This is a genomic window from Acinetobacter sp. R933-2 (assembly GCF_030325485.1).
GTDB lineage: Bacteria > Pseudomonadota > Gammaproteobacteria > Pseudomonadales > Moraxellaceae > Acinetobacter > Acinetobacter sichuanensis.
Genome location: NZ_JACAIJ010000016.1, coordinates 1 through 57,671, shown reverse-complemented (window position 1 = coordinate 57,671; position 57,671 = coordinate 1). Strand labels below are relative to the sequence as shown.

Here is a 57,671-nt window from a genome sequence, read left to right as displayed (position 1 = left end):
GATGACCTTGCACGTATCATGACCATTGAGCAAGGAAAACCACTTGCTGAAGCACTGGGCGAAGTCAAATATGCAGCGTCATTTATTCAATGGTTTGCCGAAGAAGGCAAGCGTGTTTATGGCGATGTCATTCCAACAACCAACGCAGGTCAACGTTTCTTAGTGACTAAAGAACCTGTCGGTGTTGTTGCTGCAATTACACCGTGGAATTTCCCACTGGCAATGATTACACGTAAAGCTGCACCTGCACTTGCTGCGGGTTGTACGATTGTGATTAAACCTGCCAATGAAACACCTTATTGTGCTTTAGCGATTGCAAAATTAGCTGAAAAAGCAGGTATTCCAGCAGGTGTGATCAATGTTGTAACAGGTAAATCTGAAGCGATTGGTTCGATTTTCACTACACATGAAAAAGTGAAAAAATTGACATTTACAGGCTCTACACCTGTGGGTCGTTTGCTCATGCAACAATGTGCGCCAACCATTAAAAAGCTTGCGCTAGAACTAGGTGGTAATGCACCACTGATCGTATTTGAAGATGCTGACTTAGATAAAGCGGTTCAAGGCGCAATGTTGGCAAAATACCGTAATGCAGGGCAAACCTGTGTATGCGCTAACCGTATTTATGTACATAAAAATGTCTATGCGGCATTTACTGAAAAATTTGTCGCAGCAGTACAGGCTTTAAAAATTGGCAATGGTTTAGATGAAGGTGTCCAAATTGGTCCATTAATCAATGAAAAAGCGGTACTAAAAGCAGAAAAATTGATTGATGAAGCATGCAGCAAAGGTGCTCAAATTGCTTGTGGCGGTCAGCGTCATGCGTTAGGTCATAGCTTCTTTGAACCGACGATTTTGACCAATGTTGATCAAAGCATGGAAATCGTGTCTGAAGAAATCTTTGGACCTGTTGCACCATTGATCAGCTTTGAAACTGATGAAGAAGTGATTGAACAAGCCAACGCAACCATTTACGGCTTAGCTGCTTATATCTATACCGAAAATCTTTCTCGTATTTTCAAAGTTTCAGAACAACTTGAATATGGCATGGTGGGAATGAACTCAACGGCTATCTCAAATGAAGTTGTACCTTTTGGTGGGGTGAAACAGTCAGGTATTGGTCGTGAAGGTTCTAAATATGGTTTAGAAGAGTTTATGACAATCAAATACTTATGTTTAGGTGTTTGATTTTGACTTGATTTGAAATCGAGATTTCATTCAACAAATTTTTAAAGTTTCAGCGTATAGCAATTTGTTTTAAGCACAAATATATACGCTGAAATCGGTGTATTTTTCAAAATTAAAGACTGTACGTGCAGTGTTTTATGCTAAAAATCAGGATTTAAAGATGACTGACAGTTATCAAATGTTTCCCTCTGTTGTTACAGCAGTCGAGCAACTTACCCCTTTAATTAAACGTTTTACTTTTAAACGTGAAAATGGTGAAAATTTTCCAGCATTTACAGGTGGCAGCCATATTATTGTCAAAATGAATGACAAGCTTTCTAATGCCTATTCATTGATGAGTAATGCAACAGATTTATCCACTTATCAAGTCTGTGTCCGTAAAGATATTGAAGGGAAAGGTGGTTCAGTTTTCATGCATGATCATTGCTTGCAAGACTTTAAACTTGAAATTTCATCACCTAAAAATTTGTTTGAACTATCACAAACAGGCGAAAAACATATTTTAATTGCGGGTGGTATTGGGATTACCCCATTTTTACCACAAATGGATGAGTTGGCTGCACGTGGTGCAAATTACGAGTTGCATTATGCATTTCGTTCGCCTGAACATGCTGCTTTGTTGGATGAACTCAAACAAAGTACACATGCTGAACATATTTATAGTTATGTTGACAGTGAAGGCTCACATTTAGATTTAAATACGCTTATTGGTTCTCAGCCAAAAGGCACACATGTCTATGTATGTGGACCAAAACCAATGATTGATGCGGTGATTAATACCTGTAATCAGCACCGTTATCGTGATGAATATATACACTGGGAACAATTTGCTTCAAGTGCGCCTGAAAATGCTGAATCATTTACTGTAATTTTGGCAAAGTCAAATCAGCGTATCGAAGTCATGGCAGATCAAACCATTTTACAAGCGATCGAAGCTTTAAATGTTGATGTTGAATGTTTATGTCGTGAAGGTGTATGTGGAACATGTGAAACTGCGATTTTACAAGGTGAAGCGGAGCATTTTGACCAATATTTAGATGATGATGAAAAAGCATCACAGCAAAGTATGATGATTTGTGTTTCTCGTGCCAAAGGCAAAGAAATCACTTTAGATCTATAAGTCAGTCTTCATTTTATTGATTTTGAAAATTAAAAACCGAGTTAGATATAGCTCGGTTTTTTGCATTTCAGCCATCATATTTAGCTTGAATATTGAGATCATACAAAAATGTATTTTCATCAAAAAGACCACTTTGCATGACTGCTCAGTGGTCTTATTTTCAATACAGATCAGAAGCAGTTTAGAGCAATTCTTTACGTAATTGTTCAGGTGTTTTGATTGAAAGTAATGCTGGTGCAACATCAAATGCAGTTTTTGCACCATATTGTTGGCTTTGATTTAAGCGATGACAAGCACGTGCATAAGCAACCAGTACACTCGCTGTAAATTCTGGATTACTTTCAAGTTTTAATGAAAACTCCATCACTTGAGACTGTTCAGCACTGGTGTTACCACTACGAATGACAAAACCACCATGAGGCATACGCTGATGATCTTGTTGTAGAGTTTCTTCGCTAATAAAGTTTACAGTCGTATTATAATCTGCAAAATAATCAGGCATGGTAACAATGGTGTTTTCAACTGTTGCTGCATCAGCACCGTCTTCTAAAACCACATAACAGTCACGATGATGCTTATCTTTTGTAGCTAATTCAGGACGTGCGCCACTACGTACCTGCTCAATGGCATCAGTTGAAGGAATGGTATATTGCACACCTGCTTTAACACTTTCAACACGACGAATTGCATCTGAATGACCTTGGCTTAAACCTTTACCCCAAAATGTGTAAGTTTCACCATCAGGTAATAATGCTTCACCTAATAAACGATTAATTGAGAACATACCAGGATCCCAACCAATAGAAATTAAACAGGTTTTTTGATGAGCAGTTGCAGGTGCATCAACAGCAGCAAAATACTCAGGAATACGAGCATGTGTGTCAAAACTATCTACTGTATTAAACTGACTTGCGAAAATTGGTCCTTGTTGAGGTAAGTCATCTTTAGAACCACCACAAAGAATAAGTACATCAATTTTGTCGCTAAAATCACTTAATAATTCATCAATGCTATAGACCTGAGTTTCTGCAAAGCATGGTGAAACGCTACTTGGCGAACGACGAGTAAAAATACCAACCAACTGCATATCAGGGTTTTTATGAATAGCAGTTTCAACACCACGACCAAGGTTGCCATAACCTGCGATGCCTACACGAATAGAATTTTGCATAAATACACTATCACTTAGTAACAAAGAGTTTGAAATATAAGCGTGTTTCGAGGTTCTAATCACCACAAAGTATGCAGTATGAAGATCCTTTTCATCTTACTTATATTTTGTTTTCAAAGGATTATAGACTGATAAACATGATTCTATCAGCATAAAATAACAAATAGAAAAGCACGATGGCATATAGATTGCTTAATACAGGCTTTTAAAAAATGAATTTTGGCTCATCATTGACCTAGAGATACATCATAAAGATGAATAATCATTTTTTAAAAGCTTTATTTTTAAATAGATGAGTAAAAACTCATCTATGATTCAAAACACAAAAATGCTAAATTTAGTAGGCAGAATAGAGCATAATTTTTCTCAAAAAACTCAATAAATTTATACTTTTTAAATTTAAATCACTTAAAAATGAGCCATTTTAAGAAATGACGAAAAGGTATTTTAAAATAGTTAATGAATTTATGTGTTAATTTGATTAGAATTTAATGATAATAAACTAGAGAAGGTATTGTTGTGGAAAATAAAACAGCACGACTCACAATTTTGATTGATCCTGTCAAAAAGAAAGCGTTTGAAGAATTGTGTAATCAGCAAGACTTGACACCCTCTCAGGTGGTTCGTCAATTGATTCGTGAATATTTACAGACACATGGTGTTGAGTATGCAACTCAAATTAAAACTAATGCTGTTGAACGTCAGGAAAAAAATGACTAAAAATATTCAAACAAATACAGATGAAATTTGTGTGAATTGTTTTGACCATTTGAAATGACGATGAATAAATTAAAATCCTTCCATCACTTGGGGTAATGGAAGGGTGCTTGCTTAAGGGTTAATGCTTAAGAATTAAGAAAAATCGAGTTCTTTTTCAAAAGCACGGAGTTCATGACGTGCCATTGCAAGATTAGATTTTTGACGATCTAAAACCAAGTATAAAAATAAATCTTCATTACGATCTAATGGACGTAATAAATGGTATTGCTTACCTAGTGTAATTAAAACATCTTCAACTTTATCATTGAGTTGTAAAGCTTTTGCAACTTTACGTTTTGCTCGGATGACTTCTGTATTACCTGCTGCTGCAAGCTCTAAGTCCAAACCTGAACCGATGGTTCCAAGTGCTAGACCACTTGAGCTATCAACTAAAGCTGCTGCAATTACCCCATCAATTTCATTTAGTGCATCTAAACTCAATTTAGCCATGTCTATATCCTATTTTTTTAAAAAAATTTTGAAATATAAAAAGTATTTTTTAACCTTAGCTTTTTTCAATACAGTTATATCTCACAGAATGTTAATTAAAAAATAATTAAATTTCAATAAAGATTAACTAAAACATATTTAATTATAATTATATGTTAATGTTTTGCTTTTATTATTCACTAAAATTTAAAAGTCAGCAGATTTTTGTTAAAAATGTCAGATATCTGATTTTTTTGATTTGCAAGATGGGATTAAGTTTTTATAGTGAGTGTAGAACGATTAATTGGAACAAATATGCAACCCATCATTCAGTCATTGCTTGATACGGATTTGTACAAATTTACAATGTTGCAAGTGGTACTTCATAAGTTCCCACAAACACACAGCGTATATCATTTCCGTTGCCGAAACTTAGAAGATACCGTTTATCCATTGAAGGATATTTTAGATGATTTGAATGAGCAACTCGATTATCTCTGCCAATTAAGCTTTAAAGAAGATGAATTAACTTATCTACGCCGCTTACGTTTTATTAAAAGTGATTTCGTTGATTATTTAGAATTATTCCAATTAAAGCGCCGTTTTATTAAAGCTGGGATTGATGAAGAAGGACGTTTGGATATCTGGGTTGAAGGACCTATGGTTCAAGCCATGATGTTTGAAATATTCGTTTTGGCAATTGTCAATGAACTGTATTTCCGTCGGATTCGCTCCGATGAGGTGCTGGCGGAAGGAGAGCGTCGCCTACAGGCAAAAGTTGAATTATTGAAAAAATACACAGAAGAACAACAAGCCAATGACCCACCTTTCTTAGTTTCAGACTTTGGCACACGCCGCCGTTATAGTTTAGATTGGCAACGTCATGTGATTCAAACCTTTCATAAAGCAGCACCAAGTATTTTCCGTGGCACCAGTAATGTTCTGATTGCCAAAGAGCTTAATATTTTCCCAATTGGAACAATGGCACATGAGTTTTTACAAGCCTTCCAAGCTTTAGATGTGCGATTACGTGATTTTCAAAAATCTGCACTAGAAACATGGGTACAAGAGTATCGAGGTGACTTAGGTATTGCCCTCACAGATGTTGTGGGGATGGATGCTTTTTTACGTGATTTTGATTTGTATTTTGCCAAACTATTTGATGGTTTACGTCATGACAGTGGCGACCCTTATGAATGGGGAGATAAAGCCTATCGACATTATTGTCAGCTCAAAATTGATACCAAAACTAAAATGCTCACATTTAGTGATGGCTTAGATTTAGAGCGTGCTTGGAGCTTATATCAATACTTTAAAGACCGCTTCCAAGTCAGTTTTGGTATAGGAACAAATTTAACCAATGATATGGGGCAAACGCCGTTAAATATTGTACTTAAACTTGTAGAGTGTAATGGTCAATCTGTCGCAAAAATTTCCGATAGTCCAGGAAAGACCATGACCGATAACGATACTTTTTTAGCGTATCTACGTCAGGTTTTTGAAATTGCTGAGCCAAGCAATTAGAAGAAAAACGATAGCTGATTTTTTGCTAAAGAAATGCAGGAAATCAGCTAAATCGTAAAAAAGACTATGCTAAGATGGTCAAAATAATCCTGCTAAAATTCAAAAAATCTTATGACGACTTCTCCCTTTCATTTTGAATTATTAATTGAAGCTGAGCAACTTGTTCCCTATTTAGGACATGAACAATTACGGATTGTTGATTTAAGCCGTAGTTCTGTTTATGAACAATTGCATATTCCACATGCTTTACATCTCAAACCGCAGTATTTAGTTCGCCAAGAGGAAAATGCTTCGGGTTTATTGCCAGATGAAGCAGGATTAAACACTTTAATTGAGTATTTAAATATTTCTCCTGAACATCACGTGGTTGTTTATGATGATGAAGGGGGTGCATGGGCAGGGCGTTTGATTTGGAATTTACATTGCCTTGGCTTTGAAAATGTCAGTTTATTGAATGGTGGCATTCATGCTTGGCTAGGTGCAGGCTTTCCAACTTCGGCTGAGGTAGAAGAACTTAAACCTGTCACAGATTTATTTAAAATAAATTTACAAAATGTTGAAAAATATAGAATTAAATATGAGGGATTACTCGAAAAAGTACAAAAAAATGCAGTGCAAATTTGGGATTGTCGTACAACTGAGGAATATACAGGTCAACGCTTAGCAGCACGACGCGGTGGTCATCTACCAAATGCATTACATTTTGAGTGGAGTACTGCAATTAATCGTCAAAATCATTTAAAATTGCATTCCTTAGAACGCACCCAACAACGCTTAGAACAATTGGGCTTTCATTTAGATCAACCTGTGGTGGTGTATTGTCAGTCTCATCACCGCTCAGGTTTGGCTTATATTTTAGGGCGATTGCTCGGTTGGGATATTCAAGCTTATGATGGTGCGTGGAGCGAATGGGGCAATCGCCTCGACAGTCCAATTATTAGTGGAGAATCACCGTCGTGAGTCTAGCCTCAAATTTGAAAAAACAACTTTTTATTCGTGCGCAAAACCTTGTACCTCAACAACAACTGAGCCGTGTGGTTGGAAAAGTTGCAGCAAGTGAAAATTTAATTATAAAAAATATTGCGATTCAAGCTTTTAAAGCACAGTACGGCATTGATTTATCAATTGCACAACAAACAGATGCTTTGAAATACAAATCATTTAATGAGTTTTTTACACGTGCTTTAAAAGAGGGTGTCCGTGAAATCGATACAGATGCAAACAGTATTGTTTCACCTGCGGATGGCGCGATTTCCCAATTAGGTAAAGTCAAAGAAGGCGATGTATTTCAAGCGAAAGGGCAAAGTTTTTCTGTAGAAAAACTCATTGGTGACCCACAATTGGCAGCGCCATTTAAAAATGGTGAATTTGCGACAGTATATTTATCACCACGTGATTATCATCGTGTGCATATGCCATTTGCAGGTACATTGACAGAAACGTTATATATTCCAGGTGAGTTATTTTCAGTAAATCAAACCACTGCGGAAAATGTACCAGGTTTATTTGCACGTAATGAGCGTATGGTTTGCTTATTTGATACAGAACTTGGACGTATGGCTGTGGTCTTGGTGGGTGCGATGATTGTTGCAGGGATAGAAACAGTTGCAACAGGTAAAGTAAAACCTTCTGGTCGTGTTGAACTTGATCATCATGAATTGAAACTTGAAAAAGGTGATGAGTTAGGACGCTTCTATTTAGGCTCAACAGCAATCGTTTTATTTGAACAAAATAAAATGAATTGGGATACTCAATTTCAAGCAAACTCTACAGTGGTAATGGGCGAAGCTTTGGGGCATAGCCTATAATTTTAGATCACAAAAATCACTTTCCTCAATAAAGAAGGTGATTTTTGCTTAAACTTGCTAAATGTTTTATTCAGGTTTATATAAACGTTCTTTTGGAAATACCACTTTAAAGGTTGAACCTTGATTTTCTTTTGATTCAACTTCTAAATAAGCATTGTGTTGCATCAATACATGTTTGACAATCGCTAAACCTAGACCTGTTCCACCTGTTTGACGGCTACGTGCGCTATCTACCCGATAGAAACGTTCAGTTAAACGAGGTAAGTGTTTAGGGTCAATGCCAATTCCTGTATCTTGTACAGTAAAATAACCATGTGAACCATCATCATGCCAGCCCATCGTTACTGTGCCACCTTTAGGGGTGTACTTAACAGCATTGGTGATTAAGTTACTAAATGCACTGGCAAGTTCGGTATCTGAACCAATTAAGTCACAATGGCTATCAATATCTAAGTTTAATGTATGCCCATAATCAACATTATAGGCTTGAGCATCATCAAATAATTGATTCATTAAACTAGGCATTTCAATGATTTGGTTTTTAGCAATTTGCTTATTACCTTCAAGTCGAGATAAAAGTAATAAATCATTCACCAAAGCATTCATACGGCGAGTTTGTGATTGCATCTGGTCAAATGCACGTTTCCAACGTGGATTTAGATCTTCTTGATCAGTAAATGTTTCTATATAGCCACTTAGAACAGTAAGCGGCGTTCGTAATTCATGTGAAATATTATCGACAAAATCTTTACGCATTTGTTCTAAGTTGTGGACACGCGTGACATCATAAGCAACCAGTAAACGACTTTCGCTACCAAAACGGGTGAGTTTAATTTGTACATAATGTTCATCATAAACTGAAGATTTGATTTTGATGCCATCAGGCGATTGGTCAATATTATTAAAATATTCAATAAAGCTCGGTTGACGAATAATGGTTAAAATATTACGTCCACGATCGAGCATTTGGATGCCTAACAGTTTTTCTGCTGCAGGATTCCACCATTCTATTTGATGCAGTTCATCGGTTAAAACCACCGCTTCAGCAAGCGCAATCAGTGAAGATTGTGCTCGGTCAATCAATCCAACCATTTCAGCTTGAACAACACGTTCTTGGCGCTGCGCACGATAAACATTAAATAATAATGCGCCCCATATACCACTTAAATTAGGAGGAACATCATAGGGACGGTTAGAAATCCACTCATTCACCAAATACAAAGAGCGAAGTTGGAAAATAAAAAAAGTCGCAAAAGCTAAAGAAATGCAGACCCAAAAATACCCGATCCCAAAACCAATAAAACATCCGATGACTAATAAAAATGCTAAAAGTCGTAAATCTTGTTTGGCAAAAGTCCATAAACTGCTGTAACGAAATTGTTTATGTTCACGTGCAAGATCTGGGACGGGGTAGGGTTCATACATAAAAACAAATTGACCTAAAAAGCTAACCTAAAGCGACATCAGCGCGTGTAGAGAAACGGTAACCTGTACCACGTACTGTTTGTACATAACGGTCTGCGCCATAAGGTTCTAATACTTTACGTAAACGACGAATATGCACATCAATTGTACGGTCTTCGATATAGACATTACCACCCCAAACTTGGTCAAGTAACTGGGCACGTGTATAAGCACGTTCAGGATGTGTCATAAAGAAGGCTAATAAACGATATTCAGTGGGTCCCATTTCTAAAATACTGTTGCCAAAACTCACACGTTGACTTACAGGATCTAAAATTAAACCATTTGCATCAATTGATTTTTCACCACTTAAGGCATTTGCACGACGTAAAACAGCTTTAATACGAGAGACCAATTCACGTGTTGAAAATGGTTTCGTCATATAATCATCTGCACCAGCATCAAGTCCTTGCACTTTGTGATCTTCTTCACCTCGTGCAGTCAACATAATGACTGGGATTTCTGCCAGACTTTCATCACGTTTCAAGCGACGACATAAATCTACGCCACTCACGCCGCCCGGCATCATCCAATCTAATAAAATCAAAGCGGGTCTTTGATCGACAATCATTTGATGTGCTTGTTTGGCATCCTCTGCTTGTAAGCATTGAAAGCCTGCCATATCTAATGAGGTATGGATCATTTCTCGAATCGGAAGTTCGTCATCGACGATTAAAATATAGTCATCTTTCACAACGCAATATCCTATGTATGAACGGTGTACCGTTTTATTATTTATGACAGGCTTATTACAAAGATTAATTATGACAATATCATTGCAAAAAATAGATATCGGCTATTATTTGCAATTTTTTGTGACAAAACTTGTGAATTGATGTGAAATTTCACTTAAAAGAACGATGACATTTTATTTTTACAGTTTAATTAAAAATATCAGGTCTTTTTCTTTCAGAGGCATTTTAGAAGTATTTTGGGCAATTTAGGCGCTTTGTTTTTCTGAAAATGAGTTGAGCAATGAGAAAAAAACAGCTTCACATGCAAATACAACTTGTTCTACAGAAAGTTTAAAGCCACCCATGACCCAACGCACAGCAACTTGGGTTACATAACCATTTAATCCTGTCGAAACCAAGGAAATTTCCTGCTCACTATAGTCGATACGCGGCATCATCAACATAACAAAGGCATGGATCATGCGGTCAAAACGTCCCATAGTTTCATGAATTGTGGCGTGATTATGTAATTCTTGAACCAACATTGCATCAACATAAATAATACGTGCAACACGTGGGTCTGCTTTGAGCATAGAAAATAAAGCCATTAAACCCGAATGAATCATTGGTTTCGGATCTGGTGACGATTGCATGACACCTTGCATCACAGTGTGTTGTAGCTGATCAACTAATTGTAAAAAAATAGTTTGAAACAGCTCTTCACTCTTTTTAAAAGATTCATAAAAATAACGTTCTGTCAGTTTAGCTTCAATACAAACATCTTTGACGGTTACTGAAAAGAAGCCATGAGTACCATAAGTTTCGATCCCTGCTTCAATTAATTTTTCACGACGTGCTAATTTACGCTCAGAAAGAGACATTCCTTTGAACTGTCTTTCTTTCACGAGTTTTTTCGGTGTCTTTTGTTCCTGCACCTGTTGTGTTGTTTCATCTAAAAAATCTGTTGTCATATCAGTGTGTGCCAACTTAATTATGCAAATTGCAAGGTTTGATTCATAAAATCGTTGATGGTTATGTCATGATCCTGAGCAAGTTAATCAACATTGAAAAGCTTAACATATTATATTGACAATAGTCATTGTCAAAATTATAGTGGAGCTGTGAGTGTATGTATATAGAACGTACATACGGCAAAAATTCAAACAAGGAAACTCGATGAAAAATTTTAAAAATAAAGTCGCTGCAATCACAGGTGCAGGCTCAGGTATGGGACAACAACTGGCTATTTTATTAGCAAAAGCAGGTTGCCACCTTTCAATTAGTGATGTGAATGAAAAAGGTTTAGCCGAAACTGTAGAATTAGTTAAACAATATGACGTACGTGTTACATCAAAGAAAGTAAACGTTGCAAAACAACAAGAAGTTAAAGCTTGGGCGGAAGAAACTGTTCAAAATCATGGTTCTGTCAACATGATCTTTAATAATGCTGGTGTAGCATTAGGTGCGACAGTAGAAGGTGAAACTTACGAAGAACTTGAATGGATCGTAGGGATTAACTTCTGGGGTGTGGTTTATGGCACGAAAGAATTTTTACCATACATCAAGAAAACAGGTGATGGTCATATCATCAATACTTCAAGTATCTTTGGTTTAACTGCTCAGCCAACTCAGTCTGGTTATAACGCAACGAAGTTTGCAGTGCGTGGTTTTACTGAGTCTTTACGTCAAGAACTTGATATTGAAAAATGTGGCGTGAGTGCGCTGTGTGTACATCCGGGCGGTATTCGTACCAACATTGCAAATGATGCACGTATGAATGACAGCTTAAAATCATTGGGGATGAATCCTGATAAATCTGCAAAAGCATTTAATAAACTATTACGTAAACCTGCGGTAGAAGCGGCACAAGAAATTTTAGATGCAGTATTAGCAGACAAACGCCGTTTATTGATTGGTGGCGATGCGGTGATTGTAGATTTGGCACAACGTTTATTACCAACGGGTTATCAAAAGCTTGCAACGATGGCAACAAAACTGACCAAGCGTTTTGAACCAAAATAATTGATTTTTTATATATAAAACCGTCAGTTATGACGGTTTTTTTATGACTTTTATTTGATCGTAAAATGACTTAGTCGATGTAAAGATAAGAAAAACTTGGTAAAGCATTTATTTTATATACAATATCATGCATATAAAAAATGATATTTTGAACAAATGATAAATATAGCTTTGATTGCTATGTGATAAAAAATTTGGATGATGATGATGAAAAAGAGCATGTTGGCTTTAAGTCTTGCCGTATTATTTCCTTTAAGTTTAAGTAGTTTTGCTCAAACCCGACCAAATTTAGATGCAAGTGCAACCATACTAAAAGAGAACCAAACATCTGAAAATGAAACAATAGAAGATAACGAAGAACAAACAGATGAAGACCGCTATAAGGAAATTAGACCTGAAATTTTACGGTTATATCCTGACTATGTAAAAGTTGATGATGAAGATGCATTATTTTTTAGATATTTAGAACATTATTATGAACGACAACAGCAAATTCCACGTTTTAATAAGGCGCAAGAACAAATGCAGCGCTATATTAAAGAAAATGCTCAACTTGAATTACGTGCTTTAACCGCAAAAAAATCTAAAATTGATGCCTTGTTGTATCAAAATTTATCTGAAATTTATAGTAATGTTGCTCATATTCAACAACAGATTCAGTTTTATATAGCATTTAATCAAGCCATTTTAAAACTGATCGATTTTAATGCGCCGTTACCTGTTTTAAGTGACAACCAGTATAGACGATATCGCAGTGAAGTCGAAAATATGCAGGGAATCTATCAACAACAAGAAAAACAATTGCTGAAATTGGTGAGGCAAATTGACCAATATCAAAAAATATTAGATGAGTTTCATACAATTGATTCAAAAAGAAATTATAAAAAACATTTGGAAAATATTGCACAGCTTAATCGTTTTGCATTAGAAACAGGGCATTTTTTAAATGCACAAATTAAAGCTTATGATGCATTTTATTTATCAACGCGTTTTTATGATTCATATCAAACCAAAGAAAATTTACAATGGGCTGAAAAGTTTAAAACCTATTTAAATTCAGTTGAGAATCAAAAGAAAACCCAAGCATTATTGGCAGCTTTACCTAAAGCGCAGCCTCAAGCTTCAGAGAGTCATGTACAAACTCAATTAAAGCTTTTAGAAAATGCTGCTGTTCAGTGTCGAAATGTTTGGGATGGTCAAACACCTGATGAATATACTCTTGTACAAGTAGAGTTGTCTGCGCAACAATTTATTGCTAAGTGTCAAAAAACTAAATCAGACTTACAGCAATTTGTACAAAATAACGTGAATTTAGAAGAAATTCCTCATCAAATCGGGAAGCTAGAAAATTTAGATTTTTTAGGCGATTTTAGAATTTATGATCAAGATATTTATTATACGCATTCTGAGAAAAATGCAGTTTATCGTTTCGATAGTAAAACATTAAAAGAGCATTTGATTTATCAACATCCTTTAGAGCAAAAAAAAGATGGTTGTGATCATAATATGTGTCGAGGCGTTGGAGCGACGGATGTCGTTTTGAGTAAAAATGGTCAGATTGCTTATGTTACTTCTTTGGACTATAACCAAGTCTTCGCAATTAATTTATCAAATAATCAAGTCATTGAAAAATATCAAGTTGAACGTTATCCACGTAAATTATTATTAGATGAAAGTGGTGAATATTTATTTGTTTATAATGGTGTTGCAAACAGTATTTCTAAAATTAATCTGCAAACAGGTCAAATTGAACATAAAGCTTTACCTGATGCTTATCAAGGGCATTTTTGTCGTGAAATTGATTTAAGTTTTAGCCCGATCTCAGGAAATATTAAAATTTTAGGTGATTGGTCTGATGAGCCTTATATTTATATGAATACACAGGATATGAGTTTTTATCATAGTCCTTTTGAAGTGCCTTATCCTGTGGTTTCTCATGTCAGTGAATATCGTTATATTGTAAAAGCTAAAGACCGCTATAGTGAATATTTTTCGGTTTATGACACTCGTTTAAACCATTTAGTTCAAAAAGTTGGGCTTAAAGCCAGTCAGGATGAACAGAATGATGATAGTGATTATGCACAAAAATATCGTGAGCTAAATGACATGGGGAATTTAGATCACTTTGGTCATTTTTTTGTTGAAAAGGTCGCAAGTGAGTATAGCTATTTAGACCATCAGGCTGTAGATGATCAAGAAAATGATCAAGAAAGTCATGAAAGATATCAATATTTACTGCATTTTATAGATGCAAAAACAGCATCTGAACATCAGGTAAAATCATTTAAATTGGCTTTTCAGCCTTTTAAAATTGTTGAATTAGATAAGCAAAAAATTTTGGTAATTGGCGCTGTAGATCGTAGTTACGGCGCGCAGCCAAGCAAAATTATCGCGATTTATGATTTAAGTGATACAGAGGCACAGAAAATTATGAAACGTAATGCTGCTAAATTACAAGCACAAACTGTTTTGGACATACAGGATTTAACCCAAGACGATTGATCCAATTTTTTTAATTATTTTATGTAGCTTGAATCTGTTGTTCATTCTATTTTCAATCAGAAAGTGAGCAATGTATTTGAGCTATTTTTTAAAGTTACATCAGTTGTTTGACGACTAAATCATTTAATTTTTCTTCTTTATCTAAAATACAGCATAAAAATGTCGCCTATTTGACAGATTGGAATAAGTCATTCAGGCAAGATGTAGACATAGGCAGAAATGCTGCAATGCAATAGCAAACAATAAAGATATTGAGGAAATAAAGATGAGCCATGACTATAAACATATTCAAGTTAAACCCATTACAGGACGCATTGGTGCTGAAATTGCAAATGTGGAACTATCTTCAGAACTTGAAGCACATGTGATTGATGAAATTAACCAAGCATTATTGCAATATAAAGTGATTTTTTTCAAAGCTCAGCACCATTTAGATGATGCAGGACAAGAGGCTTTTGCGGCACGTTTAGGTACGCCATTGAACCATCCAACAGTTCCTATTAAAAATGGATCAAAGCATATTTTAGAGTTGGACTCGGCACATGGGGCGCGTGCAGACAGTTGGCATACTGATATCACATTTTTAGATGCATATCCTAAAGCGTCTATTTTGCGTAGTGTAGTTGCACCTGTTGCAGGTGGTGACACAGCTTGGGCAAATACCACATCAGCTTATGCGACATTACCAGAAGCGTTAAAAGTATTAGCAGATTCTTTACGTGTGATTCACAGTAATGATTTTGATTATGCAAATAGTGATTTAACCGTCAATAAAGAAGCTTTAGCAAAATATAAAAACTTTTTTAAATCAACAGAATATGAGACAGAACATCCCTTAGTTCGTGTACATCCTGAAACAGGTGAAAAGACATTACTTTTAGGGCATTTCTTTAAACGTTTTGTTGGGTTCAGTAGTAGAGAATCTCGTAAGTTATTTGATTTATTTCAAAGTCATATTGTTAAACAGGAGAATATTGTCCGTTGGCGCTGGGAAGCAGGTGATGTTGCAATTTGGGATAATCGTGCCACCCAACATCGAGCGATTAATGATTATGGAGATCAGCATCGCGTAGTACGTCGCGTGACCTTAGAAGGTGATATTCCTGTGGGAGTTGATGGTCGTCCAAGTCAGACTTTCCATAAAGATGAAAAATTCGATATCAAAGATTATCGTTTGAGTGAAGCGGGCATATATGAAAAAGTTTCATAAAGAAAGCATAAAATTAAAATAACTTTGCATAAATAAATCAATGAAATTTAGAATAAATTATTAGCCCATATTTTATTATCCATCTAGTATTAAATTAAAATATTAGATGGATTTTATATGAAATACTATGATTTAAACTTTAATTTAAACTGTGAAGTGTTGAAGAATATATTTAATCATGTTGCGGATGATCGAATTAAATATATATTAAGTAATTCTATGGTGAAGGTTTTTCAAAAGAATGAATTAATATTAAATGAAAAGAATTGTGCGGATGATTTATATATATTGCTAGATGGAATTATTCATATTGGTTATTTAAGTGCATCTGGACGTTTTCATACTTTTAGTTATTTTTCAGAAAAACATGTGATTAATTTATTGCCTTGTATAAAAGGTTATATCATTGATTATAACTATTATGCTTTTAATCAAGTACGTGTCTTGGTTATTCCTAAAAAAATTATTTTCGAAGAATTAAATAATAACAATAAGTTAAATGAAGATTTTCTTAACATTGTTGCCTTAAGAATGCATCGGCTTATTGCTGAAGTAAAGTTTTTGCATGTCGCTAATTTACATCAAAAAATATGTAAGGTTTTACTGAGCTTATCTCAACAGTACGGGATCCGCCATCCTTTAGGAACTGAAATTTATTTAAAAATATCACAGCATGATTTGGCTGATTTATTATCTAGCTCAAGACAAACAATTAACAAAGAGATCAAAAAACTTTCTGATTTAAATATTATAAATTGGCAATATGAGAATATTATTATCAAAGATAAATCATATTTGGATGGTGTTATTTTGAATATTTAGTTTTGGAATTTTCTTATTTAATAAAACTGATATTTAAATCTGTTTATATTATTTTTTAATGTTTAAAAAATATTACATATTGGTTTTAAATAATCAGAGGGATTTATAATGACCATTCAGTCTATTAATGTTCGTAATCAACTTAAAGGTACCATTCAAGAAATTATTAAAGGTGATGTTGTTTCTGAGGTCGATGTTGTCACAGCCTCAGGCATTTTTACCTCAGTCATTACGACACGCTCTGTTGAACAGCTCGATTTACAAGTGGGTAGCCAAGTTATTGTGCTCATCAAATCGACTGATGTATCACTTGCAAAACTGTAGGTGTATACGTTTTATGAAACAACAATTTAAATGTGTTATTGCAACATTAAGTGTATTAAGTGCCAGTATTTCCTTAAGTCATGCAGACAGTGATGTACAGCAACTACAACAGCAAGTGCTTGAATTAGAAAAGTCTTTAAAAAATTTGAAAGGTGAAATTAATCGTTTAAAAGCGCAGCAAACACCTGTTTCGACAGAGGGAGAGCCAAATCAACGTGTACAACAAGATGAAATCGTACAGAGTACAAATGAGGATTTAGAGGACAACGCTGAACAGAAATATGTCACACAAGCTGAATTTCAAGGGATACAGAGTGATTTAGAAAACTATAAATATCAAGTACAACGTGAGCGTGATACAAAAACAGCCTTATCTACTCGTCAATTATTAATTAACGGTGTGGTACAAGCCAAAGCATCTTATTTAGATGAAGCACAACGTATTTCCCCGAATGCTAAAAATACGAGCTTAGCGGTAAATGATCGTCATTCTTCATTTGACTTGGGCGCTGTACAAATTGGTTTCAATGGCAATCTGTTTAAGGACTATAACCAAGGAAGAAATCTAGACTTTAATTTACGTTTTGGTACTTCGCCACAATCAGGAACAAATAATAGTTATTTAAATCTTCTTGATGCTCAGTTGATTTATAACATTTTACCCACTTTAAGTTTAGATACAGGTCGGTTGACTGTAACGCTAGGACAACAATTACTTCCTTTTGGGCAAGAAGTGCAAGCGACAGAAGACCTTAAGCCAACCATTAATAATGCATTATTTAGCTTACCTGGTTATGGCTATGGTCTAGCCATGCGAGAAGTGGGTTTAGTACTTCGCGGCGATGCTTTTCCAACAGTGGATTATGGTTATAACTATCGCTCGCCTATGCTCAGTTATGCATTTGGTATTGTGAATGGAAATGGCGCAAATAAATCAGATGATAATGACGACAAAAACTTTGTTGGACGTTTACGTTATACCTTACCTGTCGAATATAACTCGTGGTTACGTGAGTTAAGTTTTGGCGTGTCTTGGTACCAAGGAAAAAGTAATTTATTTGATTTGAGTGGTGCTGAAGCTTCATTTGCAGGCAAAGGCGATGTGCTACGCAAAGGCTTTGATATTTATTATAACCATCATCCTTTTGGTGCAACGTATGAATATGTACAAGGTGAAGATGACACCTTTGTTCATGATACGGGTGGCATTTATAACCGTAAAAGTGAGTCGCATACGGGGACTTTATTTTGGAATTTTGGCGAGCAATTTGTCAAAGGCTTCCGAAATCAAGGTCGTTATGATGACTGGTGGCCAAAGTCTTACCAAAGTTTTTATCGTTTTGACAAAATCAATCGTGATAAACATGCGGACAATCAAAGCATTGATATTCATAGTTTAGGTTTAAATGCTTTTTTTGCAGAAACCACCAAGTTCCAACTGAATTTAAATCACATCAATAACGAAATTACCCATCAAAAATATAACGAACTGGTTGCTCAGTTCCAATACGGTTTTTAATTCAAATTTTTAAATAAAGAGGAATACCCAATGGCTTTATGGTCAAAATTAGTATTTACAGGTCTAATCACAACAACATTTTGGACAGTAACACCTGTATTTGCAGCAGAAGCAAAACCAACAGTGATTCGTTTAGCGACACCTTATGTCGGTACAGGGAATCGACCTGTGGGATACAGTAATTATTATTCAACAACACAAACATTAGGCTTGATTGAAAAAGAATTTCAAAAAGATGGCATTAAAGTGCAATGGAATAATTTCAAAGGAGCGGGTCCTGCAATTAATGAGTCTTTTGCCAATGGTCTAGTGGATATCACTTGGTTAGGTGACTTACCATCTTTAATTGGTAAAGCAAGTCGTTTAGATACACGTTTAATTGCAGTGGGCGGAACGAATGATAATGCTTATTTAGCTGTACCAACAGGTTCTACTGCCAAGTCTTTTGCTGATTTAAAAGGTAAGAAAATTGGTTTTTTCAAAGGCACAAGCATTCATTTGTCTTTAATTAGTACATTGAAAAGACAAGGTTTATCTGAAAAAGATTTCCGTTTTGTGAATACCGATGGAGCAGTAGGATATTCAGCTTTAGCCAGTGGCGATTTAGATGCGATTTGGAGTAATCAAACATTATTTCCTGTTGTAGACCGAGGAATTGCCAAAATTATTTATAGTACGAAGCAAGAACCTGCGGTAAATCGTCTTTCAGGTTATGTACTTGTAAATTCAAAATTTGAGCAAAAATATCCTGAAACCGTACAACGGATTGTCAATGTATTGGTGAAACAAGCCGCTTGGGAAAGTGATCCTGCGCATAAAACTGAACTTTTTAAACTTTGGTCAAAGTCAGGCTTACCTTATGCAAACTTTGATAAAGCCTATGCTGGTGTGGACTTAAAACGACATAGTGCTCCTATTTTTGATGGCTATAACATTTCACTGATCAAACAAAAATTAAAGGCAGGTCAAGACCTTAAATTGATTCGTGGCAATATTGATGTAGAGCGTTGGATTGAACCAAAATATGTTAATAATGCATTGAAAACATTGAACTTACAGACATTTTGGACACCTCAAGGTGCAAGTGATAAATAAGCACTTGCACTTTTTGTGATAGGAGATTTAAAAATGTCTCAGGATATTGTTTTTAAACAGACGACAACACATAACACAAAGATTGAAGTGACAAAGAAAGCCTCTTTATGGGCATTTCTCAAAAATAACCGTCAATTTACTTGGCTGATTGGCTCAATTTTTCCATTATTTTTATTATTGCTTTGGCATGTTGCGGTAGAAAAAAGTTGGGTGAATCCTCTGCTATTACCTGCACCAGACTTGGTTTGGACTGCGTTGAAAGACTTATATGAGAGTGGGGAATTATGGGCAAATTTGAGTATTAGCCTGACACGAATCGCTTATGGGTTTAGTGCAGGTATGCTGCTTGCGCTTATTTTAGGTTTGAGCATGGGGCTTTCTCGTACAGTTGAAGCCTACGTGTGGCCGACCTTTAAAGTCATTAATTTAGTGCCTGTCGTGGGATGGATTCCTCTTTTAATTTTGTTGGTGGGTATTGATGAAGCATTAAAAATTATTTTGATTGCAAAGGCAGCTTTAGTTCCAATGACGATTAATATTTTTAAAGGTGTGCGTAATATTCCTGAGTCTTTAACAGAAGTTGTTGATGTTTATCAGCTTAGTACATGGTCACGGTTTAAAAATTTAGTTTTACCCGGCGCTTTTATGAGTTTTATAGGTGGTTTAAGACTTTCTCTTGCAAGTGCATGGGGAGCATTGGTTGCAGTTGAGTTGTTGGCATCAAGTGAAGGAATTGGTTATTTGATGGTATATGGCAGACAAATTTTCCAACTTGATGTGGTGATGGCAACGGTGATTGTGATCGGGTTCGTTGGGTTCTTTTTTGATGTGCTGATTCGTTTGCTGCAAAAGAAACTCAGTCCATGGAATAGTTAAATAGAGGCAGATTAAAATATGAAAAAATTAGACCTTAGAGCTTGGGTCATTCCCATTTTACTCTTGCTAGTGTGGTCTATTGTGACTCAACAGCAATGGGTTGATCGTGCATTACTGCCTTTACCTCAACAAGTTTGGCAGGTTTTTGTAGAGAGTTGGCAGTCTAAAGAGCTTTTTGAAAATATCGGCTATAGCTTGGCACGTAATACTGCTGGCTTTATTGCAGGTGGCATGATTGGCGCATTATTTGGATTATTTTTAGGTTTAAATACTTGGGCAGATCGATTTTTTTCACCGACTTTAAATGCGATTAAACATGTTGCGGTTTTTGCTTGGATTCCATTAATGATCATGTGGTTTGGTAATGCGGAAACTTCAAAAATTATTTTCATCGCATTGGTTGTTTTTTACCCTGTATTTTTTAATACCTATGATGGTGTGAAAAATGTCTCAGAAAAAAATAAAGAGGTCGCCAAAATTTTTCAACTCAGTGCATGGAGTACTTTTTTTAAAGTGATTTTACCTTCTGCTGCACCCAGTATTTTTGCAGGATTAAACATTGCATTGGTTTTTTCTTGGGTGGCTACGATTGGCGCGGAGTATTTCTTTATCGCTGCACCTGGTGTGGTGAATCCTATTTTAGATGGTCAAAATCTCTTTCAAATGGAAGTGGTTTTATATGGGATGGCGATTATTGCTTTGGTGGGCTTAGTCTTTGCCAAAATTGCACAATACTTTGAAAATTATAACCTTCGTTGGCGTCAAGGTACGCATAAATAAGATTTTAAATAGGTATAAAGATGAATCAAAAAGTGAATGCAAATGGACAAGTCACCATCAAAAACTTAAATAAATATTTCAATACTCAAGCTGAGCCATTACATGTATTAGAGCAAATTAACTTAGACATTGCTTCTGGTGAGTTTATTAGTATTGTTGGAAATAGTGGTTGTGGAAAATCAACTTTACTAAGGCTTTTGGTCGGTTTAGATGATGATTTTGAGGGGGAAATTAAAATTGACCAAACGCCAATTCAGGGCACAAGTTTAGATCGAGGGATTGTATTTCAAGATCATCGTTTATTTCCATGGCTCAATGTCGAGCAAAATATTGCGTTAGCTTTGGAAAAAAGTATATTAAGCAAAGCTGAAAAACATGAATTAATTGCCTATCATTTAGACTTAGTACAACTCAGTGCATTTAAAAAAGCTTATCCAAGCCAACTTTCTGGAGGAATGAGCCAACGTGTCGCCATTGCGCGAAGCTTGGTGAATCGTCCACGTATTTTACTTTTAGATGAACCCTTTGGTGCTTTAGATGCTTTAACGAGAGCGAACTTACAACAGGAATTACAACGTATTTTATCTTCAGAAAAAGTGACAACGATTTTAGTGACCCATGATGTAGAAGAAGCAGTGTTATTGGGTGATCGTATTGTGGTGATGCAGCCAAACCCCGGAAGGATTAAACGCATTGTTGATATCAATTTAGAGCGACCACGAAAACGTGAGGATTATCGTTTAACCACAATTAAAAATGATATTTTACAAGATTTTAAAGACCAAAAAATAGTGATAGAACCACATGAATTAGCACGTTATGGCTTAACATGGTAAAGCAAAAGTACAAAAAAATGCCCAAATCTGGGCATTTTTATGGCAAAATTTTAGCGCATAACGACTAGGTTTAAATTAAGACTTTAATGGTTTTTTTCTTCCAAACAAATTGATAATACAAGGCTTGCAGAAGACATAACGAAACAAATGCCAATGCGTAGGCATACCAAATTCCTTTTAAGCCCCACCAATCACTAAATAAATAGGCAGCAGGAACTTCAATCAATAAAATTGCGAGTACATTGATTAACATAGGTGCGGTAACAGTGCCGCTTGCTCGCATGATTGATGCAAAAATAGAGCCTGCACCAAAAAATAAAATAGACCATAACACAATAAATAAAAGGTTTTGCCCAAGCTCAATAACAGAAGGGTCTGTAATAAATAGCGCCATTAAATATTTAGAAAATAAGTAAGCCAATAAAACTAAACTTCCAGTAATCACCAGATTCATAATTAAAGAAGTTCGTGTGACTTTTGCCAATAATTCAGATTTACCTGCACCAATCGCTTGTGCAGCAAAAATAGAGGCTGCAATTGAAATGGACAAGGCAGGAAATTGAATATAGTTAAGCACTTGATTTACTGCACCATAAGCTGCTGTCGCATGCGAACCATAATGATTCACCAAGCCAATAATCACCAAACCAGCCGCAGAAGTGGTGACCATTTGAATACCTGTAGGTATGCCCAAACGTAAAATAATACGGCTCAATTCAGGTTCATGTTTAATGTGGCGCAGTAATGCCATATCGAGTTTTAAGGCATGATTTTTTTTATTTAAATAATAGTATAAAAAAGCTAAAACCGACACATAACCTATACTTGTTGCAATAGCAGGGGCAATAATCCCTAATTTTGGAAAACCAAAATAACCTGCAATTAAAATAGGTGTGACCATCACACCGATCAGAATAGTCATGCCTGACGCAATTAAAGGTGTCGTACTATCACCTACACCACGTAAAATAGATGTATAAATAATATAGATAAATAAAAGAGGACTTCCTGCAAGCATCCATTGCACATAAGGTAAAGACAGATGCATGACATTAGGATCTACGCCTAATAGCAATAAAAGTTGTTTAGCAAAAACTACACCTAAAATAGCAATCAGGCAGCCACCAATTAAGGTCATAAATAAAGTAGAGCCGACCACCATTTTGACTTTTTCAATGTTTTTTGCTCCCCAAGCTTGCCCAACCAAAACAGTTGCACCTGAAGATAAACCAATCACAAAAGCCAATAGAAAAAATAGAATAGGAAAAAAGACAGCAATGGCAGCAATAGCATTGACGCCCATCATTTGCCCAACAAAAATGGTGTTTATTGTGCCCGAAAGATTTTGCAGAATATTTGTTGCAATTAAAGGCGCCAAAAAAATAAGGAAGCCTTTCCAAAATCGAGGATGGTGTAGTAGATTCTCTTTTGCTGACATTCTTAGTTTATGACCCATTCCATTGAAATTGTTTTATAATTCAAAATATCATAATTCTAGAAAAAAGCCTTAGCTTTTAAGTAACTAAGGCAATTGATTGAAGAGAAAAGTAAATTTTAGACTTGAGCTAAGATTTCACAAGCCTGCTGCAAGGTTTCCTGTTTTTTAGCAAAACAAAAACGGATCAGACGTAAATCTTGAGGCGCATTTTTATAAAAAACTGAGACTGGAATGGCGACAATTTTATGTGTTTCAGCAAGAAATTTACACATTTCGATATCATTGAGTTCAGGACGAATGTTGCTGTAGTCTACATTTTGGAAATACGTCCCCTGAGAGGGTGCAAATTTAAAACGTGACTGACTGAGTCCTAAGTTAAACATATCGCGTTTTTGTTGATAAAATGCAGATAAATTTTCAATATGTTCAGGATGTTGCTGCATAAAATTAGCAAGCGCAATTTGAATAGGTGTTACACCACAAAAATTAGCAAATTGATAAACTTGACGGAAAACAGTCATTAATTGTGGTGCAGCAATACAGTAGCCTGTTTTCCAACCTGTAACATGGAAAGTTTTACCAAAAGAACCAATCACAAAACTGCGATCACGTAGTTCAGGGAATGAGAGTGCAGAATAATGTTTCTGATCGTCAAAAACTAAATGCTCATAAACCTCATCAGACAACACCACAATATTTTTATCTTGAATTAAATCAATTAGATTTAACCAATCTTGCTTTGACCAAATCGCCCCAGTAGGGTTATGTGGTGTATTCACAATAATCATGCGTGTTTTATCATTGATTGCGGCTTGGACTTGATTCCAGTCTACAGAAAAATCAGTGCTGTTTAAGGCAATATGAATTGCTCGACCACCCACCAACTGTATGCTTGGTGCATAACTATCATAGCTTGGGTCAAAAATAATGACTTCATCATCTGCATGAATAAGTGCCTGAATTGCTGAGAAAATACCAATGGTTGCACCGGGTGTAATGGTAATTTCGGTAAGGGGATTTAGATCTAATTGATCACGCTTTAAAAATTGTTGTGCGACTTGCTCGCGCAATGGCAAAAAACCATCACCTGCGGCGTATTGATTAAAGCCATCTAAGGTTGCTTGACTCAGTGCATTTAATAATTCGGGTGGTGCAGCAAAATCAGGAAAACCCTGTGATAGATTCAGTGCATTTAAACGCTGAGCCATTGCACTCATGATGCTAAAAATAGTGATGCCTTGCGCTGGGAGTTTAGAATGGATTTCGATCATGGCGATATTAGTTTTATTGAATGAATAAAGATGAGTTTAGCAGGGGCTTTAAAATACAAAAGCAAAATTTACACAACGGGATCTTACATCTAAAGTTGAAATTTGGGATTAGCCACTGCGTCTTGCGCTTCGTCAAAGTATACTTTGACTTGCTCAGGCTCGACCTACTCTTACGAAACGATGTTTCTCATTCGGCAAAAGTAGGCAAAACCATCTTGCGGACTCAAAATATATTTTGAGGATCCTCACCGCAAAATTCGTCGACTACCGCAAATTGATAAATACATCGCAGAAACATTTCTACCCAAAGTAGTCCTGCCTCAAACACGTTGCGGATGACGTTTCCGCGTATCCACATTTTTCTAGCTCCAAAGTTTAATTTTAGAGTTACTACGTAACATCAGTTAGAAAAATAAGATAAATGAAAAAAAAGCCTGACATCCTGTCAGGCTTTTTTTGTATTTGTTACTCAGGTATAACTCCTGTTGTACCTACATGTCCTTTGTTGTCTTTTCTTATTTTTTTCTGGAGCATCCTGCTCTCTATAAATCTATAATATAAATTTTGAATAAAGTTGTATATTGGTTAAATCCCTCATAGGTTGTACGCTTAAACGTACAAATTACAATAAATATATGTTTTTGAATGATGCTTTAAATTCACTAAACCATAAAATCAATTGCTGCGCGAATCACACCTAAAGTTAGACCAATAAAAGCACCAACAACAACACCATTGACGCGAATCATGTGCAAATCACCACCCACTTCATTCTCAATTTTATCAATCATTTCACGAGAGTCCCATTCATGAATACGTTCACTGATAAAACGAATGACTTTTTCGCTATATTGATCACTTAAATGAATTGCCATTTCACTCATACGTTGGTTAAGTAATTGGCGTACAGATTGATTGGCAATGAGATTTTCACCGACTTGTTGAATTGCTACACGTAAATTTGTGGCTATACCTGAGTCCGCTTTCATTAAGTCTGATTTAATTGCATCACATAAAATAACCACTGCACCTGTAATGAAATTCAACACAGACTCACTATCAAGAAGGGCATTTTTAGTTTCATTCAGGCGAATACTTACAGCACTTTGGTTGTCCGCAAGTTGGAGCATCAAATCATGTGTAAGTTCTTCAAGTTTTTTACGAAATGAATGCTCAGGGTCAGCCAAAATCGCTTCAACTTTTTCAAGTAATGAATCAATCGTACGCTGTTGAACATCAATCCCGATCCAACTTGCACCTTTAGCCAGTTTCCAAACGCCTAATTCTTTAAATAGACGTCGAGTTAAATCTTGTGTTTGTTCAGGATGATGGATCATCCATTCATGTGCCATATCTAAGCCACGTTGTAGCACATCTTGGTGGAAGTCATTTTCTAAAACAGCACGCAGCATTTCACTGGCTAAATGATTAATACGTGTATTTTTAATCCATTGAACGCTATTATTTTGAATGAAATTTCCAATTTGTTGTTGCCCCACAAAGTCGAAAATTTTAGGTACTGTTTGTTGGATGACATCTGTCACTTGGCTGTTATTTTTGGGATCGGCAAGCCATTGCCCAACAGCTAAAGTGAGGTCAGTTTTCTGTAAACTTTTTTCAACAATTTGCGGTGAAAGAAAATTTTCCTGAACAAATTTACCCATAGACTCAGCAATACGTGCTTTGTTGCGTGGAATAATTTCAGTGTGATCTTTTAAAAACTTAGGAATAGGAATTTTGCCAAAAGGGTTGCGAAATAATACCGTAATCGCATACCAATCGGCTAAACCACCGACCACACCTGCTTCTGCACCGAGCATCAAGATATGAATAAACCATGCATATTCGGGCATGAGTTTGGCTGAAATAATCAATAAAAACCAAGTAACAATTGCCACAATGAGTGCAATTGTGGCAAAGCGTTTACTTCGATTTAAACTGGGTACATTTGCAACTTCAGTCTTACTCATTCAGCACCTTAAACGTTATTGTTTTGTTGATGTTACATCAGTTATCTGAGGTTGGAGTACTTGTCCTGTCGGACTAAGCCCATATTTTTGACCCAATGATTGCAAAATTAAACGAGCATCAAAAGCATCAGTAGGTGCAGATTTTTGGTCTTTAAAGCATTCAATTGTATATGCAACTTGCGTAGGATCTAGAGTAACCACTTGCGGCATATCATAAAATGGGTCGAAAAATGCGCCATGACGTCGATATCCATAAGGATAATAATTTGGTGTTGGATATACGACGGCTTTACGTGGAGGTTGTTGAGTACGATTGCTTGGATCATCAAGGACTTTAAAAAATTGGAAGCCATTTTGTACTGTCGTTTGTGCAGATTTTAACAATGTAATTTCTTCGGCTGTGCCATAACTCATATTACGTGTTTGAAAACTGATACGAAAAGTATGGGCATTTAATGGCAAAGTTGAAAATTGCCCAAGCTGATCAAAAGTAAGTGGTTTACTTGGCGTCGTCGCACAACCTGTCATTGTGAGTGTTGCAACAATGCTTAAACACATCCATAGATTTTTCATGTTTTGCTCCTTCTCAGCGTGGAAAAGAAATCTATAAAATGGGAGAAATTTATCTTTTATAATCTTATTCTACGTTGATGGATTGAGCATGAATTTCAAGAAGATTTTTGTTAATTCAAAAGCAGTATATAATTACACAGTGGAATAAAAATTAGATCAATGATGCAAAATATTAATTTCGAATTGGGGCGTTTGGCTGGAATTTTAGATACCTTTGCATTGCTTAATACAAAGACCAATCATGATTATAGCTTTGAAATCGTTAATCTTCAGGTTTGTGAGCAAAGTCAAATTGCATTTCAACACTATTTTTTAGAGATTTACCCAGCAGCTTCAATTACATTTGAGGAATTGTCTCTTACTGATTTAAAAGTGCGTGATGTACTCAGAGCATGGCTTTTTAGTTATCAAAAATCTGACAATATTGATGACGAGCCGATTGGTTCAGGTTCGGGCTTGTGCTATTTGGATGATAAATATCAGGATTTTTATCTTACTTCTATTGATGTACAACTTGATTATGTACAAAAAATACTTGAAAAGATAAAGCTTTTACTCAAAGTACAAAAAATTTATCAAGTCGATGTGCAGACACATTCATGGTATGAGTGCGTTTGGAACGATTTTATTTTTGAAGGTCAAGATGGAAGTATTTTCCTCCATCTTGGTGTATCTGACTAAAAAGAAGGGTATCTGTCTGAGATTAAAAACGGCTATTAGGTTGTTTTAAAAACTCAATTTCTTCGGGTGTAGATGCACGCCCTAAAACTTCATTGCGATGTGGATAACGTCCAAAACGATCAATAATGACTTTATGTTTTTTTTCAAAATCTAAATTGATCGGGTTGCCTAAAGCCTCAAATAATTTTAATGCTTCTTCATGAATCACTTTTGACTCACTATGCATAAATGGCATATACAAAAATGAACGTTGCTCAGGTTGTAACTGCAGATCTAAACCCAGTTGAATTGTTTCTTGGGCAAGAGCTAGTGCTAAAGCATCTTGAGCAAAGGCTGCTGCTTGATCACGGTATAAATTTCGAGAAAATTGATCGAGTACAATGATTTCTGCCAAACGTCCTTCTGCATTTTCACGCCATGTCCAAAGCTCTGCTTGTTTGGCTTGATTTAAAATATCAGCAAAACGCTGATGCAATTTTTGATCAAAATCAGTACTTTTTTGAAACCAAAAAGGCTGAGTGTCGGCATTAAACCAAAAATTAAGGATATCTTGATATTTCATAGGTTTTGATCTTTTGTAAACTAATTCTTTTATAAAATCACAAATTTAACATGTCTAAAAGGCTTAATTTGTGATAAAAAAATGCCGAAATAAAATGAATATTCTATTTAAAAGTTTGGCAGCTATGCCAGTATATCGATAATTCACGTTATACTGCGTCATCAGAAATATTTTATTTTAAAAATTCTTTAAGATAAGTGAGTAACTAATGAGTCAACCCGAAGCAGTTTTTCCTACAGTTTTACCAGTTTGGGTTGATTCTGCATTATTCAAAGGCATGTTGCGCGGTATTGAGCGTGAAAGCTTGCGCATGCAAAGCAATGGTTTTTTATCCCAAGCCGATCATCCTAAGACACTAGGTTCAGCGCTGACCCATCCACATATCACAACAGATTACTCTGAAGCGTTGATGGAGTTTATTACACCACCAAAAGAGAGTATTCCAGAAGCGCTCAGTTATTTAACAGATATTCATGCGGTTGTGCATCGTCATTTAGAAAATGATGAAAAACTCTGGCCTTTATCTATGCCATGTATGTTGGATGACCAAGAAGAAAATATTCGACTAGCACAATACGGCAGTTCAAATATTGGTAAATTTAAAACGCTATATCGTCATGGTTTAGGCATTCGTTATGGTCGTCGTATGCAGACCATTTCAGGTGTTCATTATAATGTTTCATTTCCTGATCATTTATTTGAACAATTACAACAACATGAAACCGACGATGAATTAAAAAATCTGAGTTTACAAGACTATCGTAGTCATCGTTATTTAGGCTTAGTGCGTAATTTTATTCGTTTAACCCCTTTGGTGATGTATTTGGTGGGAGCAAGTCCATCTGTCTGTAAATGTTTTATGACAGGACGAGACCATCATTTGTTGCCTTTGGTGAAAGGTACTTTATTTTCTCCATATGCGACTGCTTTACGTATGGGACGCTTTGGTTATCAAAATTCTGCCCAAAAACAATTGGGAATCCATTATAACAACCTTAAATGTTATGTTGCAGAATTACAAAAAGCAGTCAATACACCTTATGCACAGTTTAGCCATTTAGGTCTAAATGATGAACAAGGTGAACCTATTCAGATCAATGACCATGTACTGCAAATTGAAAATGAATATTATAGTTTGGTACGCCCAAAGCAAGTGCCACAAGCAGGGGAAACACCCTCTGAAGCTTTAGCTAAACGCGGCATTGGTTATGTAGAATTGCGCGCTGTTGATGTTAACCCTTATGTTGCAATTGGGATTGATGAAACAACGGCAGGCTTTTTAGAAGTTTTAGCCTTGTATTGTTTACTCAAAGATAGTCCTGAACTTTTAGAAAAAGAACAGGATATGATTGAAAAAAATCAAAATGAAGTGGTCAATCGTGGACGTGCAGAAAATGTGATGATCCAAGAGCTTGATGCTGAATATCCACTTCGAGAATGGGCAGAACATCATATTCAAGCCATGCAAGCTTTGGCTGAAATGCTCAATCAAAGTTATGAAACGACACTTTATGTAGATGCTTTAACTGTAATGCAACAACGTATCAGCGATGTTGATCAAACACTATCTGCGCAAGTGATTGAAGATACTTTACAAAGCGGTGGAACGTGGAGCTTTGGTAGTGAAATGGCACATCGCCATGTAAAATATTACGAACAACATGTATTAAGTCCAGAAACTTTAGCGTATTTTGAGCAACTGACAGCATCATCATTGCAACAACAACAGCAACTTGAGCAAGAAACAGATTTAAGTTTTGAAGACTATCTTGCCAAATTTAGATGATATAAATTAGAGAAAAAATTAGAGGAACAGCCATGCAGTGGCAGAGTTACCGTGTTGTAAGTGGTTTTTTATTTTTGGCAAGTGTTATTGGGATGGCATTTGCTTTGTATTTAGAGCATGTACAAGGTTTAGACCCGTGTCCACTTTGCGTTTTTCAACGTGTTGGTTTGATTGGTTTAGGTCTTATTTCTTTAATCGCCTTACTGCATAATCCTAAAACAAATGTATTTAAACGTTTTTATGCATTTTTAGGTACTTTAGCGATTGCTTGGTCTGTAGGGGTTGCTGCCCGTCATGTTTGGTTGCAAAATTTACCTAAAGACCAAGTACCAAGTTGTGGACCGGGCTTAGATTATTGGGTAGATACATTGCCATTAAAGGCAGTTTTTGAAAATGTACTCAAGGGATCTGGTGAATGCGCTATGGTTGACTGGACATTTCTAGGACAATCACTACCTGTTTGGTCATGCTTATTTTTTAGTGTTTTGACCTTGATCAGTTTATGGCAGCTTTTCCGAAAATATCCTGCTTAAACTAAAAATGCCAACATGAGTTGGCATTTTTTATATCAGGACAATTTATATTAAGATAGTTTTATATCGAGATCATTTAGGTTTCAACAATACCACGCATACTTTCAAGCTTGATCAAGTACTTACGAATCTGCTCTTCTGCGATTTCGTCATGATGAGGATAAAACCATTTTGCAACTTGTTCGGCAACATCAGGATGGTATTGAATATCAAAATGATTTAACCCATAAAATACTGCTTTATGTGATTCAGGTAATTTAAGTTGAAACTTAGGATTTGGATGTTCACCTAAAGCACTTTTTACACTGACCAGATAATCACCAATTACTTTTAAAGTTCGATTTTTACGATTTTCAAACTCAAGTGTACCCGCAACTAAATAGGTATTAATGTACGATGGCAACGGTGCAGGTTTACGATTATCATCCATTAAACCAATACGTGCATGATTATGTTCCCAATCATCATCACGCACACTGCCAAAACGTAAATCTAAAATACCATTACTGCGAATATTGACAATATGACTGACCAGTTTGACCAAAGGGAAATGACCAATTTTGTCTTGTAATGCAAAACCAAAGCGTTCTAGTACAGCACCATGATGCGGTGAGCCTAAGCAAACGAGATTTTCAACCAGATGAATCCAGTTATGCATATTTTGCTTACCATAGAACAGGGCGCTACGAGCAACTAAGCCACCCATACTATGCCCAATTAAATCAATACTGGTAATGCGTGGATTACGTTTGATTAAATCTTCTAACAAATTTGAAAAAGAGCGACCATTTGCAGAAATACGACGACCTGTATTGTAGTGTAAATAGAGCATCGTATTATTATCGCGTTGTGCAAGGAGTTTTTCTCCAATACCGCCATTACCACGATTGCTCCAATCCAGATGGTTCATACATAAGCCATGAGCAAAAATAACCACTCTTCCTGCTAAATCACCTTTCTGAATTGCACCATAATGGTCATATACAACAGTCGATAACGCTAAAGGATTATGAGTCGCTAAAAGATAATCGCCTAAAACACCATTTAAAGCGCTGACTAAAAAATTAAGTGTTGGGGTCAATGGTTTATCATGGAGCTTTGGAAAATGCTCAATCACTTTACGTAAACTGGGTGCTAAAAAATAATGCCCATAATTTTGTAGTGAGTTAAAACCAAATTGGTAAATTTTTTCTACATAAGGACGCGCTTGGAAGCGTTTAGCTCTTTGCTTACTTAGACCAAACACACTGAGTAAAACTTCACGTTGTAAGGATTGGATGAGGTCTTGTACCACGCTAGTAAACGGTGTACTGACCAATTGCGCTAAGCCTTCGAGAACATCAGCTTGACTCGGAGGGGAGCGATCCCATTTACAATATGTTTCATGTAGTGGTGTTAAACTTGCCATAGATTGCTATCCTCTAAATGATTACACACATGGGTTGATGTGTAAAATCAAGGCTTATATCCTTATGTCATTATATTATTCATCTTGAAACTTATTTAGCATACTGTTTCAGGTTTTAGTACAGTGTTTTTTTTGTCCGACAATAAACTGTGTTATACAATTTATAACATTTTGTGATTTATGTCGCATTTTAACTTATATCAGCTCTTTGAAATTTGCAAATGGTTTTAGATGAATATTATTTATTTACATGGTTTTCAAAGCAGCCCATTTTCGATAAAAGGGCAACAGCTTTATCAGTATAGTCAATACATTAGCCAACATCAGTTGCATTTGCCAGATTTAAATGCGCCACCCGATGAAGTGCTTAGCACTGTTGCAGCGATGATTGAAAAATTAGAAGATGTTGCATTAGTTGGTAGTAGCTTAGGCGGTTTTTATGCAACACAATTGGCTGAAAAGTTTAATATTCCAGCAGTTTTAATTAATCCTGCAGTAGAACCTTGGCTATTATTTAGAACATTATTTGGAATAGAACAGCTACCTTATCAAGTCAATGAAAAGTGGACTTTAGATAATACACAGCTCAATTTTTTAGAGCAGATTGCTGTGCAAAAACTACAGCATTCAGAAAATTTTTTAGTGTTATTACAGCAAGGTGATGAGGTATTAGATTATCGTCAAGCAGAACAATTTTATCGTCCATCTTCTTTTGTTGTGACAGAAATGCAAGGGAATCATGCAATGGAAAATTTTGCTGAAAAGATTCCGATGTTGCTCGCGTTTTTATCAGGATTTGAGGCTAAAAATAAACTCAAAGGCTAAGTCAATTAACCTTTGAGTAAAATTTATTTTTAATTTGTGGGCTTATTCAAGTACAGGATTTTTACGTGGACTCCATTTGGTTAAAATGTCATTCACCGCAATTTTGTTGTAGCTATAGTATGTGCTTTGTAAGCCTTTGATTGGTAAGCTGTAGTTTCCTCTAACAACTTGATTATTGTATTCAAACCATGCAATTTGACTATCATTAACACTAAAATAAGTTTTAAGTGCTTCTTTTGCTGCTGTGTCTGACGCAGTAAATAAAATATGCTTTGGTGCACCTTGTTTTGCTGCAATCAACTCATATTTGATCGTATAGTTGAGTGTTTTATTTTGCTCTTTATCAAAAACTGCAACATCAGCAACTTGTTTGTCATTTAAGCGAATGGCACCAGTACGTCCAGTATTTTGATACCAAGCTTTGCTTTCGATGGCTTTTTCAAGGGTTGGCGCTGTCGTTGAACAATATGAACTGACTGTGTTACAGGTATAAATAGGGTGTGGTGTATTTGTTGAACTAAATACTGTATGGGTACGCGTAATAGCGTAATTTGGTTGAGTAATATCTTGTACCCAAGCATAGGCTTTGGCACCTTGAGAAAAATATTGGGTTTTAATAGATTCAGGTAACGGAATACCATTACCAAAGCCTTGGTTGATACCCTGTGCAAGGCTGAGTCCTGCAAGAGATTTTTCAGTTAATGTATAGTATTTAATGCCTGTATCTGACTGAATATAGAGCGTTTTAATGCCTTCAGTACCAACAGGACCTTGTGAAACGGTCATATCATCTTGAGTTTCTACCCATTTATTTTGAGCAATATTAAATACCAAGGACGGAATAGAGTCTTCTCGCCAAGTATTAGAAGATGATCCTTGTGTTGCGTATGTTTTAGTTTTGAAAGTTTTATCATCTTTTGAGTATAAATAACTATAACTTGATAATTCGAGCGGATTTTCATCTACCCAGTAGCTTAAGTCATATAAATTGTTATTTTTTACCTCAGTGAGAGGGTCTTGTACATATTTGAAATTATCTTTCAAGGTTTTGTACTGTGACGGAACATATTCGGCAGGTTTTGGTGGTTCTGGTTTTGGCTCTACAACATTATTATCATCAGAGTCACTTCCACCACCACAGGCAGTTAGGAGTAATGTTGACACAAGGCTGGAGAGTAGGAGTATATTTTTCATATCATTTCTCATTATCTTATTCATATTAAAAAATTTATCTCAATTTTTATAAGGCAAAGCATGATTTTGTTTGCAAAAAACTATTATCAGATTGAAATAAATCAAGAGAATCTTAACAAATTTTCAATCAAAACTTGAATGAAAAATGAGTGAATCTGTAACAATTACGTCACTGACTGTCGTATTACCCCATTTAAGATGATGATCAAAGCTGTTTTTTTACTGAAAATGAGATACTGTACCAACTCATAATCTATCTGCTTAATTTTTAAAAAAGGGAAACTTGCAACGTGACGCAATACACAGCCCAATCTCTTGAGGTTTTATCTGGTTTAGACCCTGTTCGCCGTCGTCCAGGTATGTATACCGATACCACGCGACCAAACCATTTGGCACAAGAAGTTATTGATAATGCTGTCGATGAGGCACTTGCGGGACATGCCAATAAAATTACAGTCACGGTATATAAAGATGGTTCGTTATCTGTTGAAGATAATGGGCGAGGCATGCCTGTCGACATTCACCCTGAATATGGGCAAAGCGGCATTGAGATCATTTTAACTAAGTTACATGCAGGTGGTAAGTTTAGTACAGATAACTACCAATTTTCAGGTGGTTTACATGGTGTCGGTATTTCAGTTGTTAATGCTTTATCGGATCGAGTTGAAGTTGAAGTTCAGCGCCAAGGCAATCTGTACAAGATGGCATTTGAGCATGGTGAAGCAGCAGCGCCACTTGAAGTATTAGAAGGAAAAGCATCCAAAAGAGCGTCGGGAACGACTGTACGTTTTTGGCCAGAAGCAAAATATTTTGATTCACCAAAATTTGCACTCAAAGCTTTAAAACATAATTTAAAAGCGAAAGCAGTTTTGGCTGCGGGTTTGCAGATTAATTATGTTGATGAAATTAATGATGAAAAAATAGTTTGGCAGTTTGAAAATGGTCTAGTTGACTATTTGATGGATGAATTGCAAGATCGAGAAATTATTCCTCATCCTGCTTTTGTTGCAACTGGAGATGCTGAGCGTGCGAGTGCTGAATTTGCCATTTGTTGGAATGCAGAAGGTGGCGAACAGATTCAAGAAAGTTATGTGAATTTGATTCCAACGGCGCAAGGTGGTACGCATGTCAATGGTTTGCGTTCAGGTGTTACAGATGCGCTGCGTGAGTTCTGTGAGTTACGTAACTTATTGCCACGTAATATGAAATTGTCAGCCGAAGATGTTTGGGATGGCGTGAATTATATCCTGTCATTAAAATTCCAAGAGCCACAATTTTCAGGTCAAACCAAAGAACGTCTTTCAAGTCGTGAAGCTTCAAATATTGTTTTGAATATTGCCAAAGATGCTTTTGCTTTATGGTTAAACCAAAACTCTGAAACTGCAATGTTATTGGCTGAGTTAGCGATTGCAAAAGCGGGTCGCCGTTTAAAAGCAGCAAAAAAAGTAGAGCGTAAAAAGATTGTTTCAGGACCAGCCTTACCAGGGAAATTAGCAGATTGTGTGGGGCATACACTTGCTGAATCTGAGTTGTTTATTGTAGAAGGTGACTCAGCAGGTGGTTCTGCCAAACAAGCACGTGATAAAAATTTCCAAGCGATTATGCCGATTCGCGGAAAAATTTTAAATACATGGGAAGTATCTTCAGATGAGGTTTTAGCTTCTCAGGAAGTTCATGATATTGCGATCGCGATTGGCGTAGATCCTGGTAGTGATGATCTTTCAGAATTACGTTATGGGAAAATCTGTATTCTTGCTGATGCTGACTCGGATGGTTTACATATTGCGACCTTGTTGTGTGCTTTATTTGTCAAACACTTTCCTAGCTTAGTTGAAGAGGGGCATTTGTTTGTTGCTATGCCGCCATTATTCCGTATAGATGATGCTAAAGATGTACATTATGCTTTGGATGATGATGAACTGGCAGCTATTTTAAAGAAAGTAAAAAGTAAAAACCCACAAATTACTCGCTTTAAAGGCTTAGGTGAGATGAATGCCAGCCAATTGCGTGAAACGACGATGGATCCAAATACACGCCGTTTGGTGCAATTAGATTTAGACGATAGCCATTTTACTGCAAGTCTGTTAGATAAACTTTTGGCTAAAAAACGTTCTGCTGACCGTAAACATTGGTTAGAGCAGAAAGGTAATTTAGCTGACTTAACTGTGTAAAATAAAAAAGCCCGAAAGGGCTTTTTTTATATATTCGTGTTTTCAGCCCAAAGGAAATATCCACCATATTGGCTTGATCTAAACTCACCACCGATATTTTTCCCTTGTTCTGTCAAATAGTGTTTACCATTTCCATTAAGTGTAAGAAAACCAAGTTCAACAAATTTATCTAAGAGTTCATTGGTTTTAATTTTATGTTTTGCCGCAAGTTTTGAAGAGGTTAATTTTCCTGTTCCTTCATTTGCTGTATTTAAATTTGATGATTCTTCAACTTTTTCTGTTTTTACTTCATCTAGCGAAATCCTTACTTCATCACTAATACGAATAATACGTTGAGCTTCTTCATAGGCATCTTTATAGACATCAACATCATCATCTTTTTGAATTAAAATCCCCATTTCATTATTATTCACTTGGCTAAATTCATATAAATTTAGACTCGAAATAATACAATGATCTTCATTTAAATAGCATTTTGCATGCAGGTTTTTACAAAAACTAACGCGAATATAATCAAGTTTTTGCATCCATTTTATTTCATCAGGATGTAAGTCACTTTTTCCATAAACAATACGAATATCAATTTTTAAGCGATTTTTATCTTCTAAAAGCTCTTTAATTCGATCATTTAAACGTAAATATGGACTGATTAAAATTAATCGTTCTTTGGCATTTTTAATCAGTTCTTCTAAAAAGAAGTTAGTTGCGCTCGTATTTAGAAATTTTGCCATGTGATCCCCCTCTATTTTAAGTTGTTATGCTTTAATTAAAGCATATCTTGATGATAAAGAGGGAGATATCTAACTCATTTTTATTGTGATTTCTCAACTTTATAGAATGTTCCACCAGCATAAACATTGTGTCCAAAGCCACAGGTCGACTCACCACTTTCTTGTTTAGCTTCAATATAATGACCTAAATTTTGATCTGTTTTAAAATCAAGCTGAATCGTACAATCCTCATATTTATAAATTGCTCGTTTTTTATTTAAAGCAAATGAGGTATCAAATTCTCCCATATTTGGTCCATAAATAAGGCTTCTTAAACCCATATATAAACCTGCGTAGCTCACCTCATACGCATTTTTATGACGTTTAACCGTGATATGATCCCATTCGCCATAACCTGAATAACTGACATATTCACCTGATAAGTCTGTAGAAATCTTTGGTTTAACCAGATTTTTTAAATTAAATTGGTTGGTTTTTTCTTCTTTGTTGATCATTAACCAAGCTCTTGCCCACATCGGTTTTCCCATTTTTGCATAGCTCAGCGCTACATTATTTTGGGCAGTGATCACTTGCTGTTCTGTGAACTTAACCGTTGTTTCGTCTTCATTTGATAAACAAAAAGAGCTCCAAGCTGCTTGAGTTTGAAAATGTTCTAATGCTTTCTTATAATTTTTTTGGTCATACAACTTTTTGCCTAAAGTTGCATGTTGCGAAACTGCCTGACAGCCGCGTTGTAATTCCTGTTCAAAAGAAGATTCTGCGTGTGCAGTTTGCACAGTGCTATAAGTAAAGATAGAAAGGGCAAGTAAGAAAACTTTTTGCATTATTGTATTCGACACAAATTGGTTGACGTTTTATTTTATCGCAAAATATGTGTGATGATGATGCTATTGTCAAAATGTACAAAAACAATGAAGCCCGAAGACTTCATTGTGGGAAAGTTACAGCCTAAAAAAGTTTAAAATTTATAGCCTAAATTTAAGGTATATAGCATTGGATTCACATCACCATTACCTACAGTTGTACCATTGATTCGGATATCTGAATTCACATCAATATAGCGAAATTCTGCGCCTAAACTTATGTTTTTATTTAAATTATATTCCATTCCTGCGGTAGCAGCATAACCAAAAGAATTTGAAATAGATAATTTATCATTGCTGATTAATTTTTCATTAAAGTAGTACGTATAATTTACGCCGACCCCTAAATAAGGATTCAGTTGACCATCGGGATTAAAGTTATATTGCACACTTAATGTTGGTGGAAGATAGCGGGTATAACCAATTTTTTCACCATTGCCATAAATACGATGTTTGGGTGCAGTACCTACAAGCAAATCAACGGCAACATTTGGGGTCACAAAATAAAGGTTAGATGCAGTGAGCGCATAACTACGTGAAATACTGGTTGCTGTGCCATCATATAAATTTCCAGGATGGCTTTTAGGTTCAATTAACGTTACCCCTAAACGTGTTTTAAATTGACTTAAATCCAAATCTGCATAAGCACTAGAAAATGTGCCAAGTCCCATACATAACACAATTAATTTTTTCATTGTCATTTCCATAAAAATTTTAAAAAACAACGATGTATTCCTTATCGTTGAATATAGAGTGATAATCAAAAAACATGCCATAATTTTTTTATTTTAAAATCAATGCTTTATTATTTTGAGTTTTCTATTTTTTCATCATTTGCTTGAATTGTATAAATAATATTAATGATTTGATGAATTTTAAAGCATTATAGATTGGCTGTTACAGCATATATTGCATTAACACCAAATCACGCCATAATCCAAATTTTTGTCCAACTTGAGGCATATAACCCGTTTGTTCAAAGCCTAATTTTTGATGCAATTGAATAGATGCAATATTTTCATGATCAATTGCTGCGACCATCACATGAATTTGATGCTGTTTTGCATGTTCAATCAGTTTAAGCAGCAGTTGTTTGCCTAAACCTTGATGGGCAAATGGAGGAGAAATATATACCGAATGTTCAACCGTTGCACGATAACCATTGATTTGTCTAAAGCTAGAATAGTCAGCATAGCCTACAATACTTTGACTGTTGATTTCCTCAGCAACAAAAATAGGAAAATTTTGTTTTTGTAACTGATCAAACCAATCTTGATAGTCTGCCAAATTTTTGATTTGACTATTCCATGTGGCTAATCCAGATTTAATTTCATGATTATAAATATGCATAATCTCAATGAGATCTGAACTTTGTGCGGGACGAATCAAAAATTGCATGGTATGTAAAAGAAAGAAATTATTTTCAATTTTTAAACTTTAAAAATCAAAAAAGCAAGACCGAAATCTTGCTTTTATAACGACGCTACATCTGCTTAGAAATGATATTTTACTAAAGCACTGACATCATTTTGGTCAACACCTTTGATACCATATTTATTATTCCAAACAGAATGTTCAAAACCGACATAAAGCTTGGTTTTTGGAGAAATGTGTTTGCCTGCATTCCATTTCCACTGAGTTGTCCAGTTCAGTTCACTTGCATGGTCATCTTCAGCAGTAGACCAGTCAAGGAAACCATCCACTAAAAACTCTTCTGAACCAAATTTAAATGGTACACCATAAGTGATGGTCATTTGATAATCATCATCTTGGATGTCATTTTCAACTTTATAGAAGTTTACACTTGCAAACTGTGTATATGGAATTGCCAGATCAAAACCGACACCATACATAAAGTTGTTAAATTCTTGGTTAAGGTCGTAGCCTGCGTTATGTTCCCAAGTCGTTGCGATCAATACATCTTTGATTGGACCGAAAGCAAGTTTTTGACCAGATACTTCACCTAGGCTGATACGAGGCGATAACTCAAAATAAGTATTTTGTTCATCATTACCATCGAGTTGGTGATCTACAAAGAAAAATACATCAGCGTATTTTAATTTTGCTGCATATTCAGCAGTCACAGTTGTACGGTCTTCGGTACCAACTTCATAGTTTTCACCATAAAGACCCGTTAAGCTAAAATCTTGCCATACAATTGGATTAGCCTGAGCGAAAGTTGCAGTTGATGCAAGTGCGCAGATCGCAGCAAAGTGTGTAAATTTCATGAAAAGTTTCCCCCAAGAAAGCGTAACAAGGATACAGATTCTTATGCAAAAATAAAGCCGAAATAGTCGAAAATGTAAATTTTTATGTAATCTGAAAGTATGAAATGAATGCTTTAAAATAGAAGACTTTTCACTAAATTTAATGCGGATCAAGCTTTTAATAAGACAAAACTTTTATGGTGGATTATTTAATAAATCTAAAATTTACCGTGATAAAGGCAAAGAGATTGATCTAACTCAAGTGATAAGTGCTCATAAGTTCTGAGATCAGGTCAATTAAAAATAGACTCATAACGTATTTTGAATTTAGGATGTATCTAAAGATATAGCGCTATTTTTCTGAAGTTAATAATTTGAATTTAGGCTTTTAGCAAATTTATAGACATATAACGAACAACATAACGCTTTTAGTACTTTTGAAATGTGTGAAAAATGTAAATATTTAATTAAAAAAAGATAAGTAAATCATTAAATTAGAAAATAAAGTAACAAGTTGTCATTTTTCATATTCTTTTCATAAATATTTTCAAAATGTACTTGCATATTTTCCAATATAGACCGATATTGAAGATATAAGGACACGGAAATTTCTCCAAAGTGTTCATCATTCATTGTGGAGGTTGCGACCAAAATTCAAATGAAGATGTGCTTAATGCTGAAAGATCAGCAAGAATCCAACGTGCCAACATAAGAAAGTTTTGCACAGAGACATAAATGAGTTTTTAAAAGTTATTGAAATATAAAATTGTTATAAGAGGTTGATATTTATGAACATTGAAATCCGTACAGATAAAAATATTCAAAATAGTGATCGTTTAATCACATATGTGCGCGAAGAGTTAAACCAAGAATTTCAACGTCATAGTGAACGCATTACGCAGTTTTCGGTTCATATTAGTGATGAAAATGGGGATAAAGGCGGCGATGATGACATCCGTTGCATGATTGAAGCGAAAGCAGCAGGATTAAAACCCGTTGTTGTAACGCACAAAGCTAAAAATATCGACTTAGCATTACATGGTGCAATTGACCGAATTAAACGTAGTATTGAGCATGTACTGGAGAAAAAAGAAAATCCACGTGGTGGAAAGCTTGAATTTACAGATGCTGATTTAGAAGCTGATGAAGCTTAATGAAAAGCCCCGAAAGGGGCTTTTTTTATGGATTGTTTAAAAGTTTTGGTCAGAAAACAACAAAAAAGGGCAGAAAAGCTTACAAAAACAGTAAGATGATAATTACTTGAACTATCTTTTATATTTTTCGGCATAATATGCCTAAATTGAACTCACATGAGAAAAGTATATGCTGACAGCGCCACAACAGAGCTTTTTACAGGCTATCGAAGCATTAGACCTTGAACAAGTAAAACGCCAATTAGCAGAAGGTCTAAACCCTAACTTTATTGAACCAGAAAAAGGTCCAGCAGTGTCTGTTTGGTCGGATGGCTTATTTGTATGGTGGGAAAATGTATGTGAAGCGTATGAGGCAGGTCAGCCTTTAACTGAGCAGGAAAAACAAGAAAAATTAAATATTCATTTAGAGATTTTAGAACAACTCATCCATGCAAATGCTAACTTCCATCTTTGGGATGCAGAAGAATGTTATGGTCCATTATGGGATGCAGCAAGTGCAGCATGTGTACCAGCAGTGAAACGATTACTTGAGCATAAAGTAGATCCAAATACCAAAGATGAAGAGGGTAAAACGATTTTAACCTCAATAAGTGATTTATTTTTTGATCAAGATTTTGATGAAATTGATTGGTCACAGGCTTTACCTGAAGAGAAAGAAACTTTAGAGTTATTACGTAGCCATGGCGCAAAAATGTCTAAAGAATTAGCTTAACAGAGTAATAGTATGACAATCTCTAATAAAATCATCGTTATGCTTGCAGCAACTGCCAGTATGAGCAGCTTTGCCGCAGAGTTTTCCTTTGATCGTCCTGGTGCAGGTTTTGGTACAGGGATTACACCTGTCGGACAAGTCGCATGGGAACAGGGTTTACCTAGTGCAACTTATACAGAAACAACTGTAGATGGTAGCAAAGCAAAAACGGTAACCTTGAATGGTGATATGTTATTGCGTACAGGCTTAGCATCAGGCTTAGAATTACAATTAGGTTGGGCGGGTCCAGCATGGACGCAAACTAAGTACAATGGTAATAAAGTTGATGATGATGGTTTAGGTGATGTCAGTATTGGCTTAAAGAAAGCGATAGATTTAGATGATGAAAAATTATCTATGGCTGTTTTAGCACAAGCTGTGATTGCAACAGGTAATGACAACTTTAGCAATGAAGATGATATTTATAGTATTGGGACATCACTAGACTATAAATATAATGACTTGGTAAATACAGGCATTACCATGCAATATGCAGTTCAAGATGGTGATTGGTCTGTGACTGCAATTCCAACGGTTGCTTATAAAATTGCTGGAAATTTATCAGGCTTTTCAGAGTTTATTTATCGTAAAGGTGAAAGTGAAAATTACCAATATGGTTTAGGCTCTGGGCTTATTTATGCTTTAAATGATCGTGCTCAGTTAGATGCTAGTATTGGTGTTGACTTAGAAGGGCAAGATCGTAGTTATAATGCAGGATTTGGTTTTTCATATTTATTTTAAATCATTCCTTGCAGTATACGTTTGAAAAGAGCAGCAGCAAAGTTGCTCTTTTTATTTGTGTCAAAATATAAATAACAATACACAGGAAAATAAGATGGATTTATACATCGGTAATAAAAACTACTCAACTTGATGCAATTCTCTACACGATTGTTGATTAACAAGCTGTGATCGCTCTGTTATATTTGCCGACTGATCCCAATATGAGAATTTTTGATTGGCTACTCCTTTTTGGTATAACGCAGCACTTGCAATCGTCAAACCTTTGTATCAGTGGCGAATTAAAAAACGTGCTACCGATCTAGCACAGTACCAACAAGAGTGTTTGGAACGTTTTGGTCCTTTTCAGCCTGTTAAAAATCGGCAAGCGATTTGGTTTCATGCAGTTTCGGTGGGTGAAACCAATGCCGCTCAACCATTGATTGAGCATTATTTAAAAAATGGGCATGCCGTTTTAGTGACAAATACCACTAAAACAGGACAAGCACGAGCTAAGTCATTATTTTTAAAGTCATCTTTTGAGGCTTTATTTCAAGCCGTGTATTTACCTGCTGACCAAAAAGATTTAGTTGCTGAATTTTATCAAAAATACCAACCTAAACTTTTAGCGTTGGTTGAAACAGAGTTATGGCCAAATTTAATCGATCAAGCTAAAAATTTCCAAGTCCCTTGTATTTTAATTAATGCCAGACTTTCAGAAAAATCAGCGAAAGCTTATGCCAAAGTTCCAAGTTTAACGCGCCCAATGTTGCAAAAATTAGATCATTTGTTGGCGCAAGATTTAGCTACACAGCAAAGATTTATTGAATTGGGTTTAGCAAAACAAAGTGTAAATGTTGTGGGAAGTATTAAATTTGATATTTCTGCGCCATTGTTACATCTACAACATGCTCAAGAACTGATGTGTGAATGGCAATTGAAGCAACGTAAAATTATTACACTTGCCAGTACACATACACCTGAAGAACAGAATTTGTTAAGCGCTTTGATGCCTTATTTAAAACAACGACCAGAGTTGTTGTGTATTGTTGTTCCACGTCATCCTGAGCGTTTTGATGATGTATTTAAGATCACAAAAAATTTGAATTTAAATACACAACGTCGAAGTCTAAGTGAAAAAATTCAACCCGATACACAGGTTTATTTGGCAGACAGTATGGGCGAATTATGGTTGTGGTATGCTTTAAGCCAAACTTGTTTTGTCGGTGGTTCGTTAAATGAGCCGGGCGGTGGGCATAATATTTTAGAGCCAATGGCGTTAAATGTACCCACGATCATTGGAAAAAATTATTTTAACTTTCAAAGTATTGTTGATGAATTTTTACAAGCAGATGCTGTCAAAGTTGGGCAAAATGCTGAGCAAGTTGTACAGCTATTATTACAATGTATTGATGAACCAGAATTTGCTCAACAATTGAGTCAACATGCAGCAACTGTGATGCAGAAAAATATGGGATCTTTACAAAAGCATTTGGCAGTGATTGATCATTATTTATAAGTCGATGATTTATAAATAATATCAATCTGTTAAATTAACTTTATATAACTTAGTCGCTTTTGCTTTTCTGCATAAATTGATTTAAACGTGGTGATGTTATCGTGAGGCGACATGGATGTCGCCGTTGAGCACAGGTAAAGGGACTTACCTTGTGCTCAACAAAGGATTTTTGTCACTTTTCATCCTTGAAAAGTGAGGCATTGACTACGCAAAGTAATTTAAACCTTTCAAAGTATGTTGTGTCTGTGCAAACCCATAATTTATATTATCTAACTTTAATCAAACGGTATTAGTATGCTAAATATGCGTTCACTATTTTGATTGTATGAATGAATTAACCATTTTATGAATATCGTTTTATTAGACCCAAGACAAACTCAGTCGGAATTGTGGTCAATCACAGCTCAAAGACAAATTGAACATTTACATACACATCTTGCTGTTCAAGTCGGAGACTCCTTAAAAATAGGTATTCGTGGTGGAAAACGTTATTTAACACAAATTGTTGAAATTTCTGAAAATATCATTAAAGTTAAACCACTTAAAGAAGATCATATTCCTGAAAAATTACCTGTAACTTTAATTGTGGCATTACCACGACCAAAAGTATTACGCCGTTTAATTATGGATGCAGTCACTTTAGGGGTAGAGCGATTGATTTTGATTCATAGCTATCGAGTGGATAAAAGTTATTGGCAAACCCCATTTTTACAACAGCTTGATCATTATGTGACTTTGGGCTTAGAACAGGCGGGTGACACCATTGCGCCAAAAATTGAGTTATATAAACGTTTTAAGCCTTTTGTTGAAGATGTTTTACCGACATTGATCAGTGAACAAAGTCCTGCTTTTGTGGCACATCCTTATACCGAAGAAAAAATGCCTTTTGCGATTGAGCATCCATGCACAGTGATTATTGGTCCTGAAGGTGGTTTTATCCCCTATGAAATTGATTTACTTATAAAAAATGGCTGCCAAGCTGTAAGCTTAGGCAACCGAATTATTCGAACAGAAACGGTGATTCCTTATGTCTTAGGTCGTTTGTTTAGCACGACCTGAGTTTTCTTCTGGATCTGTTTCACCACGATAAACTTTCACTTCCTGTACTGGATAAGGAATTGAAATATTATGTTCAGCAAAGGATTCGATAACTTCTTCTTGTACTTGGCTAATAGAAGCTGAAGTACTGGTTTCAGAGGTATTAACCCACCATTGCACTTTAAGATTAATCGAAAAATCTGCAAGTGCTGTGACATTTACACTAAAAGAAGGTTGACTGAGAATAGTTTGATCACGATCTAAAATTTTTAAAATAATATCTTTGGCTGCCTGAACATTATCTTCATAACCAATCCCCACAACAAACTCACAACGACGACGTGGATAGGCTGTATTGACAGTTACTGCGCTGGTATAAACTGTTGCATTTGGGATCACAATACGACGACCATCAGGTGAGCGCAGGAAAGTTGCACGAATTTGAATATCCTCAACCGTACCTTCCATATTATTGACAATAATATCATCACCAATTTTAAATGGTTCACCCAGTAAAATGAGAATCCCCGATAGCATATTTTGGAAAATATCTTTAAAAGCAAAACCAATTGCAACCGAACCAATTCCGAGGGCACTCATCAGTTGACCTGGAGTAAAACCAGGAATAGCAATGACCATTGCAATGAGGAAGCCAAAGAAAATAATAAAAGTACTACCAACACGATTTAGAACTAAGACCAAGTTTTGTCGTGTATATGAACGATTTTCTAAAGTTTTACGGACAAAAAGTTTAAATATTTTTGATAATACCCAGAAAATCAGCAGAACGACTAAGGCGATACATAAATAGGGGACGCGTTCCCAAAAACCATCGACAAATTTATCAATCGTACTATAAGCATCATTGTATTTTGCAGTGTGCTCAATCACTGTTTTTGCAGTTTTTTCACTTGCATTGTGTAAAAGTTGAGTGGTGTCTTGGGCGACTTCACTGAGCGTAGGTGTATCTTCAGCCACGATAAAATCCAATTAAAAGTTAAGTTATTTTGTTTTAAAGTTCGACAAAATAAACTAAATCAAGCATAGCTTTGACCATGAGTCAAACTACAGTTGTGTTTCGTTAAAATATGCAGCACTTTGTTGAATCATGTCATGAAGAGTAGTCAAAGCTTTACTTTTCCATGATTCAACGATATTAATCATCAGTGATGATCGGTTCACATTTTGTGTATTTATACAAATGCTAAAAATTTAAAAGATAATGAAATATTATCCTTTAAAATAAAATTCGGTAAAAATGTAATAATTTGAAAAATACACACATGTTATTGAATAAATTATAAGATCAAAAAAGAGCATTAATACTGATTTTTTGGATGTTTTTGCAAATGATTTGTATAAATCTGATGGATAAAGTGAATCCCACGTCTACGACCAAAGCACAATTGTGATGAGAAATGCGCTATCGTAATACTGATTGTATGCAAGGAATAAAATCAAGAACGTAAGCATAACTCTCGAGACGAGATGACAAACTAGGAAGTAGAATATGAAAGAAATATATCCTGTACCAGAACAATTTGTAAAAACAGCAAGAACCAATGAACAGCAGTATTTCGAGCGTTATCAACAGTCAGTAGATCATCCCAACGAGTTTTGGGCTGAAGCAGCAAAAAAACTGGACTGGATGAAGCCTTTTACCAAGGTCAAAGATACTAGCTATGATCCTGAAAATTTTAAAATCGAATGGTTTGCAGATGGCGAACTAAATGTCAGTGCTAATTGTTTGGATCGTCATTTAAAAGAGCATCCACTTAAACCTGCCATTATCTGGGAAGGTGATCATCCTTCACGGCATAAAATTATTTCTTTTGAAGAATTACATGATGAGGTCTGCCGCTTTGCCAATGTTTTAAAGAAAAATGGCATTCGTAAAGGCGATCGTGTTGTGCTGTATATGCCTATGATTCCTGAAGCGGCGATTGCTATGCTGGCATGTACCCGTATTGGTGCGGTGCATTGTGTGGTCTTTGGTGGTTTCTCACCAGATTCGTTGGCAAGCCGAATCGATGACAGTCAGGCGAAATTGGTGATCACAGCGGATCAGGGCATGCGTGGTGGTAAAACCATTCCACTCAAGGAAAATGTCGATGCAGCACTCAAACTAGAGGGTACATCCTCAGTGCAAAATACGATTGTGGTGCATCGTACTGGGCATCCAATTGAGATGAAAGAAGGTCGTGATCTGTGGTATCACATGGAAATCATGACGGTCACTGATATTTGCCCACCTGAACCCATGAATGCAGAAGATCCATTATTTATTCTGTATACCTCAGGTTCGACAGGAAAACCAAAAGGGGTGTTGCATACCACTGGTGGATACCTGACCTATGCTAATCTGACTTTCCGTGAAGTATTTGATATTAAACAAAATGATGTATTCTGGTGTACAGCAGATATTGGCTGGATTACAGGGCATTCCTATGTGCTTTATGGACCATTGTCCAATGGTACCACTACAGTCATGTCAGAAGGGATTCCACAATATCCTACATGGGCACGGACAGGTCATATTGTCGATAAACACAACATCACCATTCTCTATACGGCACCTACGGCTATTCGCGCCATGATGCGTGAAGGTGATGCCTTTGTTCGTGAAAGTGACCGTAGCAGTCTGCGCTTGCTGGGTACTGTAGGTGAGCCAATCAATCCTGAAGCATGGAACTGGTATTACACTGTTGTAGGTGAAAGCCGTTGCCCAATCGTGGATACATGGTGGCAGACTGAAACAGGGGGAATTTTAATCTCACCTTTACCAGGTGCTACAGCTGTTAAACCTGGTTCAGCAACACGTCCATTGTTTGGGGTGCAACCTGCTTTAGTGGATGCCGAAGGAAATGAAATTGAGGGTGAGGCAGAAGGGAATTTAATTATCAAAGATTCCTGGCCGGGTCAGATGCGAACCATTTGGGGTGATCCTGAGCGTTTTATTGAAGCGTATTTCTCGACTTATCCTGGCAGCTACTTTACGGGGGATGGCGCGCGCCGTGACAAAGACGGCTACTATTGGATCACAGGACGTGTCGATGATGTGCTGAATGTTTCAGGACATCGCTTAGGAACGGCTGAAATTGAAAGTGCCTTGGTTGCACATGAGCTGGTTGCAGAAGCTGCTGTGGTTGGTATGCCACATGACATTAAAGGGCAAGGTGTTGCAGCCTATGTCACCTTACAGGCAGGCGCTCAGGAGACTGAGGAATTGCGTAAAGAATTGGTGAGTTGGGTTCGTAAAGTGATGGGACCTGTGGCAACTCCCGATGCGATTTATTGGGCACCTTCATTACCGAAAACCCGTTCAGGAAAAATCATGCGTCGCATTTTGCGTAAGATTGCAGCCAATGAACTGGATAGTTTAGGTGATACTTCAACCTTGGCTGATCCAGCCGTGGTGGATCAGTTGATTGAAGAAGTAAAATCACAACATGCTTCATAACAATTGAAAATAAAAAAATGCCGCCCAATGAGGGCGGTATTTTTTATCGTGAAGTCTGATCGTGGTTTATACCCTGAGCAATAAACGGCGCATTTTTTTACTCACTTCGGTGCGTGCATGTTGCGTTAAAAAATGTCTGGGAATATGCAACAAATAGATAAAATGTCCTGCAACATGACGATCTCGGATTTTAGCCTGAATATAATCATAAATTGAGACAAAGGCAGGACGATGAAATGCCCAAAGCAATTGACCTTTATAATCAATACAATAATAAGCCTCTTGTGGCCAGTTTAGTTGATGTTTACGTTTGATCAGGCATGATGGACAAAAGACAATGCCTTTATCTTTTATCAGATGAGAGACAGACTTATTCAAACTTTTATGACATTCCAAAAAAATATCAAGTTCTGGATTGGAGTTTAAGGCAGGATAAAAAATGACACAAAATTTATGGGTATAGGTATAAGAGTCATACACAGTGGTCGTTTCAAAAGCGGGATGAGTCTCAAAAAATATTCGGTCTTGTTTTTTCAACATGAAAGACAGATGCAAATTGAAATAGTGCTTCTTTTTGGCATACAGGGCATACGATACTGATTTCTTTGGGAGCACTGAACCATTGATAAGAATAAGTCATTATTATTGTCCAAAATGGTTTTTATGGGCTGAGTATAGTGATAAAAACGTATGAATACTGATATTTTTTGATGAAAAAGTCTTTCGTTTTGACCTGAATTTATTTTTGAAGATAAGAACAGCATTTATTCAGATAACCAAACAAAACCAGCTTTGCTAAGCTAAAAATAATATAAATATAGGTAATCATGATGAATGCACCTCAACACACTTTAGATTTATCCCCTTTAGACATCGCAAAAAATCTAGCAGTACAATTTGCAAAAACGGCTGCTGAACGAGATAAAGTTGGAGGTAATCCTAAAGTTGAACGTGATTTGATTCGTCAAAGTGGCTTGTTGGGGCTATCTATTCCTCAGCAATATGGCGGACAAGGTGCAGACTGGAAAACTATTTTCCAAACTATTCGAACGATTGCACAAGTAGATAGCTCAGTTGCACATGTCTATGGTTTTCATCATTTATTGATTGCAACGGTTCAATTGTTTGCCCAACCTGAGCAATATGCAAAATGGTTTGAGCAAACCGCGAAAGAAAATCTATTTTGGGGAAATACTTTAAACCCTTTGGATCAACGCACGACAGCACAACAAATTTCTGAAAATGAATTTATTTTTCATGGAGATAAAAGCTTTTGCTCAGGTTCAATGGATTCTGATATTTTACTGTGTTCAGGTTTTAATGAGGCTGGAAAATTATTGATTGGTGTCATTCCAACAGCACGTGAAGGTGTGAGCTTTTTAGGTGACTGGAACAATATGGGGCAGCGCCAAACGGATAGCGGAACAAGTCATTTTGAACAAGTCAAAATTTCTAAAGATGAGCTGTTATTAAATCCAGGACCACTCAGTACGCCGTATTCGAGTTTACGTCCTTTGATTGCACAATTGATTTTTGTACATTTATTTTTAGGCGTGGCTGAAGGTGCTTTTGATGTTGCCAAAGAAACTGTGCAGAGTCAAAAAGCATGGTCAAAATCATTGGCTGAAAATGCGGTGAATGATCCATTTATTCAAAAACATTTTGCTGAGTTTTATGTACAACTTGAGGGTGTGCGTTTATTGGCAAATAAAGCAGTTGAAAAACTACAAGAAGCTTGGGACATTGGCGAAAGTTTGAATGCTGAACAGCGTGGTGAAGTGTCTATTGCGATTGCCACAGCAAAAATTGCTGCGACCAATACGTCGTTATTTGTGACGCAAAATATTTTCCAAGTGATGGGAGCAAGAGCCACGACCGCCAAACTAAATTTAGACCGTTTTTGGCGCAATGTGCGTACCCAGACTTTGCATGACCCGATTGATTATAAATATCAAGAAGTGGGTGAATGGGTGTTAACAGATAAAGTGCCTGATCCGAGTTTTTATTCTTAGCTTTTTGAGATTGTTAGAAATTTCATATGCAATGCTCTTTTTATCCAAGTTTTACGTGTGTTTTCGCATAGCCTTCAAGCTAAATACCCTGCAAACGCACATATTTTTGTCATGAATTGAACATTTTTGTACCATCTGCGATATTGAACTGATGTAATAACTTTAAAACGTTCCATAAGACACTCCTTAACTCTAGTTCTATGCCTAGGTCTTAATTGTGAGTGTCGTTTAATTGGGGGTTAATACACTTATTGAGGATAGATTTGATAAAATTTATTATAAATCAACAATAAAAAAGCCCCCATCTTTCGATGAGGGCTTCTTGAATCTGGAGCGGGAAAGGAGACTCGAACTCCCGACCCCAACCTTGGCAAGGTCACCGAGATTTATTACATTAAATGGCGTTAATAGTAAGTATATGATTTTATTTGTTTTGTTTTATTTTTTGTGTGGTAAAATTTCGATCAATTTATATCATTTAATGTCATTTTGGTCACTTTATTCTATACATTTTAGTTTTTAAAAGCTACCTATGTTTTGATGCTGATTTTCATGAGAAATAATAACATTATATTGTTTAATATAATGTTGTTAATAATTTATAAATAGACTACAACATGTAGTAGCGAAGATGCTCAACATGCACTTACTACGTAACATCATTAAATAAAAGTCTTCCACAAACCAGGTACGGTTCATGATCGAGGCATGCCAAAGAATGTGATTCATCATTCCGACAGAGGTGTGCAATATCTTTCCATTCGATATACCAATCGTTTAGAAGCAGCAAATTTACGAGCATCAGTCGGTACAACTGGTGATTCATACGATAATGCTCTGGCTGAAACGGTGAATGGCTTATACAAAACAGAGGTGATTGAATATCTAAAAGCAGATTGGCAAGGTTTAGCAGATGTACAACTTGCGACACTAAACTGGGTAGATTGGTTCAATAAAAAGCGTGTACACAGTGCACTGGGTTATGTATCGCCTTTTGAGTTTGAAGCAATGTACTATGATAAGATTAACCCGTTAGGTCAGGTGGCCTAACTTAAATAAAAAAGTCTCCGACAAACCCGGTACGGTTCAGTGAATTTCCACAGGGTGCCTTTACAGCTGGCAATCACTTTATGGCTGTCTTCATCTTTCTCTGCCAGTTCCAGATAGTAATGCCCGCCTTTGATGCTGAGATTACGGATCTCGGCTTTGACCCATACCGCTTCATCGAAAGTCAGCTGGATGACTTCCTGTACGGTGGTCAGGTATTCACTGAGACTGAGTTGGGTTTCTGACATGAAAGAAAATACGGAATGCGGTCATTTGATCCTACAAAATAACAGCTTTCATTTCAAAGCATAGAATTGTTTGGAAAATCTGGAGCATTGCCATGTATGTCCACAATGTGCTGAAAGCCTCTCATCAAGATTTGACTATTTTGCGCTGAGGATAAACGGGTCAGACTTCAATTTTTATCCAGTAAGCTTATCAAGTGCTCTCATTTCGCATGTTCTTTATAGTACTGGTTTTTCCGTTTGGAATTGTGCTTCCAACTTTTGGAAAATTTATAGACATAAGTCGGGAAATCATCCCAAACATAGGGCAAACCACTACCACGGGCAACACGTATTTTGAGCGGATAGTCTTTATATTCAATGCAATGCATGAAATAAAAACTTCTTTCTTGTTGCGTACTGAACTTTTTAAAATAAACACTTCTCAGATTAGGATATTTTTTCCAAAAATAATCATGAGGATGTGCTTTGATAGACTGTTGGTACTGATATTTCAGTTTTTTCATGATTCCTCCTAGGTAACATTACCTAGAAGGGATCCTGTGCAAAGTAATTCATCATAGTTAATCTCTTTGTCTTTCTATAATTGAGTATTGATTTGATAACGTGTGTTACGTCCACCACCTTCTAATTTGACTATACATGCTTTTTCAAGCAAGTCAGATAAGTGGCGGGTAGCTGTTGCCTTACTGACTTTAGCAACCTTTTGATATTGTGAGGCACTAATGCCATGTTCAAAGCCATTTTCCCCGCCATCCAATAAACGGTTTAAAACCTTTCGTTGCCCTTCATGCAGGTCTAAACTAGAATATTTATGCCAAAACTGACTTTTAAATAAAGTTCGATTGATCCGCTTTAAGGTTGTTTCAAGGCTGTCATTCAAGGTATCTAAAAACCAGACCAGCCAATCTGTGATACTGGAATCATTTTTTTGGGTTTGCTCCAAGATGTCATAGTAACTTTTGCGTTTGTTTAATATCGCAGGAGATATGGCATACAAACGAATGCTCTGTTCATCCATTTGAGCCAGGGCAAGATCTGTCAGTGTACGTGTAATACGACCATTACCATCATCAAAAGGATGTAGCGTCACAAACCATAAATGAGTAATGCCTGCGCGTAAAAGGGGGTCAAGCAAGGAATCGGTCAGACTATGGTTAAACCACTCGATAAAGGCATTTAAGCGACTTTCTAGCCCCTCTCTAGGAGGAGCTTCAAAATGTACCGTAGGATAATCCAATCGACCTGAAACGACCTGCATAGGTTCTGAGCCTCTGAGTTGACCAATGCGTAAACGTTGCATTGTCCAATCCGGGTCATTGAAAAGCCAACGATGCCATTGCATGAGGCGTTCAACTGTGAGCGGTTGCTTCACATTGTTAAGCGCATCGAGCATGATATTCGCTAGACCTTCTGATCTGTCTGAGCTTGGATAAGGTTGTTCAAGAGTAACGCCCAAACGTCGAGCTAGAGATGATCGCAATGAAAAAACATTTAGAGTTTCATTTTCAATCGCTGATGAAGCAACTAGATTGGCAAGTAGAGTATCTAAAGTAAATTGTTCTTTCGCTAAATCATGCTGACTTTGCCCAAGAAGAATTCCTATTTTTTGATGTATTTGTCTAGTTTTAGGCAGGATGATTTCATCTTGCCATGTGAAGTTTGTCCAGTTTTCTGTTTGCCAAATCCATTCCTGCATCTTCAATCTATAACTCGAATCGTTCCAAGATGAGTTAAATATAGCATATATTCGGCTCACAATATGAGCTGAATATAATGTTTAATTAGCTCATCTATTTGTCAGAATTTGCATCAGCCGACTTATTTTAACGTCGAATTGTTGGTGTCTTTGTGGTTATTTTAAATTTTCAGAAAATCTGAAACTTTTAAAGCCAAAATTTCGTGTTCGTCTTGTGATTCCACAATATCAACCATAAGATCATCAAGCTCAGTATCATCTTTAATTGAAACACCTTGAATATTTTCTGATCCTTACTTCAGGTATGATGATATTGCTATCACTACATTTAAAAATCATTATGAAACACTTAGGATTTGTAGGAAAAAGTACAGTACATATTGGATATACCCATGTTGAAATTATTAACAGCGCTCTTCGACTGTCCTTCAACGTGCCCTTAAAGAATAATCCAGAGGGAGTCTTTAGAAAAATCGTAGAAAACAACTATGATTTATTGATATCGACTTCAGCAGAAATCTCATTTGAATTAGATAGCGAAACGATTACAAAGGCTGAAAACTTAATTAAAGAGCAAGGTATTGAGTTAGAAGAATTTATTCAGAATACGCTGATTGAATTTATCAATCAGAACCAATTAGATACCACTAACTAATTACCATAGTTAGACAATAAAAAACCCCGACATATCGGGTTTTTTCGTGTTTGGCTGCTAGGTAGGCTGCTGTTCTACCTCACGTCCTGGTGCTTGAACTTATCATTATTGTTGTATGTTTCGGAACTTCCTGTTCCTGTATGACTTCATCATAAGCAAAAAACTACAGATCCCCTAGCCGCAAAATCCCTAAATGTTTGTGCGCCAGGGCGTACAAATCTGGCTAAAAGTTGTCCCGGCTTTATCCGCAGAAATTGGGGATAATTTTTGCCCTGGACACCTGATAGAATCAGGAAAAACCGCAAAAAAAGACTATTTTTTAAACAAATTGATTGGCGAAAGATGCCAGGATCGAATAGAAAAAAGCCGACTTGTTTCCAAATCGACTTTTTGGGTTTGCGCCCCCGATTTTTTATATCATAAATTATTGATAAATAATACTATTTTCCATAAATTTCGAATAATGCCCATTATGTTAAATGGCCGGGTATTTAGATGAATAATAATGCTTTCAATTGGGTAAAGCTTGCAGAATCCTGCTGAATTTGTAATCCTTGCGCCCAAGGGTGTCTAGCTAAGCTGAGGCAGGTGTTTGTTGTAGTCGGGCCGCTACAATATTGATAAAGAGCGCCTGTATGTTTAATTTCAAGATTTTTAATAAAGTCTCTACGGAAGTATTGACGATAAAAAATGACCTCGAGCTTAATTCCGAAATCCAATTAATTAATAAATATAAAACGGCTATTTCTGAAGATTATAAACAGGCTATTGTTTTGATCTTTAAAGAACGTGGCTATACACGTTTGGAAATAGGTCAATTACTTGGGGAGCTAAAAGCTTCATAAAATACCGATTAAACAAAGCTTGGATATAACATCCAGGCTTTATAAAAAAGTACCTAGCTGTTACCCTTGTCCTGATTTTTTTTTACTCTAAAAAGTTCCTTCATCTTATGACACTTACGCCACCTTAAGTTTATTTACCGTCTTAAATCTGTAAATAACTCATCACTGTCTAGTGATGTGGTGTAGTCGCTTGTGTGTTGTATATATCACATCACTAGCCTATCTGAAAAATTAAAAAACAGGCTATGTTTATGTTATCTAATGTCCGAGAACAGTGGTTCTCTAACATCCGTGGGGATGTACTTGCCGGATTAGTCGTCGGTCTTGCACTCATCCCTGAAGCCATCGCATTTTCAATTATTGCAGGTGTAGATCCTAAAGTCGGTCTATATGCATCCTTTTGTATTGCCGTCGTGATTTCTTTCGTAGGTGGTCGTCCTGCCATGATTTCAGCTGCCACCGGGGCTATGGCACTGCTTATGATCACATTGGTCAAAGAGCATGGGCTTGAATATCTGCTGGCAGCAACAATTTTGACAGGCGTGATTCAAATATTGGCAGGCTATTTAAAGCTTGCCAAGTTAATGCGGTTCGTATCTAAATCTGTGGTTATTGGATTCGTAAATGCGTTAGCGATCTTAATTTTTATGGCTCAGTTGCCTGAACTGATTAATGTGACCTGGCATGTATATGCTCTAGTTGCTTTAGGTTTGGCGATTATTTATCTCTTCCCTCTGGTTCCCAAATTAGGAAAATTACTCCCTTCTCCACTAGTCTGCATCATTGCAATCACATTATTGGCAATCGCTTTAGGAATTGATGTACGGACCGTGGGCGATATGGGGTCTTTACCTGACACACTTCCAATGTTCTTGATTCCAAATATTCCTTTGAATATTGAAACATTGATGATTATTTTGCCTTATTCAGTCGCACTGGCGGCTGTAGGTTTACTTGAATCGATGATGACAGCAACCATCGTGGATGAAATGACAGATACACCAAGTGATAAATTCCAAGAATGTAAAGGACAAGGTATCGCGAATATTGCTTCTGGCTTTATGGGGGGGATGGCCGGTTGTGCCATGATTGGTCAATCCATGATTAACGTGAAATCGGGTGGTCTTACACGCTTATCAACATTCTCTGCGGGTATTTTTCTTCTTATTCTGGTTGTATTTATCAGCGATTGGCTCAAAGTGATTCCAATGGCTGCATTGGTAGCGGTAATGATCATGGTCTCTATCAGTACCTTTGAATGGAGTTCTGTCACTCAGTTAAAAGATAATCCTAAGAGCAGTAATATCGTCATGATTGCGACTGTGATTGTAGTTGTTGCTACGCATAACCTGGCTTTGGGTGTGTTAACAGGCGTATTACTTTCAGCTTTGTTCCTAGCGAATAAACTTGAAAATGATATCCAAGTAATAGCATCTTTTGAAGGAACAGCCCGTTTATATGATTTGAGAGGTCAGATCTTCTTTAGTTCTTCTGAAAAATTCATGCAAGGGTTTGACTTTAAAGAGGATGTAAAGGATGTGATTATTGATTTGACCCATTCTCACATTTGGGATGTAACATCAGTCGCCATGCTTGATTCTGTTGTAAATAAATTCCAAAAGAATAATGTGAATGTCACTGTGCGTGGCTTAAATGAAGCCAGCTCTATCATGATTGATAAGTATGGAACACATGCCAGAATCTAAGTGCAGGAGATTTTACGTTTATGTAGAATCTCTAAAATTAACATAATACACCTTATACGTAATGCTTGATATTTCTCTTTAAATATCATTATATTAAAGCAAGCCGTTCTGGAATATAGGGCACCAGAGCGGCTTTTTATTGATTATTCATGTTCCACGCTTAAAATTCGAACAGTGTTTCATGATTTTTATAAGTTAAACTAAATTTAGTTGCTAATCCCAATAAGCTATTCACTAACTTGTAAATATCGGTATACCGCCTGACGACTAATCCCAAAAGCTTTCCCTAATGCCATTTTCGATGGATACTTCCCCTCCTTCCATGCTTGTCGTAAAGCTTCAGCTTGGTCAGGCTTTAGTTTATGCACCCGACCTTTGTACTTCCCCTGAGCAGAGGCGAGTTTTATGGCACTGTTGCAAATAGAGATTTGAGTCGATGATGTTCCCTTTAAAAAGTACTTAGAGACCGAAAACCCTGTTGATT

The 57,671-nt window shown here is 36.2% G+C and carries 53 protein-coding genes and 3 pseudogenes (1 of these 56 running past the window's edge); 32 read left to right on the top strand and 24 right to left on the bottom strand.

Going from position 1 to position 57,671, the window contains the following annotated elements; translation table 11 throughout:
* Both HX005_RS16330 and cntB read left to right on the top strand, forming a co-directional pair.
* A protein-coding gene (locus HX005_RS16330; RefSeq protein WP_286378165.1) for an NAD-dependent succinate-semialdehyde dehydrogenase crosses the window boundary here: on the top strand, positions 1-1,188 show its 3' portion. Its footprint begins 264 nt before the window's first position; the window shows 1,188 of its 1,452 coding nt (coding positions 265-1,452); the start codon falls outside the window, past its left edge; the stop codon is at positions 1,186-1,188.
* A gap of 160 nt (positions 1,189-1,348) precedes the next feature.
* Positions 1,349-2,308: a carnitine monooxygenase, reductase subunit CntB gene (gene cntB, locus HX005_RS16325; protein WP_286378164.1), complete on the top strand. Its 960-nt coding sequence runs from the start codon at positions 1,349-1,351 to the stop codon at positions 2,306-2,308.
* A 181-nt stretch (positions 2,309-2,489) separates the two neighbouring features.
* On the opposite strand, the gene HX005_RS16320 is transcribed toward cntB, so the two are convergent.
* On the bottom strand, positions 2,490-3,479 hold the full coding sequence (locus HX005_RS16320; protein WP_286378163.1) for a diaminopimelate dehydrogenase: 990 nt from the start codon (positions 3,477-3,479) through the stop codon (positions 2,490-2,492).
* A 519-nt stretch (positions 3,480-3,998) separates the two neighbouring features.
* Here HX005_RS16320 and HX005_RS16315 point away from each other — a divergent pair.
* A complete protein-coding gene (locus HX005_RS16315; protein ID WP_107009769.1) occupies positions 3,999-4,199 on the top strand; it encodes a ribbon-helix-helix protein in 201 nt (66 codons plus the stop codon).
* Between the two features lie 132 nt (positions 4,200-4,331).
* On the opposite strand, the gene HX005_RS16310 is transcribed toward HX005_RS16315, so the two are convergent.
* Complete coding sequence (locus HX005_RS16310) at positions 4,332-4,688, bottom strand: roadblock/LC7 domain-containing protein (protein WP_107009768.1); 357 nt, start codon at positions 4,686-4,688, stop codon at positions 4,332-4,334.
* Positions 4,689-4,982: 294 nt separating this feature from the next.
* On the opposite strand from HX005_RS16310, the gene pncB reads away from it, so the two are divergent.
* The 3 genes from pncB (at position 4,983) to asd (ending at position 7,999) form a co-directional block, all read left to right on the top strand.
* Positions 4,983-6,191 (top strand): nicotinate phosphoribosyltransferase, encoded by a 1,209-nt coding sequence (gene pncB / locus HX005_RS16305; RefSeq protein ID WP_107009767.1) that lies wholly within the window; start codon positions 4,983-4,985, stop codon positions 6,189-6,191.
* Positions 6,192-6,302: 111 nt separating this feature from the next.
* Positions 6,303-7,151 (top strand): sulfurtransferase, encoded by an 849-nt coding sequence (locus HX005_RS16300; RefSeq protein WP_286378162.1) that lies wholly within the window; start codon positions 6,303-6,305, stop codon positions 7,149-7,151.
* Positions 7,148-7,999 (top strand): archaetidylserine decarboxylase, encoded by an 852-nt coding sequence (gene asd / locus HX005_RS16295; RefSeq protein ID WP_286378161.1) that lies wholly within the window; start codon positions 7,148-7,150, stop codon positions 7,997-7,999. Before HX005_RS16300 ends, asd begins: the two co-directional genes overlap by 4 nt.
* Before the next feature lie 66 nt (positions 8,000-8,065).
* Here the strand turns inward: asd and phoR are convergent, their stop codons facing one another.
* From phoR to HX005_RS16280, 3 genes are all read right to left on the bottom strand, one after another.
* Entirely contained in the window at positions 8,066-9,424 is a 1,359-nt protein-coding gene (gene phoR, locus HX005_RS16290; protein ID WP_286378160.1) for a phosphate regulon sensor histidine kinase PhoR, read from the bottom strand.
* Positions 9,425-9,446: 22 nt separating this feature from the next.
* Positions 9,447-10,157 (bottom strand): phosphate regulon transcriptional regulator PhoB, encoded by a 711-nt coding sequence (phoB, locus tag HX005_RS16285; protein WP_286378159.1) that lies wholly within the window; start codon positions 10,155-10,157, stop codon positions 9,447-9,449.
* Positions 10,158-10,403: 246 nt separating this feature from the next.
* Complete coding sequence (locus tag HX005_RS16280) at positions 10,404-11,108, bottom strand: TetR/AcrR family transcriptional regulator (RefSeq protein WP_286378158.1); 705 nt, start codon at positions 11,106-11,108, stop codon at positions 10,404-10,406.
* Between the two features lie 205 nt (positions 11,109-11,313).
* Here HX005_RS16280 and HX005_RS16275 point away from each other — a divergent pair, with 205 nt between their 5' ends.
* The 10 genes from HX005_RS16275 (at position 11,314) to HX005_RS16230 (ending at position 22,123) form a co-directional block, all read left to right on the top strand.
* On the top strand, positions 11,314-12,159 hold the full coding sequence (locus HX005_RS16275; RefSeq protein ID WP_286378157.1) for an SDR family NAD(P)-dependent oxidoreductase: 846 nt from the start codon (positions 11,314-11,316) through the stop codon (positions 12,157-12,159).
* Between the two features lie 207 nt (positions 12,160-12,366).
* Positions 12,367-14,661 carry a YncE family protein gene (locus tag HX005_RS16270; RefSeq protein ID WP_286378156.1) on the top strand — a complete coding sequence of 765 codons (2,295 nt, stop codon included), beginning with the start codon at positions 12,367-12,369 and terminating at the stop codon, positions 14,659-14,661.
* Positions 14,662-14,926: 265 nt separating this feature from the next.
* Positions 14,927-15,871, top strand: a complete 945-nt coding sequence (locus HX005_RS16265) for a TauD/TfdA dioxygenase family protein (protein ID WP_286378155.1) — start codon at positions 14,927-14,929, stop codon at positions 15,869-15,871.
* 117 nt (positions 15,872-15,988) lie between these two features.
* Positions 15,989-16,693: a Crp/Fnr family transcriptional regulator gene (locus HX005_RS16260; protein ID WP_286378154.1), complete on the top strand. Its 705-nt coding sequence runs from the start codon at positions 15,989-15,991 to the stop codon at positions 16,691-16,693.
* Between the two features lie 108 nt (positions 16,694-16,801).
* A complete protein-coding gene (locus HX005_RS16255) occupies positions 16,802-17,017 on the top strand; it encodes a TOBE domain-containing protein (protein WP_111861524.1) in 216 nt (71 codons plus the stop codon).
* A 13-nt stretch (positions 17,018-17,030) separates the two neighbouring features.
* Positions 17,031-18,536: a putative porin gene (locus HX005_RS16250; RefSeq protein ID WP_286378153.1), complete on the top strand. Its 1,506-nt coding sequence runs from the start codon at positions 17,031-17,033 to the stop codon at positions 18,534-18,536.
* Between the two features lie 30 nt (positions 18,537-18,566).
* Positions 18,567-19,631: an ABC transporter substrate-binding protein gene (locus HX005_RS16245; protein WP_286378152.1), complete on the top strand. Its 1,065-nt coding sequence runs from the start codon at positions 18,567-18,569 to the stop codon at positions 19,629-19,631.
* A gap of 33 nt (positions 19,632-19,664) precedes the next feature.
* A complete protein-coding gene (locus HX005_RS16240) occupies positions 19,665-20,507 on the top strand; it encodes an ABC transporter permease (RefSeq protein ID WP_107009806.1) in 843 nt (280 codons plus the stop codon).
* A gap of 18 nt (positions 20,508-20,525) precedes the next feature.
* Positions 20,526-21,287: an ABC transporter permease gene (locus HX005_RS16235; RefSeq protein WP_286378151.1), complete on the top strand. Its 762-nt coding sequence runs from the start codon at positions 20,526-20,528 to the stop codon at positions 21,285-21,287.
* Positions 21,288-21,307: 20 nt separating this feature from the next.
* On the top strand, positions 21,308-22,123 hold the full coding sequence (locus HX005_RS16230) for an ABC transporter ATP-binding protein (protein WP_286378150.1): 816 nt from the start codon (positions 21,308-21,310) through the stop codon (positions 22,121-22,123).
* A gap of 70 nt (positions 22,124-22,193) precedes the next feature.
* Here HX005_RS16230 and HX005_RS16225 read toward each other — a convergent pair whose 3' ends face one another.
* The 4 genes from HX005_RS16225 to HX005_RS16210 all read right to left on the bottom strand — a co-directional run bounded on the left by HX005_RS16225 (position 22,194) and on the right by HX005_RS16210 (position 27,375).
* A complete protein-coding gene (locus tag HX005_RS16225; protein ID WP_107009809.1) occupies positions 22,194-23,561 on the bottom strand; it encodes an MATE family efflux transporter in 1,368 nt (455 codons plus the stop codon).
* 116 nt (positions 23,562-23,677) lie between these two features.
* Positions 23,678-24,832 (bottom strand): methionine aminotransferase, encoded by a 1,155-nt coding sequence (locus HX005_RS16220; RefSeq protein WP_286378149.1) that lies wholly within the window; start codon positions 24,830-24,832, stop codon positions 23,678-23,680.
* A gap of 662 nt (positions 24,833-25,494) precedes the next feature.
* Positions 25,495-26,802, bottom strand: a complete 1,308-nt coding sequence (locus HX005_RS16215; protein ID WP_107009811.1) for a DUF445 domain-containing protein — start codon at positions 26,800-26,802, stop codon at positions 25,495-25,497.
* 15 nt (positions 26,803-26,817) lie between these two features.
* Positions 26,818-27,375, bottom strand: a complete 558-nt coding sequence (locus HX005_RS16210) for a CC0125/CC1285 family lipoprotein (RefSeq protein ID WP_286378148.1) — start codon at positions 27,373-27,375, stop codon at positions 26,818-26,820.
* A gap of 162 nt (positions 27,376-27,537) precedes the next feature.
* Between HX005_RS16210 and HX005_RS16205 the strand changes: the two genes are divergently transcribed.
* Positions 27,538-28,056: a hypothetical protein gene (locus tag HX005_RS16205; RefSeq protein WP_286378147.1), complete on the top strand. Its 519-nt coding sequence runs from the start codon at positions 27,538-27,540 to the stop codon at positions 28,054-28,056.
* A gap of 22 nt (positions 28,057-28,078) precedes the next feature.
* Here the strand turns inward: HX005_RS16205 and HX005_RS16200 are convergent, their stop codons facing one another.
* Positions 28,079-28,618: a DUF924 family protein gene (locus HX005_RS16200; protein ID WP_286378146.1), complete on the bottom strand. Its 540-nt coding sequence runs from the start codon at positions 28,616-28,618 to the stop codon at positions 28,079-28,081.
* Between the two features lie 208 nt (positions 28,619-28,826).
* Between HX005_RS16200 and gshA the strand changes: the two genes are divergently transcribed.
* Both gshA and HX005_RS16190 read left to right on the top strand, forming a co-directional pair.
* The gene (gene gshA, locus HX005_RS16195; RefSeq protein WP_286378145.1) at positions 28,827-30,404 is read left to right on the top strand and encodes a glutamate--cysteine ligase; all 1,578 of its coding nucleotides are present in this window, start codon (positions 28,827-28,829) and stop codon (positions 30,402-30,404) included.
* A 32-nt stretch (positions 30,405-30,436) separates the two neighbouring features.
* Complete coding sequence (locus HX005_RS16190) at positions 30,437-30,937, top strand: disulfide bond formation protein B (protein ID WP_107009816.1); 501 nt, start codon at positions 30,437-30,439, stop codon at positions 30,935-30,937.
* A gap of 76 nt (positions 30,938-31,013) precedes the next feature.
* Here the strand turns inward: HX005_RS16190 and HX005_RS16185 are convergent, their stop codons facing one another.
* Positions 31,014-32,345 carry a PGAP1-like alpha/beta domain-containing protein gene (locus tag HX005_RS16185; RefSeq protein ID WP_107009817.1) on the bottom strand — a complete coding sequence of 444 codons (1,332 nt, stop codon included), beginning with the start codon at positions 32,343-32,345 and terminating at the stop codon, positions 31,014-31,016.
* A gap of 231 nt (positions 32,346-32,576) precedes the next feature.
* On the opposite strand from HX005_RS16185, the gene HX005_RS16180 reads away from it, so the two are divergent.
* Positions 32,577-33,170 (top strand): YqiA/YcfP family alpha/beta fold hydrolase, encoded by a 594-nt coding sequence (locus HX005_RS16180; protein ID WP_286378144.1) that lies wholly within the window; start codon positions 32,577-32,579, stop codon positions 33,168-33,170.
* A 42-nt stretch (positions 33,171-33,212) separates the two neighbouring features.
* Here the strand turns inward: HX005_RS16180 and HX005_RS16175 are convergent, their stop codons facing one another.
* On the bottom strand, positions 33,213-34,364 hold the full coding sequence (locus HX005_RS16175) for a hypothetical protein (protein WP_286378143.1): 1,152 nt from the start codon (positions 34,362-34,364) through the stop codon (positions 33,213-33,215).
* A gap of 290 nt (positions 34,365-34,654) precedes the next feature.
* Here HX005_RS16175 and parE point away from each other — a divergent pair, with 290 nt between their 5' ends.
* The gene (gene parE, locus HX005_RS16170) at positions 34,655-36,535 is read left to right on the top strand and encodes a DNA topoisomerase IV subunit B (RefSeq protein WP_286378142.1); all 1,881 of its coding nucleotides are present in this window, start codon (positions 34,655-34,657) and stop codon (positions 36,533-36,535) included.
* A 26-nt stretch (positions 36,536-36,561) separates the two neighbouring features.
* On the opposite strand, the gene HX005_RS16165 is transcribed toward parE, so the two are convergent.
* From HX005_RS16165 to HX005_RS16145, 5 genes are all read right to left on the bottom strand, one after another.
* Positions 36,562-37,266, bottom strand: a complete 705-nt coding sequence (locus HX005_RS16165) for a phospholipase D family protein (protein ID WP_286378141.1) — start codon at positions 37,264-37,266, stop codon at positions 36,562-36,564.
* 80 nt (positions 37,267-37,346) lie between these two features.
* Positions 37,347-38,090 carry a hypothetical protein gene (locus tag HX005_RS16160; protein ID WP_286378140.1) on the bottom strand — a complete coding sequence of 248 codons (744 nt, stop codon included), beginning with the start codon at positions 38,088-38,090 and terminating at the stop codon, positions 37,347-37,349.
* A gap of 134 nt (positions 38,091-38,224) precedes the next feature.
* Entirely contained in the window at positions 38,225-38,824 is a 600-nt protein-coding gene (locus HX005_RS16155) for an OmpW/AlkL family protein (RefSeq protein WP_107009828.1), read from the bottom strand.
* Between the two features lie 202 nt (positions 38,825-39,026).
* Positions 39,027-39,527: a GNAT family N-acetyltransferase gene (locus HX005_RS16150; protein ID WP_286378139.1), complete on the bottom strand. Its 501-nt coding sequence runs from the start codon at positions 39,525-39,527 to the stop codon at positions 39,027-39,029.
* A 95-nt stretch (positions 39,528-39,622) separates the two neighbouring features.
* Complete coding sequence (locus HX005_RS16145; protein WP_107009824.1) at positions 39,623-40,357, bottom strand: outer membrane protein OmpK; 735 nt, start codon at positions 40,355-40,357, stop codon at positions 39,623-39,625.
* Between the two features lie 767 nt (positions 40,358-41,124).
* Here HX005_RS16145 and HX005_RS16140 point away from each other — a divergent pair.
* From HX005_RS16140 to HX005_RS16120, 5 genes are all read left to right on the top strand, one after another.
* Complete coding sequence (locus tag HX005_RS16140) at positions 41,125-41,490, top strand: HPF/RaiA family ribosome-associated protein (protein ID WP_107009825.1); 366 nt, start codon at positions 41,125-41,127, stop codon at positions 41,488-41,490.
* A 169-nt stretch (positions 41,491-41,659) separates the two neighbouring features.
* A complete protein-coding gene (locus HX005_RS16135; RefSeq protein ID WP_107009826.1) occupies positions 41,660-42,202 on the top strand; it encodes an ankyrin repeat domain-containing protein in 543 nt (180 codons plus the stop codon).
* Positions 42,203-42,214: 12 nt separating this feature from the next.
* Complete coding sequence (locus tag HX005_RS16130) at positions 42,215-42,982, top strand: transporter (RefSeq protein WP_286378138.1); 768 nt, start codon at positions 42,215-42,217, stop codon at positions 42,980-42,982.
* A gap of 217 nt (positions 42,983-43,199) precedes the next feature.
* Positions 43,200-44,480, top strand: coding sequence for a 3-deoxy-D-manno-octulosonic acid transferase (locus tag HX005_RS16125; protein WP_286378137.1), 1,281 nt, complete (start codon positions 43,200-43,202; stop codon positions 44,478-44,480).
* Between the two features lie 345 nt (positions 44,481-44,825).
* Positions 44,826-45,539, top strand: coding sequence for a 16S rRNA (uracil(1498)-N(3))-methyltransferase (locus HX005_RS16120; protein ID WP_107009429.1), 714 nt, complete (start codon positions 44,826-44,828; stop codon positions 45,537-45,539).
* On the opposite strand, the gene HX005_RS16115 is transcribed toward HX005_RS16120, so the two are convergent.
* Positions 45,513-46,496: a mechanosensitive ion channel family protein gene (locus tag HX005_RS16115; protein WP_286378136.1), complete on the bottom strand. Its 984-nt coding sequence runs from the start codon at positions 46,494-46,496 to the stop codon at positions 45,513-45,515. The two genes, HX005_RS16120 and HX005_RS16115, sit on opposite strands and share 27 nt — an antisense overlap.
* A 532-nt stretch (positions 46,497-47,028) precedes the next feature.
* On the opposite strand from HX005_RS16115, the gene acs reads away from it, so the two are divergent.
* A complete protein-coding gene (gene acs / locus HX005_RS16110) occupies positions 47,029-48,978 on the top strand; it encodes an acetate--CoA ligase (RefSeq protein WP_286378135.1) in 1,950 nt (649 codons plus the stop codon).
* A 66-nt stretch (positions 48,979-49,044) separates the two neighbouring features.
* Here the strand turns inward: acs and HX005_RS16105 are convergent, their stop codons facing one another.
* Entirely contained in the window at positions 49,045-49,518 is a 474-nt protein-coding gene (locus tag HX005_RS16105) for a hypothetical protein (protein WP_286378134.1), read from the bottom strand.
* A gap of 287 nt (positions 49,519-49,805) precedes the next feature.
* Here HX005_RS16105 and HX005_RS16100 point away from each other — a divergent pair, with 287 nt between their 5' ends.
* Together HX005_RS16100 and HX005_RS16095 are read left to right on the top strand one after the other, a co-directional pair.
* Entirely contained in the window at positions 49,806-50,990 is a 1,185-nt protein-coding gene (locus tag HX005_RS16100) for an acyl-CoA dehydrogenase family protein (RefSeq protein ID WP_286378133.1), read from the top strand.
* 693 nt (positions 50,991-51,683) lie between these two features.
* Positions 51,684-52,040, top strand: a pseudogene (locus HX005_RS16095) (integrase core domain-containing protein); the annotation flags it as partial.
* Between the two features lie 38 nt (positions 52,041-52,078).
* Here HX005_RS16095 and HX005_RS16090 read toward each other — a convergent pair.
* The 4 genes and pseudogenes from HX005_RS16090 to HX005_RS19640 all read right to left on the bottom strand — a co-directional run.
* Positions 52,079-52,285: pseudogene (locus HX005_RS16090) on the bottom strand (exodeoxyribonuclease VII large subunit); the annotation flags it as partial.
* Positions 52,286-52,485: 200 nt separating this feature from the next.
* A complete protein-coding gene (locus tag HX005_RS16085) occupies positions 52,486-52,788 on the bottom strand; it encodes a hypothetical protein (protein WP_127801937.1) in 303 nt (100 codons plus the stop codon).
* 74 nt (positions 52,789-52,862) lie between these two features.
* The gene (locus tag HX005_RS16080; RefSeq protein ID WP_180055193.1) at positions 52,863-53,981 is read right to left on the bottom strand and encodes a Fic family protein; all 1,119 of its coding nucleotides are present in this window, start codon (positions 53,979-53,981) and stop codon (positions 52,863-52,865) included.
* A gap of 161 nt (positions 53,982-54,142) precedes the next feature.
* A pseudogene (locus HX005_RS19640) lies at positions 54,143-54,262 on the bottom strand (type II toxin-antitoxin system death-on-curing family toxin); the annotation flags it as partial.
* Positions 54,263-54,321: 59 nt separating this feature from the next.
* On the opposite strand from HX005_RS19640, the gene HX005_RS16075 reads away from it, so the two are divergent.
* From HX005_RS16075 to HX005_RS16065, 3 genes are all read left to right on the top strand, one after another.
* The gene (locus HX005_RS16075) at positions 54,322-54,636 is read left to right on the top strand and encodes a hypothetical protein (protein ID WP_095706048.1); all 315 of its coding nucleotides are present in this window, start codon (positions 54,322-54,324) and stop codon (positions 54,634-54,636) included.
* Between the two features lie 635 nt (positions 54,637-55,271).
* Positions 55,272-55,481, top strand: a complete 210-nt coding sequence (locus HX005_RS16070; protein ID WP_005098942.1) for a hypothetical protein — start codon at positions 55,272-55,274, stop codon at positions 55,479-55,481.
* Positions 55,482-55,732: 251 nt separating this feature from the next.
* Positions 55,733-57,187, top strand: a complete 1,455-nt coding sequence (locus HX005_RS16065; protein WP_180055195.1) for a SulP family inorganic anion transporter — start codon at positions 55,733-55,735, stop codon at positions 57,185-57,187.
* 227 nt (positions 57,188-57,414) lie between these two features.
* Here HX005_RS16065 and HX005_RS16060 read toward each other — a convergent pair.
* Positions 57,415-57,671: helix-turn-helix domain-containing protein (locus tag HX005_RS16060; protein ID WP_252726239.1), on the bottom strand; the 257-nt coding region annotated here is incomplete at its 5' end.

Coding starts and splice junctions, on each gene's coding strand:
- cntB (WP_286378164.1), top strand. CDS start 1,349: ATGACTGACAGTTATCAAATGTTTCCCTCTGTTGTTACAGCAGTCGAG.
- HX005_RS16320 (WP_286378163.1), bottom strand. CDS start 3,479: ATGCAAAATTCTATTCGTGTAGGCATCGCAGGTTATGGCAACCTTGGT.
- HX005_RS16310 (WP_107009768.1), bottom strand. CDS start 4,688: ATGGCTAAATTGAGTTTAGATGCACTAAATGAAATTGATGGGGTAATT.
- pncB (WP_107009767.1), top strand. CDS start 4,983: ATGCAACCCATCATTCAGTCATTGCTTGATACGGATTTGTACAAATTT.
- HX005_RS16300 (WP_286378162.1), top strand. CDS start 6,303: ATGACGACTTCTCCCTTTCATTTTGAATTATTAATTGAAGCTGAGCAA.
- phoR (WP_286378160.1), bottom strand. CDS start 9,424: ATGTATGAACCCTACCCCGTCCCAGATCTTGCACGTGAACATAAACAA.
- HX005_RS16280 (WP_286378158.1), bottom strand. CDS start 11,108: ATGACAACAGATTTTTTAGATGAAACAACACAACAGGTGCAGGAACAA.
- HX005_RS16275 (WP_286378157.1), top strand. CDS start 11,314: ATGAAAAATTTTAAAAATAAAGTCGCTGCAATCACAGGTGCAGGCTCA.
- HX005_RS16270 (WP_286378156.1), top strand. CDS start 12,367: ATGAAAAAGAGCATGTTGGCTTTAAGTCTTGCCGTATTATTTCCTTTA.
- HX005_RS16265 (WP_286378155.1), top strand. CDS start 14,927: ATGAGCCATGACTATAAACATATTCAAGTTAAACCCATTACAGGACGC.
- HX005_RS16260 (WP_286378154.1), top strand. CDS start 15,989: ATGAAATACTATGATTTAAACTTTAATTTAAACTGTGAAGTGTTGAAG.
- HX005_RS16255 (WP_111861524.1), top strand. CDS start 16,802: ATGACCATTCAGTCTATTAATGTTCGTAATCAACTTAAAGGTACCATT.
- HX005_RS16250 (WP_286378153.1), top strand. CDS start 17,031: ATGAAACAACAATTTAAATGTGTTATTGCAACATTAAGTGTATTAAGT.
- HX005_RS16245 (WP_286378152.1), top strand. CDS start 18,567: ATGGCTTTATGGTCAAAATTAGTATTTACAGGTCTAATCACAACAACA.
- HX005_RS16240 (WP_107009806.1), top strand. CDS start 19,665: ATGTCTCAGGATATTGTTTTTAAACAGACGACAACACATAACACAAAG.
- HX005_RS16235 (WP_286378151.1), top strand. CDS start 20,526: ATGAAAAAATTAGACCTTAGAGCTTGGGTCATTCCCATTTTACTCTTG.
- HX005_RS16230 (WP_286378150.1), top strand. CDS start 21,308: ATGAATCAAAAAGTGAATGCAAATGGACAAGTCACCATCAAAAACTTA.
- HX005_RS16225 (WP_107009809.1), bottom strand. CDS start 23,561: ATGTCAGCAAAAGAGAATCTACTACACCATCCTCGATTTTGGAAAGGC.
- HX005_RS16220 (WP_286378149.1), bottom strand. CDS start 24,832: ATGATCGAAATCCATTCTAAACTCCCAGCGCAAGGCATCACTATTTTT.
- HX005_RS16215 (WP_107009811.1), bottom strand. CDS start 26,802: ATGAGTAAGACTGAAGTTGCAAATGTACCCAGTTTAAATCGAAGTAAA.
- HX005_RS16210 (WP_286378148.1), bottom strand. CDS start 27,375: ATGAAAAATCTATGGATGTGTTTAAGCATTGTTGCAACACTCACAATG.
- HX005_RS16205 (WP_286378147.1), top strand. CDS start 27,538: ATGCAAAATATTAATTTCGAATTGGGGCGTTTGGCTGGAATTTTAGAT.
- HX005_RS16200 (WP_286378146.1), bottom strand. CDS start 28,618: ATGAAATATCAAGATATCCTTAATTTTTGGTTTAATGCCGACACTCAG.
- gshA (WP_286378145.1), top strand. CDS start 28,827: ATGAGTCAACCCGAAGCAGTTTTTCCTACAGTTTTACCAGTTTGGGTT.
- HX005_RS16190 (WP_107009816.1), top strand. CDS start 30,437: ATGCAGTGGCAGAGTTACCGTGTTGTAAGTGGTTTTTTATTTTTGGCA.
- HX005_RS16185 (WP_107009817.1), bottom strand. CDS start 32,345: ATGGCAAGTTTAACACCACTACATGAAACATATTGTAAATGGGATCGC.
- HX005_RS16180 (WP_286378144.1), top strand. CDS start 32,577: ATGAATATTATTTATTTACATGGTTTTCAAAGCAGCCCATTTTCGATA.
- HX005_RS16175 (WP_286378143.1), bottom strand. CDS start 34,364: ATGAAAAATATACTCCTACTCTCCAGCCTTGTGTCAACATTACTCCTA.
- HX005_RS16165 (WP_286378141.1), bottom strand. CDS start 37,266: ATGGCAAAATTTCTAAATACGAGCGCAACTAACTTCTTTTTAGAAGAA.
- HX005_RS16160 (WP_286378140.1), bottom strand. CDS start 38,090: ATGCAAAAAGTTTTCTTACTTGCCCTTTCTATCTTTACTTATAGCACT.
- HX005_RS16155 (WP_107009828.1), bottom strand. CDS start 38,824: ATGAAAAAATTAATTGTGTTATGTATGGGACTTGGCACATTTTCTAGT.
- HX005_RS16150 (WP_286378139.1), bottom strand. CDS start 39,527: ATGCAATTTTTGATTCGTCCCGCACAAAGTTCAGATCTCATTGAGATT.
- HX005_RS16145 (WP_107009824.1), bottom strand. CDS start 40,357: ATGAAATTTACACACTTTGCTGCGATCTGCGCACTTGCATCAACTGCA.
- HX005_RS16140 (WP_107009825.1), top strand. CDS start 41,125: ATGAACATTGAAATCCGTACAGATAAAAATATTCAAAATAGTGATCGT.
- HX005_RS16135 (WP_107009826.1), top strand. CDS start 41,660: ATGCTGACAGCGCCACAACAGAGCTTTTTACAGGCTATCGAAGCATTA.
- HX005_RS16130 (WP_286378138.1), top strand. CDS start 42,215: ATGACAATCTCTAATAAAATCATCGTTATGCTTGCAGCAACTGCCAGT.
- HX005_RS16120 (WP_107009429.1), top strand. CDS start 44,826: ATGAATATCGTTTTATTAGACCCAAGACAAACTCAGTCGGAATTGTGG.
- acs (WP_286378135.1), top strand. CDS start 47,029: ATGAAAGAAATATATCCTGTACCAGAACAATTTGTAAAAACAGCAAGA.
- HX005_RS16105 (WP_286378134.1), bottom strand. CDS start 49,518: ATGTTGAAAAAACAAGACCGAATATTTTTTGAGACTCATCCCGCTTTT.
- HX005_RS16100 (WP_286378133.1), top strand. CDS start 49,806: ATGATGAATGCACCTCAACACACTTTAGATTTATCCCCTTTAGACATC.
- HX005_RS16085 (WP_127801937.1), bottom strand. CDS start 52,788: ATGAAAAAACTGAAATATCAGTACCAACAGTCTATCAAAGCACATCCT.
- HX005_RS16080 (WP_180055193.1), bottom strand. CDS start 53,981: ATGCAGGAATGGATTTGGCAAACAGAAAACTGGACAAACTTCACATGG.
- HX005_RS16075 (WP_095706048.1), top strand. CDS start 54,322: ATGAAACACTTAGGATTTGTAGGAAAAAGTACAGTACATATTGGATAT.
- HX005_RS16070 (WP_005098942.1), top strand. CDS start 55,272: ATGTTTAATTTCAAGATTTTTAATAAAGTCTCTACGGAAGTATTGACG.
- HX005_RS16065 (WP_180055195.1), top strand. CDS start 55,733: ATGTTATCTAATGTCCGAGAACAGTGGTTCTCTAACATCCGTGGGGAT.